General features: G+C 57.7%; 43 protein-coding genes and 2 pseudogenes. 23 read left to right on the plus strand and 22 right to left on the minus strand.

The window, feature by feature from the left end; genetic code table 11:
- Positions 1-291, plus strand: a 291-nt coding sequence (locus BLU15_RS32360) for an integrase core domain-containing protein (RefSeq protein WP_143034307.1), incomplete at its 5' end; no start/stop codon positions are given.
- Positions 292-1033: 742 nt separating this feature from the next.
- Here BLU15_RS32360 and BLU15_RS32370 read toward each other — a convergent pair.
- Positions 1034-2839 carry a hypothetical protein gene (locus tag BLU15_RS32370; RefSeq protein WP_090301007.1) on the minus strand — a complete coding sequence of 602 codons (1806 nt, stop codon included), beginning with the start codon at positions 2837-2839 and terminating at the stop codon, positions 1034-1036.
- A gap of 543 nt (positions 2840-3382) precedes the next feature.
- Entirely contained in the window at positions 3383-5467 is a 2085-nt protein-coding gene (locus BLU15_RS32380; RefSeq protein WP_090301012.1) for a helix-turn-helix domain-containing protein, read from the minus strand.
- A 174-nt stretch (positions 5468-5641) separates the two neighbouring features.
- Here BLU15_RS32380 and BLU15_RS41035 point away from each other — a divergent pair, with 174 nt between their 5' ends.
- The 6 genes from BLU15_RS41035 (at position 5642) to BLU15_RS32410 (ending at position 11452) form a co-directional block, all read left to right on the plus strand.
- The gene (locus BLU15_RS41035; RefSeq protein WP_371590248.1) at positions 5642-5809 is read left to right on the plus strand and encodes a DUF1016 N-terminal domain-containing protein; all 168 of its coding nucleotides are present in this window, start codon (positions 5642-5644) and stop codon (positions 5807-5809) included.
- 280 nt (positions 5810-6089) lie between these two features.
- A complete protein-coding gene (locus tag BLU15_RS32385) occupies positions 6090-6755 on the plus strand; it encodes a hypothetical protein (protein ID WP_090301013.1) in 666 nt (221 codons plus the stop codon).
- A gap of 115 nt (positions 6756-6870) precedes the next feature.
- Positions 6871-7620, plus strand: coding sequence for an OST-HTH/LOTUS domain-containing protein (locus BLU15_RS41040; RefSeq protein ID WP_371590237.1), 750 nt, complete (start codon positions 6871-6873; stop codon positions 7618-7620).
- 53 nt (positions 7621-7673) lie between these two features.
- Positions 7674-8144, plus strand: a complete 471-nt coding sequence (locus tag BLU15_RS32400) for a ProQ/FINO family protein (protein WP_090301015.1) — start codon at positions 7674-7676, stop codon at positions 8142-8144.
- A gap of 297 nt (positions 8145-8441) precedes the next feature.
- Positions 8442-10172, plus strand: coding sequence for a gluzincin family metallopeptidase (locus BLU15_RS32405; protein WP_090301017.1), 1731 nt, complete (start codon positions 8442-8444; stop codon positions 10170-10172).
- Positions 10169-11452 carry a ComEC/Rec2 family competence protein gene (locus BLU15_RS32410; protein ID WP_090301019.1) on the plus strand — a complete coding sequence of 428 codons (1284 nt, stop codon included), beginning with the start codon at positions 10169-10171 and terminating at the stop codon, positions 11450-11452. The genes BLU15_RS32405 and BLU15_RS32410 overlap by 4 nt, the downstream gene beginning before the upstream one ends.
- A gap of 200 nt (positions 11453-11652) precedes the next feature.
- On the opposite strand, the gene BLU15_RS32415 is transcribed toward BLU15_RS32410, so the two are convergent.
- The gene (locus tag BLU15_RS32415) at positions 11653-12561 is read right to left on the minus strand and encodes a LysR family transcriptional regulator (protein WP_090301020.1); all 909 of its coding nucleotides are present in this window, start codon (positions 12559-12561) and stop codon (positions 11653-11655) included.
- A 113-nt stretch (positions 12562-12674) separates the two neighbouring features.
- Here BLU15_RS32415 and BLU15_RS32420 point away from each other — a divergent pair, with 113 nt between their 5' ends.
- From BLU15_RS32420 to BLU15_RS32430, 3 genes are all read left to right on the plus strand, one after another.
- Complete coding sequence (locus BLU15_RS32420; protein ID WP_090301022.1) at positions 12675-13835, plus strand: aromatic ring-hydroxylating oxygenase subunit alpha; 1161 nt, start codon at positions 12675-12677, stop codon at positions 13833-13835.
- Between the two features lie 183 nt (positions 13836-14018).
- Positions 14019-14342 carry a 2Fe-2S iron-sulfur cluster-binding protein gene (locus BLU15_RS32425; RefSeq protein ID WP_090301093.1) on the plus strand — a complete coding sequence of 108 codons (324 nt, stop codon included), beginning with the start codon at positions 14019-14021 and terminating at the stop codon, positions 14340-14342.
- The gene (locus tag BLU15_RS32430; protein WP_090301024.1) at positions 14339-15556 is read left to right on the plus strand and encodes an NAD(P)/FAD-dependent oxidoreductase; all 1218 of its coding nucleotides are present in this window, start codon (positions 14339-14341) and stop codon (positions 15554-15556) included. Before BLU15_RS32425 ends, BLU15_RS32430 begins: the two co-directional genes overlap by 4 nt.
- A 17-nt stretch (positions 15557-15573) precedes the next feature.
- Here BLU15_RS32430 and BLU15_RS32435 read toward each other — a convergent pair whose 3' ends face one another.
- From BLU15_RS32435 to BLU15_RS32450, 4 genes are all read right to left on the minus strand, one after another.
- Positions 15574-16386 (minus strand): ABC transporter permease, encoded by an 813-nt coding sequence (locus tag BLU15_RS32435; protein ID WP_371590250.1) that lies wholly within the window; start codon positions 16384-16386, stop codon positions 15574-15576.
- Between the two features lie 41 nt (positions 16387-16427).
- Positions 16428-17693 carry an ABC transporter permease gene (locus tag BLU15_RS32440; protein WP_244546883.1) on the minus strand — a complete coding sequence of 422 codons (1266 nt, stop codon included), beginning with the start codon at positions 17691-17693 and terminating at the stop codon, positions 16428-16430.
- A 98-nt stretch (positions 17694-17791) separates the two neighbouring features.
- The gene (locus BLU15_RS32445; RefSeq protein ID WP_090301028.1) at positions 17792-18844 is read right to left on the minus strand and encodes an ABC transporter substrate-binding protein; all 1053 of its coding nucleotides are present in this window, start codon (positions 18842-18844) and stop codon (positions 17792-17794) included.
- 37 nt (positions 18845-18881) lie between these two features.
- Positions 18882-19985 (minus strand): ABC transporter ATP-binding protein, encoded by a 1104-nt coding sequence (locus BLU15_RS32450; protein ID WP_090301030.1) that lies wholly within the window; start codon positions 19983-19985, stop codon positions 18882-18884.
- 313 nt (positions 19986-20298) lie between these two features.
- Between BLU15_RS32450 and BLU15_RS32455 the strand changes: the two genes are divergently transcribed.
- From BLU15_RS32455 to argE, 4 genes are all read left to right on the plus strand, one after another.
- Complete coding sequence (locus BLU15_RS32455) at positions 20299-21573, plus strand: flavin-containing monooxygenase (RefSeq protein ID WP_090301032.1); 1275 nt, start codon at positions 20299-20301, stop codon at positions 21571-21573.
- Between the two features lie 34 nt (positions 21574-21607).
- On the plus strand, positions 21608-22024 hold the full coding sequence (locus BLU15_RS32460) for a RidA family protein (protein WP_090301034.1): 417 nt from the start codon (positions 21608-21610) through the stop codon (positions 22022-22024).
- Between the two features lie 4 nt (positions 22025-22028).
- Positions 22029-22703, plus strand: coding sequence for a DUF1028 domain-containing protein (locus tag BLU15_RS32465; protein WP_090301035.1), 675 nt, complete (start codon positions 22029-22031; stop codon positions 22701-22703).
- A 74-nt stretch (positions 22704-22777) separates the two neighbouring features.
- Entirely contained in the window at positions 22778-23983 is a 1206-nt protein-coding gene (argE, locus tag BLU15_RS32470; protein ID WP_090301038.1) for an acetylornithine deacetylase, read from the plus strand.
- Here argE and BLU15_RS32475 read toward each other — a convergent pair.
- The 4 genes and pseudogenes from BLU15_RS32475 to BLU15_RS40345 all read right to left on the minus strand — a co-directional run.
- Entirely contained in the window at positions 23940-24875 is a 936-nt protein-coding gene (locus tag BLU15_RS32475) for a LysR substrate-binding domain-containing protein (protein WP_090301040.1), read from the minus strand. The two genes, argE and BLU15_RS32475, sit on opposite strands and share 44 nt — an antisense overlap.
- A gap of 194 nt (positions 24876-25069) precedes the next feature.
- Positions 25070-26182 (minus strand): RelA/SpoT domain-containing protein, encoded by a 1113-nt coding sequence (locus BLU15_RS32480; protein ID WP_090301042.1) that lies wholly within the window; start codon positions 26180-26182, stop codon positions 25070-25072.
- Between the two features lie 234 nt (positions 26183-26416).
- Positions 26417-27769, minus strand: coding sequence for a metallophosphoesterase family protein (locus tag BLU15_RS32485; protein WP_090301044.1), 1353 nt, complete (start codon positions 27767-27769; stop codon positions 26417-26419).
- A gap of 839 nt (positions 27770-28608) precedes the next feature.
- A pseudogene (locus tag BLU15_RS40345) lies at positions 28609-28933 on the minus strand (transposase); the annotation flags it as partial.
- Here BLU15_RS40345 and BLU15_RS39705 point away from each other — a divergent pair.
- From BLU15_RS39705 to BLU15_RS32520, 6 genes are all read left to right on the plus strand, one after another.
- Positions 28889-29140 carry an IS30 family transposase gene (locus BLU15_RS39705; protein WP_176960423.1) on the plus strand — a complete coding sequence of 84 codons (252 nt, stop codon included), beginning with the start codon at positions 28889-28891 and terminating at the stop codon, positions 29138-29140. The pseudogene BLU15_RS40345 and the gene BLU15_RS39705 overlap by 45 nt on opposite strands.
- Positions 29141-29661: 521 nt before the next feature.
- Positions 29662-30198 (plus strand): hypothetical protein, encoded by a 537-nt coding sequence (locus tag BLU15_RS32500; RefSeq protein WP_143034309.1) that lies wholly within the window; start codon positions 29662-29664, stop codon positions 30196-30198.
- 11 nt (positions 30199-30209) lie between these two features.
- On the plus strand, positions 30210-31655 hold the full coding sequence (locus tag BLU15_RS32505) for a hypothetical protein (RefSeq protein WP_143034310.1): 1446 nt from the start codon (positions 30210-30212) through the stop codon (positions 31653-31655).
- A 46-nt stretch (positions 31656-31701) separates the two neighbouring features.
- Positions 31702-32592, plus strand: a complete 891-nt coding sequence (locus BLU15_RS32510) for a hypothetical protein (RefSeq protein ID WP_090301052.1) — start codon at positions 31702-31704, stop codon at positions 32590-32592.
- A gap of 15 nt (positions 32593-32607) precedes the next feature.
- Positions 32608-34149 (plus strand): D-Ala-D-Ala carboxypeptidase family metallohydrolase, encoded by a 1542-nt coding sequence (locus BLU15_RS32515; protein WP_090301054.1) that lies wholly within the window; start codon positions 32608-32610, stop codon positions 34147-34149.
- Between the two features lie 55 nt (positions 34150-34204).
- Positions 34205-34387 carry a hypothetical protein gene (locus BLU15_RS32520; protein ID WP_176960424.1) on the plus strand — a complete coding sequence of 61 codons (183 nt, stop codon included), beginning with the start codon at positions 34205-34207 and terminating at the stop codon, positions 34385-34387.
- Positions 34388-34787: 400 nt separating this feature from the next.
- Here the strand turns inward: BLU15_RS32520 and BLU15_RS32525 are convergent, their stop codons facing one another.
- The 7 genes from BLU15_RS32525 to BLU15_RS32555 form a co-directional block, all read right to left on the minus strand.
- A complete protein-coding gene (locus BLU15_RS32525; RefSeq protein WP_090301058.1) occupies positions 34788-36074 on the minus strand; it encodes an LLM class flavin-dependent oxidoreductase in 1287 nt (428 codons plus the stop codon).
- A 21-nt stretch (positions 36075-36095) separates the two neighbouring features.
- The gene (locus BLU15_RS32530) at positions 36096-37019 is read right to left on the minus strand and encodes an LLM class oxidoreductase (RefSeq protein WP_090301060.1); all 924 of its coding nucleotides are present in this window, start codon (positions 37017-37019) and stop codon (positions 36096-36098) included.
- A gap of 11 nt (positions 37020-37030) precedes the next feature.
- Positions 37031-38281, minus strand: coding sequence for an acyl-CoA dehydrogenase family protein (locus BLU15_RS32535; protein ID WP_090301062.1), 1251 nt, complete (start codon positions 38279-38281; stop codon positions 37031-37033).
- A gap of 126 nt (positions 38282-38407) precedes the next feature.
- The gene (locus tag BLU15_RS32540) at positions 38408-39400 is read right to left on the minus strand and encodes an ABC transporter permease (protein ID WP_090301064.1); all 993 of its coding nucleotides are present in this window, start codon (positions 39398-39400) and stop codon (positions 38408-38410) included.
- A 4-nt stretch (positions 39401-39404) separates the two neighbouring features.
- A complete protein-coding gene (locus BLU15_RS32545; RefSeq protein ID WP_090301068.1) occupies positions 39405-40355 on the minus strand; it encodes an ABC transporter permease in 951 nt (316 codons plus the stop codon).
- Positions 40348-41958 carry a dipeptide ABC transporter ATP-binding protein gene (locus tag BLU15_RS32550; protein ID WP_090301071.1) on the minus strand — a complete coding sequence of 537 codons (1611 nt, stop codon included), beginning with the start codon at positions 41956-41958 and terminating at the stop codon, positions 40348-40350. Before BLU15_RS32550 ends, BLU15_RS32545 begins: the two co-directional genes overlap by 8 nt.
- 13 nt (positions 41959-41971) lie before the next feature.
- On the minus strand, positions 41972-43732 hold the full coding sequence (locus BLU15_RS32555; RefSeq protein ID WP_090301073.1) for an ABC transporter substrate-binding protein: 1761 nt from the start codon (positions 43730-43732) through the stop codon (positions 41972-41974).
- A gap of 336 nt (positions 43733-44068) precedes the next feature.
- On the opposite strand from BLU15_RS32555, the gene BLU15_RS39195 reads away from it, so the two are divergent.
- The 3 genes from BLU15_RS39195 to eis are packed head-to-tail and all read left to right on the plus strand — an operon-like array spanning position 44069 to position 46656.
- The gene (locus BLU15_RS39195) at positions 44069-44254 is read left to right on the plus strand and encodes a hypothetical protein (protein WP_143034311.1); all 186 of its coding nucleotides are present in this window, start codon (positions 44069-44071) and stop codon (positions 44252-44254) included.
- On the plus strand, positions 44251-45390 hold the full coding sequence (locus tag BLU15_RS32560; RefSeq protein WP_090301075.1) for an LLM class flavin-dependent oxidoreductase: 1140 nt from the start codon (positions 44251-44253) through the stop codon (positions 45388-45390). The genes BLU15_RS39195 and BLU15_RS32560 overlap by 4 nt, the downstream gene beginning before the upstream one ends.
- Before the next feature lie 15 nt (positions 45391-45405).
- Positions 45406-46656 (plus strand): GNAT family N-acetyltransferase, encoded by a 1251-nt coding sequence (gene eis / locus BLU15_RS32565; RefSeq protein ID WP_244546884.1) that lies wholly within the window; start codon positions 45406-45408, stop codon positions 46654-46656.
- 97 nt (positions 46657-46753) lie between these two features.
- Here eis and BLU15_RS32570 read toward each other — a convergent pair.
- The 4 genes and pseudogenes from BLU15_RS32570 to BLU15_RS39710 all read right to left on the minus strand — a co-directional run.
- Positions 46754-47434, minus strand: a pseudogene (locus BLU15_RS32570) (LysR family transcriptional regulator); the annotation flags it as partial.
- Between the two features lie 454 nt (positions 47435-47888).
- Positions 47889-48524, minus strand: a complete 636-nt coding sequence (locus tag BLU15_RS32575) for an invasion associated locus B family protein (protein WP_090301095.1) — start codon at positions 48522-48524, stop codon at positions 47889-47891.
- Complete coding sequence (locus BLU15_RS32580) at positions 48524-49300, minus strand: SapC family protein (protein WP_090301080.1); 777 nt, start codon at positions 49298-49300, stop codon at positions 48524-48526. The genes BLU15_RS32575 and BLU15_RS32580 overlap by 1 nt, the downstream gene beginning before the upstream one ends.
- 102 nt (positions 49301-49402) lie before the next feature.
- Positions 49403-52452: autotransporter outer membrane beta-barrel domain-containing protein (locus tag BLU15_RS39710; RefSeq protein WP_176960425.1), on the minus strand; the 3050-nt coding region annotated here is incomplete at its 5' end.

Consider the following 52452-nt stretch of genomic DNA (forward strand, 5'->3'; position numbering starts at 1 on the left):
CATCTCTCGGACAATGGTTCGGCCTATACAGCGCGCGACACGAGGCTGTTTGCCCAGGCGCTCAATTTGACGCCCTGCTTCACGCCGGTGGCCAGCCCCCAGTCGAACGGCATGTCCGAGGCATTCGTGAAAACTCTGAAACGGGATTACATCCGCATATCGGCACTACCGGACGCCGAAACGGCGCTCCGTTTCATCGACGGATGGATCGAGGACTACAACGAAATCCATCCCCATTCCGCTCTCAGGATGGCTTCCCCACGGCAGTTCATCAGGGCTAAATCAAACTAGCCGACCTGTCCGGTGAAACGGGGAGCACTCCATGGGGAGAGCACCCGGTGAGTATGATATGCAAGATATCTTAGGATTGTCGCGGTAATCCTAAGCTTCAAAATTGGCCACGCGGTGAGCATTTCACGGAAGCTGTAGATAGCCGCCCGCGGGAATAAGACGCGACGACAGTGCGTATGGTGACCATGGGCCTTACGAATCGTCCGCAAAATCGATCAGCGTCTTTATTCGGAAATGCCATGCGATCGCAAACCTATCGAGAAGCATCTTGTTTGCCGCCGCTCGCGGAAAACTCGGTCAGCATAGCTGATATGCAGTATATGTCGTTTCTCTCTCCGATATGCCGAGCTCTTAATCCGCGAAAGCCGCTTAGGCCTAGTGGTTGCGTTCATTTCCGGAGGAAAACAGCACCATTTTCTGAGATGAATTCCATTCCTGCTTTTTCAAAAACAGTTTGAACGACATCCACAGTTTAATCACGAAGCCGCTCGCCTCGTTCCAATCTGGCGATCGTATCGGGCGATACGCCAGCATTCTTTGCCAGATCCCGTGTGCCCAACAATGTGCAAGGCAGAGAAGGCCTCACGACCGCGAGAAGTTCCCTTCCTAACCATACTTTATGCGAGCTCAAAGATACATAAGGGAACTTCTGAGCTTTCACCACGAGCGCAGGCCAAACTCAGGTCTCTGTGTCGGCATGACTAAGATGCGAATGGAAGGATGTATTGCGGAAATGCGCAGGTCACAAACTGACAAAGTCGTCGTAGCGCCAAGACCAAGAGCGAGTGTTGGTTCGTCCATCGATCGTCTGATCCTCAACGGCATGCGGCTTGAGGGTAAGGAGGATCGATTTACTTCCGTTATTTAGGGCCAATGGCTTGGTCACGCCGGATTCGTCTCGCCACATTGCGACCGTATAAGAGGGATTAGCAAAGAGCTTCGCCCTGTTGGTACGATCCATCAAGCCCATGGAGGTTACGGTCAAGACAGAGGTGCCCGGGTCATCCGCCAGTGTCGCGGCGTAGCGCGCCGGCCAGCGGTTCTCTATTTGCGGACCATCCATCAGGAGGGCGAAAAGAAGATTGGGACCGATAGCTCTTAGGATGTCGTGACACGGATCGCTGCGTGCCAAGTCCTCACAAATCATCGAGGTGAGGACAGACGTTTTTCTAAAATGAAAGAAGTGGATCTCTCGCTGCGCGATCGTGTGCCGTTCCCACCATGAACTTCCGTCCTGTTCGCTAGGGAGGATATTGTTCAGATCGTAAGTGGCAATCTGGGATGGCGAAAGCTTCCAGCGATGATGCTTGCGTCTGCTGGTTAGCAGAAAGCGGTCGTCCACCGGGGCGTCTATGGCCTTATCTACAGGCCACATCGCCGTTAGGACAAAGTTGCCGGTTTCCCCTTCGCAATTACTGCTGCTGCCGGTGATAGCGAATTCTAGACCCGACTCCTCTTTCTTAAGGAGTGAGCAGATTTTGTTGAAAAGCGGCTCAGTAAGGGCATATTCCGGGAAAACGACACCGTTTAATGCACCTGCCGTTTTCCTAGTTTTGAGAGCGGTCAGCGCCTTTTTAAACTCGTCAAGGACCAGATCGACTAGCACTTCCTCATCTTGCAACCAGCCTTGCTTTATCTCAAAGTTACCCCATTTGGGCCGCCTAGTCGGCTCGGGCTTCGAATTTCCGTCTTGGACGATCCATTCGTCCTTCATCTCAAACGGTAGGGGTATTATCAAGACATCGAGATCGTCGACTTCCTCTCCAATCTTCTGTGCTATGGGCTGCTGCCAATGGCATCGGACGCTTCCCACGTGGGGAATGTATGCTGCATTGCGAGTAATGTTTCGGAGATTGCACCCGACCGATGATATTCGGCTCTTTGGCTGAACGCAGCCGACATCCGGATCGGAGAAAACGCCAAAGGTGGCCCTTTGTCTCTCAGCGCGGTACGCCGTTGCTCCCGGCAGCTTCTTTCCGGAGAACGGGGCAGCATTGAAGATTTCGAACTGATCGATCATCCAACGGTCGGGATGCTCGAGAGACGATCGTGCGCCGAGCCCTACGCATGCCTCGTCCGCGATCAAAATGAGCCTTACGGCTGCAGTCCACCATGCTGGTGCCGCACTGCCCTTCTTGGTGTTAAGGGAGGCTCTTAGCGTTTGGTTTTGGGCTTTTGCAAGCACCTTCCATAGCTTCGTGGCTAGGCCGGGTACAGATTTCTTAATTGCCCAGGTAGCGCCGGCCGCAAAGCATTCATCCCGTTCCTCTTTCGTAACAGTGAAGCAAGGTGGATATTCCCCCGACTTGTCGGGGTGATCTGGGTTAGGCTCGAAATAAGTCAGCAATCCCGAAGTGTAGATCAAATGCGCGGCAACCGCGAAGAGGTCGGTCGGCCACACTGGCGGGGCTCCCCAATGCTCTTTGAATAGTTCATTTGAGGTCCGGCCAGGGATGCTTGCTTCTCCCAAATCGAAAAATGGGTAAGTCCCCTCGGGCATCATGTGTTGAATGGCCAAGCCAACTGTCAGTTCGCGAATTTCAGGCATGCAAGAACCGCCCTTGAAAACAAGTGCCGCGACGCCTAGCTCACTAGCGATAAAGTTGCAATGTCAATATTCGCGTCCGGGTTGACAAAGGCCTCAAAAAGTTTAGGAACCGGAGACTGTCGAACACGTTTCGACATCGGGTGTTAACCTATTGTGGGCAGCATCCTACCGCTTGACGCGCTCCAACCCACATGCTCTAGTTGAGAATGGATGGGCTTCGGGTTCGTAAGGCCCATGCAAGTAAGCATTGAAAGGATCATAGATGTCCGCTTTGATTTCAAAATCGCTTCGAAGCGAAGTCCTCTCCGCGGCGAAGGAAAAACACGCTGGAGCTGTCGAGACTTTGGTCCAAATGTATAGCGCGCGCGCCAAGGAAGCTGCGAAGCGAGCCAATCGGCCGTGGACTGCAGAACTGGACAAGCGCATACGTACTCAGGTCGAGAAACAGCTAGCTCTCTGATCTGTTGGGGCCCTTCGGGGCCCTTTTTAGTTTCCATAAAGGCCTTCGGATGCGATTTCCGCGTCGCAAAACACGAAATTGCCTTAGGTGTTTGCCACGCTCGTGGCGTCGAGCAAGCGTTGCAGGACGAGTTCACCCCAAGCATCGGCAAGGCGGGCGTCCACCTTATCACGCGCCTCGGACAGCTTTGGGGTTTCCTCGAACCAAGTCTGAACCATCTCCGCGATATCATCGCGGTACCCCCGCCCAGCACCATAACGCGCCTCGAGGTTGGACCAGAACTCAGCCGACGAATCCAGGTAGGGCTTGAAGGTATTCCGGCCAATCGTTTGCGCGCGCTGAAGGAACTCCTGGCGCCAGTCTCGGAGGTCTTCAACGAGAGTCTCGAGAAGCCCGGTAATTTCTGGTATCGGCTTGAACTTTTCTTGCAAGCTCTCAAGTCGCCCGGTGATTTTCATCACATAGTCGCTGGAACGCCGGTTCGCATCAGCGCGAACGCCTGCGCCGATGAAGTGATGAATTTCGAAATGAAGCCAGGTGCCGCGTCGAGTGATTGCGGCTGCAATCGAACTTGGATGGCCTGCCTTGATTTGCTCAATCAACGTCTGATGGGATGGACGAACGCTAGTTGGCAGCTGACGATAGGCTTTGACCGCAGACTGAACTTCTCCCTCGATTGCCACACGCGCTTGTTGGATTCGCGCGGCGTCAGCGTTCGTGACTAGCTCGTGAGAAAGAGCAACGAACCGCTGCAGGCGATCGATCTGATGGGCTCTCAGTGAGCCCACACGGTCTTCGATCTCTTTCCAGGCATTTGGAGCCGACCCGTCCATCGCGTTGAAGAATACCGTTGGCACGTGAGCGACGCCGGCTTCGGCAAGACTCGTATCAACTTGCGCCAGACGCAATGCATATCCCTGCTCTACTGATTCAGCTGGCTCGCCGCTATCGTCGATAACCTTCAACGCCTCGTCTCCACGCGGCAGGACGAGGATCAATACGCGCTGGCGCTCGATAGCATCCGAGCCAAGCTCGACCATGCTCTTCATCAGCTTCAAAGGATCAGACCCGGGCGCATCATTGAAGCTGCTGCAAAGGACCGTCAGCGTTCTGGGATCGTTATAGAGCTGTTGGAGATCAGCGCGTTCTGTTGTTACGTGTATTCCCTTTGTGTCGATGATCGAAAGATCGTACTTCGAAGGCCGCACTACCCCTGGCGGTACGAACACGACAACACGCTGCGGAAGCGAAAAACGGGGATGCTGGCCGAAATTGATTTTCGTAATGTTTTCCGAAAGCCAGCGAAGCCCATCTTCGTTGGTCTCCGACATGATCAGCTGCGTCTCCGTACGCTCACTAAGCTTCATCCTATTGAATATTTCTTCAGTGACATCATCCTGATTGCCGCGAGCGGCTTCCAGCATATCTTTAATAGGATCAAGAAGTGCCTTTACATCATTAGGATCGCGCGTTTTTTTCAAATCAGCCATATTACGGATCGCGCGATCTAGTTCGCTAGAAACACCGCCTCTACCCTCCGCGATTGCCTGAACCATTTCGACCAGTAGAAGGCGAACTTCGTCTGAAGACATGGGCTCGACAGCAATACCATAAGCCGGAGCCTTCCTTATTTGTACTTCACTCGTAGTCGTGCGACCTCCAGTGGCAGGGAACACAGGCTGCGCCTGGCCATTTTTCCCGACGATGGTCAGGTCCGTCAAAAGGGAAAGTGCTGTCGTTTTTCCGACACCCACTGCGCCCACAAATGCAAGCGAGTGGTCGAGTTCGCCTACGAATTCGGCAGACGTTTCGAGATTTGTACGGATCTGATCCAGGGGGACCGAAAGCAAGGTGTCGTATTCCTCGCTGTGTTCGAACTGTTCAAGCTTCTGCAGTGCCTGTTCAGCTTCCCAAAGGGCATCACGGTCAGGGTGCTGGAAAGAAGGACGCTTGGTAACAGTCCAAACCAGCGAATAATATGCAAGTACGGAACGGGCGTCGTCTGTGTCAACAGCTTCGAGGTAACGCCGAGCCATTGTCTCATCGGCGTGCTCGCTTTTTTCAAGCTTCGACACAACGCTCGGACTCACCCCCAACCTTTCAGCCAACGCAGACTGCTTGATATTTGCGCCGTCACGGACGCCCTTGAGAACGGTTGCCGGAATCATGCGAATCCTCCTGTCGATGAGTGTTGAGTACCGCCGAGAAATATTCTCGTCAAGTTGTCGGAAATCTTTCCGGAAACATTCTTCACCTGTTTCTTTGGTTTCATGGGACCGCTTCGCGATCAACGGCAGAGTTGCAACCGACCGAGACAATCGGAAGCCGGCGACATGCGAGGGATGGGGGAGCGCGAGTCATCGATCCGGCTCGCCGTGGATCTTCGGCGCAATTTCCCTGAGGTGACGGGACTTTCGCCACGAAACCTCGAACATATGCGCACCTTTCCTGAGGCATTCCCTGATGAACAAATTGTGCAACAACTTGTTGCACGTTGCTCTGGCCCATAACATCAAGCTCGTCGAAGCCCTGAAAGGCAATGAAGAGAGGCTATGGTATGAGAGCTAAGTCGTAGAACGTGGCCGGGGCCGCAACGCTCACGTGCATCACATTGTCAGCCCCTCAGTCAGACTGGGCGCAAGAGTTGATCAAAGACCCATACAGCTTCGATTTTCTCGCTATAGGCCCAACAACTACCAGCTTATGGACTGGACTAGCATTGATTGGTTTAGATTGATATTACAAGTTGTGTATAAGGGGTTTTCGCTTTTTTGTTACACCGAGGCATTCATGTCAGTTCAGGATATTCCGCTTCGCAAGGCCCTACAATTGTTCTATGCGCCCCAGTCCGTGCGGCGTTCGATTTTGAAAGAAGATATTCGACTTGACCGCAGAAAAGAAGAAGGTGGAAACAGAAGCAAAGGCGGCGACTTCCATCAACCTTTTTGGTCCGATGTAAAGAAACACATCGCAGGCGGCGCGGATCTTTCGGAAATGACCGATGATCGCATACGATCAAACAAGAATTTTACACGGCTATACCCACTTCTGAAGGACGGGGTAATCGACTTGCTTAGCGCGAAGCTGCGTTGGTCAAACGAGCCTGTCCAAATAGTACCGAAGAGTGTTCACGGGAATCTGAAATTTCGAGATATTGGGGGAATCATTCGCATACGGGATGCATTGCATGCCCGTGTGAGAGGCGAATATACACGTGTTGTGTACCCCTATTTTAGCGAGGATCCAGCGCTTCCCGCCGAGGGGGGTAGGTTAGGGTTGTGGGCGATGCAGCAAGCTCTGACCGAGCCCGATCCAAATGACATGCGCATTATCGACATTCTTCGTCGGACATTCTTCTCTCCGCAGACCACTCCATTAAGAGGAAATGAGGAGATTGTGTTCCGAGACAACTACATCTCCTTAATCGCCGAATGGGAACGTCTGAAGCTAGAATAACAGGCGACCATCCTTCTGGGACCTCAGCAGCATAGCCGGACCCTACCGCGGAACGGCATATTCACCTCAATACATTGTGCGAATGTTCGCAGCGCAAGGTGCGTTCTAATTTGACGTGCGACACACCAATGATTCAATCGGTTCCCCTTGGACATATCGGGGTGTCACGAGGCGTGACAGCGACTTCGCTCGGCTTGCTGCCCGTATTCGGCACCAGGGTGTCACGGTCTATGGCTTTGGTGAGCGCAAGACCCCTCGTCCCTTCATCACCGCTTGCGACAATCTCGTCTATTTCGATCTGCTCAACGCAGCACCCGAAGAGATCGAAGAAGCCACGGTTCCCTATCGCCAGAAGCCGACGGAAGTCAAACCTGCCGCCGCGAAGCCCGTGCATCGAAAGACGGGTCTCGACATGGCGACAGGGGCGATGCTGACGAAGGCGGTCATCGCTACGGCCGACGAAGACGGCAGAGCCAATCTTACTCAAGTGGGCGGGCATCTGGCGAAGCGAGCGCCCGACCTCGATGCACGCAACCAAGGCTTTCCGCGGCTGCGCCACCTCGTCAAGGCCTCTGGTCTCGTCGATGTCGAGCGGGCGGCGGACGACACTAAGACAATTCTGGTCCGTCTCAAAATGGCGTCGGTGGGCGGAACTGGAAGAACGCAAGAAGACGCTCAAAGGCGCGGCTGGGAAAACAGGAACGCGCCTAGGACAGTCGGCGCAACGTTCTGCTCGGCGCGCTCGTCTTGCATCGGCTGGAGAACTCCCACGATGCCGACTTCACGCGTCGCCTGGGCGACTGTGAGGAGGCCGAACACCTACCCTGAACCTTGGCCTTTACAGTTGACGCGTTCTCAACCGTGACATTGCCCATATCCGTTGCTACATGTCCGGAAGTGACGTGTGAGAAACCTTCCATGAGCAAATCATCAAGAGAGAAATCTGGCCCGGTTGTGGCGCGTGAGACGGATGTGTTGAAAGCGCAGGCCATCAACGCGCTCCTCATCCAATCGATTGCGATCCTGCCCGCGGAACCTGGCGATCCAATCCGACCATTCGCGCTGGGGCTCTGGAATGAAATCAGGCCACTTCTGAGACCCGAAATCAGCGTCTCGACGCTGCGCCGTACGACCGGGGCCTATCTCCATTCAAAGAGATATCATCTGGCCGTCGCGCAGCCAGGCTCAGCTCGCCACGACATCGGCGGAATGCCTGTCGACACAGTATCGGAAGCTGACAGGTTGGCGGCTGCGGAGAAGATTGAAAGCCTGAAAAAGCGCGATGCCGCCCGAGTACCTTCAGCACCCACGGTTGCCGGTTCCGTCACTCTTTCGAAGGCGGATATGATACGGGCAACGCTTCTCAATCGGAACAATCCGCCGCGCTGATTCAGGCGAACGGCATTTTTTCAGTTGGGGGCGGCAGCGTTGCTCGTCTCGGGTAATTTCTTGGCTGCCGAGTATAGCACGCCGACGAACGTATTCAGCTTCGGGCACTAGCAAAAAATGAGAGTACCAGGCGGCGACAGCAACGCTGCCAAAGCCCGTTCTCGCGCGGCCTGAGCGGGCTTAGCGTTCTCCGACTGCTCAGTCGAATCAGGATGTATATTGATCGATCACTCTCCGCATAGTTGCTCTTCTTCCAGGGCTTGTGCATAGTAGGCAGTGACGCTGGGGAGATGGAGGATGCGTAACGTAGGTGGAACACGGCACAGCCTTCGTAGTACACGAAAACTGTCTATCATCGCCCAAGATCCGTCTGTTACTGTCGAGGGTAAGATCGTCAGAGCATCAGTCGATGTTCCCGCAGAAGAGCTTCTTCCCGGCCCTCGTGGCTACCGTGTCGTCGTTGTAGACTACGACGTGACTGCGAACGCGCTCTACGCGTCGGCGGAGTTGCCGTCCGGCCTGGAAGGCGATTACCTTGACCCGTTCGACAAAGCGTCGGACGCGAAACTTCTGTCAGATCCAAGATTTCATGCGCAAAACGCATACGCGATAGCCATGCGAATTCTAGCGCGCTTCGAGTTTGCACTCGGCAGGCGCATCAAATGGGGCTGCGAGGGCCATCAGCTCAATATTCTACCGCATGCTTTCGCGGAACCGAACGCTTTTTATTCACGTGAAGATCGATCTCTCTTCTTTGGATATTTTGAAAGTAGGCCCGATAAAAATGGCGCGACCAGAACCATTTACACCAGCCTATCTCACGATGTCGTTGCGCACGAAACGACCCATGCTATCTTAGACGGATTGCGCGCCCGGTATCTCGAGCCCTCAACACCGGATCAAGGTGCGCTTCATGAGGGCTTCTCGGATGTCGTTGCCTTGCTTTCGGTTTTCGCCCTCGAGGAGGTGGTTGCAGCTGTCCTCGATGGCAAGCCAAGTGATCAGCTTATCGATCAAAAACACCTGACCAAAGCGCGGCTGTCTCAGTCAGTCTTATTTGGACTGGCCAGAGAAATGGGGCAGGAGCTCAGCGGGGTTCGCGGGAAATCTCTCCGACATTCAATCGAGCTCAAGCCTGGCAGAGACTATATGGATGATCCGGACTACCTGGAGGTCCATGCCCGGGGCGAACTTCTCGTTGCGGCGATGCTCAAATCCTTCCTGGACATCTGGATTAGCAGATTAGGCCGGATCGGCACCATTACTGATGGACAGAAAGATCGCTCGCTTGTCGTTGAAGAAGGTGCTCGGGCCGCAGATCACTTGCTAACGATGGCAATCCGAGCAATCGACTATTGCCCGCCCGTGGATCTGTCATTTGCCGATTATTTGTCGGCCCTTCTCACCGTGGACCGCGAAGTCGTTCCCGACGACAAATACGGCTATCGAAGCGCGCTGCTCGCCAATTTTGCGGATTTTGGGATAAGGCCAAGCACCCACACTGACGCGGATGGCAGTTGGCTTCGCTGTAACAAGGAAATGATTTACAGCCGGACGCATTTCGACTCGATGTTGCGAGACAACGAGGAGGTCTTTCGTTTCGTTTGGGAAAATCGCAGATCGTTGGAAATTGGGGACATTGGCTACATTGAAGTCCAGTCGGTGCGCCCTAGCGTCCGCATAGCGCCGGATGGTTTCGTCTTGCGGGAGACGATTGCTGAATACGTCCAGGTTCTAACGTTAAGAGTGGAGGAACTCGAAGAGGATTTCAAGGTATCCCTTCCGGAAGAGATGGAACGTTGGCGGTCGGTACGAATTCTCGGCGGCGGCACGCTGATTTTCGACGAATATGGACAGCTCAAATATCAAATCGCCAACCATCTTCTCAATGATGAGGCAGACGTCGCCCGTCAGGGCCGCCGATTGAGACATCTTTGGGAACAAGGGTACTTCGACCAGCAAGATCGCACTGGCAGTTTCGCGGCACTTCATCTTTCACGAAGCGGCGTGAAGGAGACTGTGCGATGAACCCTAGACAGGTCTCAATTCGCTCCTATCAGGTAGGCTTTGGAGACTGCTTCCTGCTTAGTTTCAAATATGACGCGGAAGAGCGCCATGTACTGATCGACTTCGGCTCCACCGGATTGCCTGAGGGCGTGCCAAAAAATCAACTTGATCTCATAGCACGGGACATTGCAGATCGTTCAAAGGGCAAGTTGACTGCAGTTGTGGCAACCCATCGACATAAGGACCATATCTCGGGATTCGCCACAAGGAACAAGAAGACATCTTCAGGAAGTATCATCGCCGGTCTCAATCCTGAACTCGTGCTCCAACCCTGGACGGAAGATCCAGATCTGTCGCCTGAGGCGACAGGGCCACGACGCCGCGAACCATCCCTGGCTGCGCACCACGTCTCTTCACTTGCCGAGATGCAGCTTGCCGCGGCTCAGGTTCTGTCAGAAGTGAAGCGCGTGCGCTACCTCTCCGCAGATCTGCGTAACGAATTGTCGTTTATGGGGGAAAACAACCTCGCGAACCTCGATGCGATCAAAAACCTGATGACGATGGGAAAGAAGCGGGAATACGCGCATGCTCAGCAGCCAACCGCACTGCAGAACCTCCTCCCAGGCGTAACTGTCGACGTTCTTGGCCCACCAACGGTGGACCAATCCGAGACAATCAGAAAACAGCGTAGCCGGGACAAAGATGAATTCTGGCACCTTCTGGCAAATGCAGCAAATGCCTTGGGGCAGGCAAAAAGTGGCAAGGTCAAGCCGCTGTTTCCGACATATCTCGCCCAGAAAAATCGCGACCAATTTCCCATCGATACAAGATGGCTGATTAATCAAGCAAAGCGACTGCGGACAGACCAGATGCTTCGGATTGTCCGCATTCTCGATGAGGCACTGAATAATACGAGCATGATCTTGCTCTTCAAAACCGGGTCGAAGAGTCTTCTTTTCCCAGGGGACGCCCAAATTGAAAACTGGTCATATGCGCTTAATCAGGAAGATATCCGTGAGAAACTCAAAGCTGTCGATCTCTACAAGGTAGGCCACCATGGCAGCCTGAATGCGACTCCAAAGTCGCTTTGGAGCCTGTTCGAACACAAATCAAAAGATGCCACTGCCCAAGGCAGGCTCCAGACTTTAATGTCGACCATGGCACACAAACATGGTTCAGAGGTTCGGAAAACCGAGGTTCCTCGCCAACCACTGGTACACGCGCTCAATCGCGAGAGCACTCTCTTCTCCACGCAGGCCCTGAAAGCTGGGCTTTATCATGATACCGTGGTGGAGCTTTGACCCCCCACAATCTTTTTTCTATTAATTGGTGTCCGGATGCCAAAAACCTCGTGGTCTGCTGTGACGGCACTGCAGATGAATTTGCAGATGTTCGTACGAGCGTTTCCAAGCTCTGCTGCTTGATCAAGGATGCTGACCGGCAATTCCGTTGATTTGCACTGAGTGAGACTTCCGGAGACCCTGGTCACCAACCAGGACAGTCATACACCACCAGCAAAGAACTCGACGGAATGCTGCGTGAAATGGCGGAAAATGAGGCCGCGGTGCGCTCCCTCCCGAGATGCTAGGACGATCCTCAGTGAGGCTACTTTGCCTTCGATACGGAGCGTCTTCACCCTCCTGCCGTCATAGGTCGTGTCAGTGGGCGGGCGCATCACGAGAAGCGTGAAGCCAAAGCCCGCCGCCACCGCGCTCCTAACCGATTCCAGCGAGTTGGAGACGTACGATATCGGAGGAGCGATGCTGTTTTCGGCGAGCAAGCCTTCGAAGTAGGTACGGCTGCCCGGTGCATCCAGCATGACGTAAGGCTCATGTGCAAGTTCCGCCAGGCGGATCGAACGGCGTCCTGCGAGCGGGTGATCCTCCGCCACCACGACCATGGGATGTAAGACGGCAAGTTCGGTGAAGGCCAAGCCCTCGGGTTCCGCTCCTCGATCATAGGTGAGCGCCAGATCGATTGTCCCTTGCCGCAATGCATGCGCCAGATCAGCCAGCGACATCTCCTGCTGAAGGATCGATACGCCGGGCACTTTCTTCGTGAACTTCTGTATGAGGCTGGGGGCGTAGAAGGGGGCGAGCGTCCAGAAAATGCCCAACCGGATTTCGCCTGCCGTCTCGGCGGCAAGGCCCGCAGCCTCTCTCTCAACCTGGCTTGCCTGGTCTTCCAACTGGGTCACATGCTTGAGGAATATCCGCCCCTGAAGTGTCAGGGTCAGTCCGCGCGCATGATGCCTGTCGAACAAAACCAGCCCAGTCACGTCCTCTAGCTTCTCCAGAGCCTGCGACACCGACGGCTGCGAGATGTTGAGGGCACGTGCCGCCTGGGCGATGCCGCCGTGTTCGGCAACGGCCCGGAAATAAGTACACTGACGCAACGTGAAGCGAACCATATTTTTCCTTGTTAAAAGCTCGGATATTTGAGTTTGCGCTTATGCCACAAACATTTCAACATCTCCCGATCAAGCCAGTGCCCGCAGATCTCCGTCACAATGAGGATGAAGACATGACGCTTTCCGAGTCTATAGCCGAACTGGTTGAAGCCGCCGCACGGCCTTTTGAAGATGCCCGGGCGATGCCGCCAAGCGTCTATACAAGCGAGGATTTTCTTGCTCGTGAGACCGAGACCATTTTCGCCAAGGAATGGATCTGTGTCGGGCGCTCCAGCAGTCTGGCAAAACCGGGGGACTACCTCACCTACGACCTGGCGGGTCAGCCCGTCGTCGTTCTGCGCGACAAGGAGAATGTACTGAGGGCATTCTCAAACGTCTGTCTTCACCGCATGTCCACCTTGCTCGAAGGGTCCGGCAACAAGCGTCTGATCGTGTGCCCCTACCATGCCTGGACCTACGGCCTTGATGGCCGGCTAAGGGGCGCGCCGTTCATGGCGGAGACGACCGGCTTCTGCAAAGACGACTATGTTCTACCAACGATCCGTTGCGAGGAATGGCTCGGCTGGGTCTACATTACGCTCGATAGCGACCGGCCAAGCCTCGCGTCGACCCTCGGCACAGTCGAGAAGATGATCGCCCAATATGAGGTCGAGAATTACGTCGAGTGTTTCCGCGAGACCCATGTCTGGGACACCAACTGGAAGGTTCTCGCCGAGAATTTCATGGAGAGTTATCATTTGCCGGTCTGCCATGCAAACACAGTCGGTGGTTTCTCCAAGCTTGAGGAAATGGAGTGCCCTGCGGGCCTGCCAAGCTTCAATTATCACTGGATCACGAAAGAAGCGTCCCTTGCAATTGGCAATGCGCATCCCAGCAATACCCGGCTTCAAGGCCGCTGGCGGAACACCACTGCCCTGTTGACGCTCTATCCGAGCCACCTCATCACTCTTACCCCTGGCTATTTCTGGTACCTGTCCCTTCATCCGAAAGGGGCAGGTCAGGTGGCGATGGTGTTCGGAGGCGGGTTGTCGCCTGAGTTCATGGCGGATCCTCGTGCTGAGGAGTACGTCGCCTCCCTTAAAACCCTGCTTGACGAGGTCAATCTGGAAGACAGGGGCTGCACGGAAAAAGTCTTTCGGGGATTGAGCGCGACCGCGGCCCGAGCCGGCCATCTTTCCTATCTCGAGCGGCCAATCTACGACTTCATGCATTACATTGCAGAACGCGTGGCAGGCTTTGACCGCTCGTTCGCTCTCGCCCAGGCCGCGGAATAGCGTTACCCGCGGCACCGCGTTGTGGCGTGCTCCCTCGCCCAAGAGGCGGGACGCCCAACATATCTCAATGTCAAAAAGATCATGTCCGGTGCGTCAGGAATGGCGCAGCTCGCTTTTGTTTTCTGCCGCTTGAAGTCTGCGGAGATGCGGGCGACTGCGTGGTCGAAATGCAGGAGTATCATCATGCCGCGCATAACCTGGCGGGAAGCAGACGGAACTGAAACCACCGCCGACGTACCTCCCGGCACAAACTTGATGACGGCTGCTGTCACGGCAGGCGTTCGGACCATCTATGGCGAGTGCGGCGGCGCCTTGGCCTGTGCGACCTGCCATGTTACGAGCGACGCGGCCTGGGCTGAACATCTTGGCCCGCCCGGACGGCTGGAAGAGGAAATGCTCGACCTCGTCGAGGGCGAGCGAACGCCGACCAGTCGCTTGAGTTGCCAGATCCGGGTCCGGGAGGATTTTGAGGGACTGGCACTTTATGTGCCGGACGTGGCGCCATGAGGGACCATGTCCTTATTGTCGGCGCCGGGCAGGCCGCTGCCGCTTTCATAGCAACCCTGCGTATGCTTGCACCCTCTCGCCCTATAACTTTGGTGGGCGACGAGCCATTGTTGCCGTACCGCCGTCCTCCGCTCTCGAAGGCTTGGCTGGAAGAAGAGTTTTCCAGCGAGGCGCTCCTAATACGCCCGCCGCAATGGTATGAAGGCATCGATCTCCGGCTTGGCCGCCGGGTCGAGGAAATTGATCGGAGGGACGGCAGGGTCACCCTCAGCAATGGCGATAGGATTGCTTACGATCAGATCTTTCTGAGCACAGGAAGCAGCGCCCGGCGCCTTGAGGCCGAACTGGGTGGCGAGCTTGCAGGCGTCTACACTCTTCGCTCTGCCAAGGATGCGCAGCGCCTAAAGGCGGAAATAAAACCCGGACGGAGGCTGCTTGTCCTCGGTGGCGGTTATGTCGGCCTCGAAGTTGCTGCAGCTGCACGAAAACAGGGGATGTCCGTTCTCCTGATCGAGGCTGCGTCCCGTGTTCTTAGCCGTGTCGCTTCCGCTGCTACGGCCGAACATTTAGCAGCACTTCATCGGGCCCGTGGCGTCGAGATTCGCGAAGGTGTCGCCTTGCTGGCCCTGCTCGGCCCAGAACATGTTCGGCGTGCTGTTCTGTCGGACGGAACGGAACATGAGATCGACGTCGTAGTCGTTGGTATCGGGGGCGTCGCGAACGACGAGGTCGCTTCTGCGGCGGGGCTCGACACTGCCAACGGGATCATCGTGAATGCCTCTTGCCGCACGAGCGACCCACGCATCATGGCGGCTGGCGACTGTGCCCTTTTTCCCTTGTCAGGTCGCCTGTCACGCCTCGAATCGGTTCAGAATGCCAATGATCAGGGAGAAACAGCCGCCGCTTGTCTTGCCGGCGAGGAGCGGCTCTATAAGCCGGTCCCCTGGTTCTGGTCCGATCAGTTCGAAACCAAACTGCAGATCGTCGGCCTGGGCCGAGACCACGACACGGTGGTCGTGCGGCCGGGACAGAGGGAAGGTACACAATCCATCTGGTATTTCCGAGGCGGTCAACTCCTGGCCGTTGATGCCATCAATGATCCATCCAGCTACATGATCGGCCGAAAGCTGCTGGCCGCGGGAGTTAGTCCCGACGTGAACGACGTGCGCGAGCCCGCTTTTTCGCTTGCCACTTTGCTGCCTCGCCGCCGCTGACAATCTGCAGAACGCACTCAGCGTGCTGCAGCCGAGGTCCTGCCCTGTAGCCAGCCGATGATCAAGAACAGGACAATCGCGAAAATCGTCAACAGCCCCGCCATCGCCAATATCGTGGGATTGATCTGATCGCGGATGCCTGCCCACATCTGCCGTGGAATAGTGCGTTGCTCGGTGCCCCCGATAAACAGGATCACGACCACCTCATCGAACGAGGTCGCGAAGGCAAAGATGCTTCCCGTCCCCACGCCCGGCAGGATCTGGGGTAACATGACACGTCGAAAGGCCACGAGGGGTGAGGCTCCAAGGCCGGCCGCCGCGCGCAAGAGGCTGTTGTCGAACGCCATCAGCCGCGCGGTAACGGTGATGACGACGAAAGGCGTTCCCAAGGCGGCATGCGCCAGCACCACGCCCAGATGGGTATTGGTAAGCTGAAGGGGAGCAAAGACGAGATACAGGCTGACTGCGATGATGACCACGGGAATGATCATCGGCGCTATCAGGATCGGCACGATCAATCCTCTCAATGGGAAGCTCGGTCTGCTGATGCCGATCGCAGCAAGTGTTCCAAGAACCGTCGCAATGGCAGTGGAAGTCAATCCGATCGAGAAGCTGTTGATGATCGCCTGACGCCATTCCGGAGCAGCAAAAATCCTCTCGTACCAGCTCAGCGTCACGCCGCTCATGGGGTATGAAAAATATGTGCTTTCGTTGAATGAAAGAGGGACGATCACCAGGATCGGAGCGACGAGAAAGAACAGCACCGCAGCTGAGAAGATACGCACTCCCCGCGAGGCGATGCGCTCTGACAGCACTGTCGTGGTTTCCATTGTCATGCATGCTTCCCTGACGCTTTGACAAATTCTGACATTTAACCGAGTCGGAGCCGATCAATCCCTATCAGGCGGTTGAAGCCGACATAGATGATCAGGGTAAAGACGGCGAGATACACCGACAGGGCACCGGCGAGTCCCCAGTTCAGCTGTCGATCCATCTGTAGCGCGATAAGCTGGCTGACCATTTCATCCCCCGCTCCCCCAAGAAGCGCGGGCGTGATGTAGTAGCCGAGCGCCAGAACGAAAACGAGAAAGGTGCCCGCGCCGATACCGGGCATGGTTTGCGGGACGTAGACCTTCAGGAAGGCATGGACCGGATGGGCCCCTAGCGATACTGCCGCCCGCTGATATACCGGCGAGATGCCCCGCATCACGGCATAGTTGGCAAGGATCATGAAGGGCAGCAGGATGTGCGTCATTCCGATTAGCACGCCCACCCGATTGAACATGATCGACAGCGGCTCGCTGATGATCCCGCTGGCAATCAGCATCGAATTGACCACGCCGTTTGGTTGTAGAAGCACGTACCAGGCCGTTGTCCGCACCAGAAGTGAGGTCCAGAACGGGACGATGACGAAGATCATCAGAAGGTTGCTTTGTCGCGCCGGCAGGTTGGCGAGCAGATAAGCGACGGGGTAGCCGAGAACGAGACAGATCAGCGTCACCGATGCACTGATTGCAAACGTACGGAGGAAGGCAGCGACATACATCTGCTGCGACGGCTCCACAGTCACGACAATTCCTTCGGGGCCGACCTGCCGATCCATGGCGGTCAGCAGGAAGTCTGGCGTGTAGCGGCTCGCGGCGCGCTGCAGTTTGCGCCAAGTGTCGACGTTCCCCCAACGCTGGTCGATGCGCGGCAGCTCCAAGTCGGCCTGAAGACCGCTCGCCAGCGGGAGCTGGCGCACTGTCTTCAACAGAAGTGAACGGAACCCGGGCTCGTAGTTGTTGAGGCGGCGGGCAGCCGAGGCTAGCGCGCCCTGTTCCTGAGCGGCCTGAAGGTCCTCGGCCAAGGCTTGAAAGACCGGAGCCGGCGGCAGGCTGGAGGTGTCGTCCCAGCCGGCGAGTAAGCCAGCCGTTTGTGGAACAGCATTTGCAACCTCTTCGCTCTGCACGCTCATCAGCAGAAGCTTTCCGATCGGGAAAATGAAAGTGGCCGCGAGAAAAACCAAAAGAGGCACCGCAAGCAGAAATGCGCGGAAGGCCTCGCGACGGCGGGCGGCACGATAACCATTCCGGGAATCAGCCACTCGAGACCTCGCGTTCGTTGATGCAATATTTTCCATGGTGCTTGTGATCACTCAAGCGGTCCTTTGATCGACGAAGCCCATTCAACGAATGCACGTGAACTTCAACTATGACAGAAGAGGTGACCGCCGCAGCGGTCACCAGCACAAGCTTACTGGGCCAGCCACGTCATGAAACGGCTGTTGATGCTGTCAAAATTGTCCGCCCAGAACTCCGAGTCGAGCTGGAGCGCATTTCTGAAGTTGTCCGAAGCCGTCGGAAGGTGAGAAAGCACGGCCTTGTCTACGCTTTCCATGACCGACTTGCGCGGCGGAGCGTAGGGAATGAAGTTGGACAGCTTCCAGATGTTTTCGGGGTTCGACGCGTACTCGATGAATTGCTCGGCAGAGGATGCCTTCTTAGCGCCCTTCGGAATGGCCCACCATTCGTAGTCATAGACCTGCCCGTCCCAGACGATCGCGAAGGAACGCTTGTCCTCAACCTGTGCGACCCTGATGCGGCCATTATAGGCCATGGTCATCGCAACGGCGCCGTCCGCCAGGAGCTGGGGAGCCTGGGATCCTGCGTCCCACCATACGATGTCACTCTTGATCGTCGAAAGTTTCTTGAACGCCCTGTCCAGGCCTTCGGTGGTCCCAAGTGTTTTATATACATCCGAAACTGCCACGCCATCGGCGATCAAGGCCCACTCCAAAGCGCCCTTTGGGTTCTTTCGCAGTCCACGCTTGCCAGGAAACTTTCCGGTGTCGAAGAAGTCGGCCATCGAAGCCGGCGCAGTCGCCATCCGGCTTGTATCGTAGGCGAAAACCGTGGACCATACCATGGAAGCGACGGCACACGGCAGCACAGCTCCCGGAATGAAGTCAGACGTATCGCCCAGGAGCTTCGGGTTAAGCTTTTGCAGCAGGCCCTCGTCACAGCCGGCAATGGCGTCATTGGACTCAAGATCGATCACGTCCCATGTCGTGTTACCCGACTCCACCATTCCGCGCAGCTTCGCTAGACCGCCATCATATTGCTCCTTAGTCACCTGCGTTCCGGTGGCCGCCGTGAAAGGCCCGAAAAACGCCTTATCGACCGCATTTTCGAAAGCCCCGCCGAAGGTGACGACGGTCAAGTTCGCTTCTGCGGCCGCCGGGAGGCTGAAGGCGAGGATGTTGGATGCGAGCAGCATTGCCCGCGCTGATAAGCCCAGTTTACGCATTGGAAGTCCCCTTTTTGGTTATGGATTATGGATGGCCTCAGGCGCTCTCGCTGGCGACGACCTTGCAGTCGTCCTGCCGCCAGGAAATCGCCGCAGGTTGTCCCGGTACTGGCAGGGTCATCCCGGCTCGGTTCGGAACTTTCATGATAAAGCCATCTCGGCCGGCAACTGTCAGGTGCAGCCTCCAATGGTCGCCGCAGTAAATGGCCTCTTTAACGATGCCCGTCAGCCGGTTGCTGCCCTCCCCTGAATCCGCGTCGAAGGAGACGTTCTCAGGCCGGAGCGCCAGAAAAGCAGTCTTACCTATGCTCAAGCCGGCGCCGGCACGACCTCGGATGGTCACGTCTGGTGTTAGAGTCAAGCTTGCATAATCATCAGAAAGATCGACGACCTGGCCTTCCAGACCATTGTTCTCGCCGATGAAGCTGGCGACGAAAGCGTTGGCAGGATCCTCATAGATTAGCTTTGGTGCCGCCATCTGCTGGATTCGGCCGTGGTGGAAGACGGCCACCCGATCCGACATCGTCAGCGCCTCCGATTGATCGTGAGTTACATAAACGATGGTGACACCGAGGCGCTTGTGTATGCGTTTGATTTCGTACTGCATCGCCTCGCGGAGGTTTTTGTCGAGCGCGCCCAGAGGTTCGTCCATCAGTACGAGTTTCGGCTCAAACACCAAAGCCCGTGCCAGCGCCACCCGCTGCTGCTGACCGCCCGACAGTTGAGCGGGGCGTCGATCTGCGAGATGAGCAAGCTCAATTATCGAAAGCGCAGCCTCTACCCGCGATCGCTGTTCCGATTTTCCTACTTTGCGCACCGCCAGTGGAAAGGCAATATTTTGCGCCACGGTCATGTTGGGAAACAGCGCGTAGTTTTGAAAGACCATGCCGATGTTGCGGCGGTGCGGAGGCGTCTCGTTCAATCGGCTGCCGCCAAGGAGGATCGCTCCGCCGCTGGGCGCCTCGAATCCCGCCAGCATCATCAGCGTTGTAGTCTTTCCGGATCCCGATGGACCAAGCAGGGACAGGAACTCGCCTTCCTCAATCGCGAAATTCAGGTTCCGCGTGACAAAGGTTTCACCGTCATAGGTCTTGTCGATACCTGAGAAGGTAATAAGCGGATTTGCGACAGACGCGAGCATCGATCTCCTACCAATTTTTCACCAGCAGCTAACACATTGGCGGCGGACTATTCCAGCGGTGCGCTCGATAAATAGGCACCGCCTTGAAGCGATGCATAAATGTGCACCGGCGATGACCGTTTGAAAACTCGGAATTTCCGAACCAGTACGACGAAAAAGCCGATGCCGACCTGCTGGGCGCAGCGGCGCTTTAGGTCCAGCCTAACTAGTGAAACGACAAAACGTAATTTGCGCAGTGTTCGGCCTCCCTTACAGCAATAGCATCGGTCCCTCCGGATAAGCCGGATAAGTCGGGGCAGAAAGGGATGAATTCATGTCGGTTGAAAAGGTGGACACTCTCGTGGTCGGAGCTGGCCAGGCAGGTGTGGCCATGAGTGAGCACTTGAGCAACTGCGGAGTACCGCACCTGGTTCTGGAGCGCAGTCGCATTGCAGAGCGCTGGCGTTCAGCGCGTTGGGACTCCCTTGTGGCAAACGGTCCCGCCTGGCACGATCGCTTTCCCGGAATGGAATTCCCCAACTGCCATCCGGACAGTTTTCCTGCCAAGGAAGCGGTGGCCGATTACTTCGCCGCCTATGCCGAGATGATCAATGCGCCGATACGATGTGGCGTCGAAGTACGGAAGGTCAGCAAGCGTGCTGGCTGGATCGGCTTCCACGTCGAAACCTCGGACGGCCAGATAGAGGCCAAAAACGTCGTCGCCGCAACGGGTCCGTTCCAGATCCCCGTGATCCCGCCAATCATTCCGGCGGACACGAACATCCTCCAAATCCATTCCAGTGCTTATCGCAATCCTGGGCAGTTGCCCGATGGGGCAGTCCTGGTCGTCGGCGCCGGCTCCTCCGGGGTCCAGATTGCAGACGAACTTTCCCGCGCCGGCAAGCGCGTATTTCTGTCCGTGGGTCCGCACGACCGGCCGCCCAGAAGCTACCGCGGACGCGATTTCTGCTGGTGGCTCGGCGTGCTCAACAAATGGGACGCCGAGACAAGGGGGCCGGGCCAGGAACATGTTACCATTGCCGTAAGCGGTGCTCGCGGCGGCGAGACGATAGACTTCCGCCGGCTGGCCTCGCAAGGCCTGACTCTAGTCGGGCGAACGGATAGATTTGAGAACGGCAAGCTCTTCTTCGCGCTTGACCTCGCTGAGAACATCGCCCGCGGCGACGCGAACTTCCTGTCCCTTCTCGATGAAGCCGATCTCTACGTCGCTCGTTACGGTCTGGACCTGCCGGAGGAGTCCGAGGCTCGTTCCATCGAGGGAAGTCATGCCTGCATAGACCATCCCCTTGAGGAACTGGATCTCAGCGCGGCTGGCGTTACTGCCGTTATATGGGCCACCGGTTTCGCCACCGATTACAGTTGGCTGGAGGTCGATGTCTTTGATGAACGCGGAGCCCCGCATCATTCCCGCGGCGTCACCGCCGAGCCCGGAATCTTCTTCCTCGGCCTGCCGTGGCAATCCCGCAGAGGTTCAAGCTTCATCTGGGGGGTCTGGCATGATGCAAAACATCTGGCGGACCGGATCGCGACGCAGCGGAAGTACATGGAATATCATACAGCAATGCAGCGCGCGGCTGCAGACGCCTGACACCAAGTCAAACTGCCACTGCGGAGAGCTCACTATGGCCCATACCCGAATCCGGAAGTTCAATACCAAGGACACCTATCCAGAACAGAACCTCGACAATGATCTGTGCCAGGCTGTCGTGACCCAAGGCGGCAGAACCGTCTGGCTACGTGGCCAGTGCCCGCAGAACCTCGTTGATGCCAAGAACATCGACAGCCACGATCCTGCGGAGCAGACCCACAAAGTGATGCAGAACATCCGGCAACTGATAGAGGAAGCCGGCGGCAAGATGGAGCACCTCGTCAAGGTGGTCGTCTACATTACCGACGTCAGGCATAGAGAGGCTGTCTATCGGACGATGGGGGAGTATCTGAAAGGCGTCTACCCTGTTTCGACGGGCCTTGTAGTTCAAGCCCTGGCTCGCCCGGAGTGGCTCGTCGAAATTGATGCCACAGCGGTGATTCCGGAGTGACGCCATGACCTTCTCCCTCGTAGCGCGTTGTGCTGGCTCCGGGATGTTTGGGGTCGCCATCTCGTCCTCCTCTCCCGCGGTTGCCGCTCGATGCTCCCACGCACGCGCCGGCGTCGGCGCTGTCGCCTCGCAGAATGTGACCGATCCGGCTTTGGGCCCTCTTACGCTCGACCTTATGGAGCGAGGTCTGACGGCGGAAGCCGCTGTGGATGAAATGAAGCGGCGCAGCGGTTTCTTGGAATATCGCCAGGTTCTGGCCATCGATCATCACGGCAATACAGCCATCCACTCCGGACCAAACTCCTTGGGGATCTGGACGCAGGCGAACGGTCCCAATGTGGCCTCGGGAGGCAATCTGCTCGCAAACGAGGATGTTCCTCGCGCGATCGTCGAAGCATTCGTCTCGTCCTCCGGTCATCTTGGGGACCGCTTGCTGATGGCGATGCGGGCCGGTCGCGACGCTGGCGGCGAGGCTGGGCCGGTGCATTCATCCGGCCTGAAGATCGTCGACACGCTCAGCTGGCCGGTGGTCGATCTGCGTTGCGACTGGACGGAGGTCTGCCCTATCGACGCCCTGTGCGGTCTCTGGTCGATCTACAAGCCGCAGATGGCAGCTTATGTCCAACGCGCACTCGATCCACGGCAAGCGCCATCTTACGGCGTTCCCGGCGATGAGTGATTGCGGGACGAGACAGCGAGAGGGCGCGTCCCCGCCGGGGTCTCCCTCGCGCAAATGCGGAGCGGCGTCGTCCGATGGATAGTATCTCGATACTCGAGCGCCTGGTCGAATTCCCAACCGTCAGCCGCGATTCCAATCTTGCCTTGATAAGCTATGTTGCTGATCTACTGCAGCAGCATGGTATCGCAAGCCGTCTCGTTCCATCACCAGACGGCTCGAAAGCCAGTCTGATTGCCACGGCAGGGCCGACCGATCGACCGGGGGTTATGCTTTCCGGACATACGGATGTTGTTCCGGTGGATGGACAGAATTGGAGCCTTCCTCCCTTCACGATGACGAAGCGCGACGGCAAATTGTATGGTCGCGGCACTGCGGACATGAAGGGTTTCGTCGCCTGCCTATTGGCGATGGCTATCAGGGCCTCCAAGACAAACTTGGTCACACCGCTTCAACTCGCGCTTTCCTATGACGAGGAAATCGGCTGCGTCGGCGTCCACGGCCTCATAGACGATCTGGTCGCCAGGCAGCAACGGCCGCTTCTCTGCATTGTCGGTGAGCCCACGAACATGCAGGTCGCCATCGGGCACAAAGGCAAGATGGCCGTTCGCGCTGTCTTCAAGGGGCGCGAAGCGCACTCGGCCCTCGCACCACTCGCCCTCAACGCAATCCACCTCGGCGCCGACTTCATTCGGGCGCTGCAGCGGGAGCAGGAGTGGCTGCAGGAGCATGGTGCCACCGATGAAGGATACGATATTCCTTATACCACGGTTCACGCGGGCTTGATGCATGGCGGCGTTGCGCTCAACATCGTGCCAAACCTCTGCACCATCGACTTCGAGATCCGTAACGTGGCGGCCGAATACCCCAAAGCGATCCTGAAGCGGCTCGAGACAGCAGCCGGTAAGATCATCGCGGAGGCGAAGGCCAAGGCACCGGAAGCCGACGTCGCTTTCGAAGTGTTCAATTTCTATCCAGGTCTCGATAACCCTGCTGATTGTCCATCCGTTGCTTTCGTGAAGTCGCTTATAGGCCGCAACGACACGATGAAGGTGGCGTTTGGAACCGAAGCTGGGCTGTTCTGCGAGAAGCTTCGCGTTCCGACCGTCATCTGCGGCCCCGGTTCGATGGCACAAGGCCATAAGCCTGACGAGTATGTCTTGGCCGATCAGCTCAGCGCCTGCGATGCCATGCTGGACAAGCTCCTGCGAGCGCTCGAGACGGGAACCCCTGACAGCCTCAGCCTGTCAGGGGTTCTGCACCGAACACACCCTGGTCCTTGATGAACAGCCTGCAGCAATCGATGAAGGCCTGGATCGTCTGGGTACGATGATCACTTGCCGGCAGTGCTAGCCCCATGGTCAAGGCGCGGAAATCGCTGGTGAGGGGGACGAAGACCAACGGCTTTCCGTCCGGGGACAGGGCGTTCAGCGGGCGCATATTGGCAATACCATAGCCGAAACCATTACCCACCATGGACCGCATCATCGCGATGTCGCTGGTTCTTTCTGCGATATGGGGGCGCAATCCCTTGTTCTGGAAAGCGGAGAGGAAATACTCGCGGCTATAGGGCAGATCGAGAAGCACCATCGGCTCGTCCGCCAGTTCCTCTGTCGTGATCACAGGCTTGTCTGCGAACTTGTGACCATGGGGAAGCATGGCGTAGGCTGGAACCTTCATCAGGGACTCGAAGGACATTTCCTGCGTCAGCTCGAGATCATACGTCAGGGCGACGTCGATTTCGCCTCGCCGAAGCATTTGGAAAAGTTGACCCTGATTGCGTTCGCACTGCCTGACGCGCACCTCGGGATAGGCACTCTCGAACTTTCTCCGAAGCGGCGACATGACGAGTTGGGCAAAGGTCATGAGGCAGCCGATGGACAGCGGACCCCGGACCTTCTCACTGATATTGCCCGCCAAATCGTGCAGCGCATCCGCAGAAGCCAGCAGCTTGGCAACCTCGTTCATGAAAACTCGGCCGCCCGGGGTCAGCGACAGACCCTGCGAGTGCTTGCGCACGAAGAGCTGCAGGCCGAATTCCGTTTCCAGCTGAACGATCGATGCCGATATGGAAGGCGGAGATACGTTTACCTGGTCCGCCGCCTTCGCGATTGACCCGGCTTCGCCTACGGCCAAGAAGTATTCGAGCTGTCGGAACGTGAACCGGAGGGGCATGGTCTTCTGATAATGGTTCGCGTGAACTGGAGCAAGTCCCTGCGTTCGTCACCTCGCCAAGAAAGCATTCAGACGTTGAATGCTCCTGCTCTTAAAACAGTTCGAACTCCCGCCAGCTTGTTTTGCGGACCACACCGGTTGATTTCTCACTGGAATCTTGCGGCAGCAACCCGCTGATCGACCGAAGTGGTCGGTTATTGGCGAGAACTCAAAAAAGTCTCCCACCTTTGAGCGAAAGCGAGTTGTCGGGGTCTGGGCCCCATCCCAGTACGAGGGAAGGTTGCTAGTTTCGCCGAATGCCGAGAAATCAGGGCAAGTAGAAACAGGTCGCAGCTATTGATGTTCGGCATCGGCTTTTCATGCCCGTTCTTGTGCAGGAACTTTTTGAACAGCGGCCATTCTGTCTTCCTCGTTTCGTATAAGACCGAAGGCGTTATCGCGGCCATGATGTCATTGGGATGAAATAAGCCTAGATACCGAAGGGCTAAGAACAAAGGTTCGATATGCTTTCGGTAGTCGATTGGCTGACTATGGGAAAACAACTTTGCTCCATAGTGCTCTTCCAAAAAGGATGAAAGTGCCTCCGCACTAACAATCTCTTTGCTCGCGTTCACCGACTTCTTTTGAAGCTCCATTTCCCGGCGGGCGTTCGCGTTCATCAGGTTCACGATGATGTTGTCCCCGGTCTTCGTAAGCAGGCCCAGTGACTCCAGTGCAGACGCCTCGTCGACAGAAAGCTGCGCCTTGTCGCCCTTGTAAACAATATCGTGTTCGATCTCATTCCACACATGCGCCAACATGCTGGTTATCTGCAACTCGCAATGATCGTCGCCGAGGTTCTCGCTGGTGCCAGTCAGGTCTGATTGCCTTAGGCAAATCTGCATGTGGCTCGCGCGGTAGTAATTCGCGTCGTCAGACTTCACGCGAAGGCTTTGCTCCTTGATTTCATATTCGAAGTCTTCCCTCCCACTACGGTGGGCGAAGATTTCTCGAACGATGCTGGCAACGCGATCTCTGTCCTGCTCGACGTACGTCATTACCCTAACAGCAGCGAGGTCGCCGACATGTTTGAAAACGTCACGGGGATCCGAGAACAGCTTGGCCTTCTCAGGCTCTTCTACCCACTTCAGCAGCTTGGAGCGGAGGCTCTCTCGTCCTTTGACACGGCCCGATACACGAGCCATGATCTTCCGTTCCTTTAGCTCCGCCTCGAGCTTCTCGACAATGCGAAGGACCAGTTTCAACAGCCTATCAAAAGAGCGATGGTATTCGGCAGTGCATTCTTCTGCCAATTCGTAGGTGAGCATCGTCGCGTTTCCATTCTGTTTGCGCGGCGAAAGTACTACCAACGTAGGATTAAGTGCCTGTTACCAAATTCGCGGAGAACGGGCATCGCGACAGGACGCTGGCGCTACCGTAACCCTTCCATGGTCAACGGTGATCAAGCCAGTGCAGCCTATGTAGAATAGACGGAGAAGTTAACCGCGGCGCAAGTTTCCCTGTGAACCTAGTGCGTCCATTTTCCCCGCGAGCAAGTGAGATTAACCGCTGGCATCGTCTATCAACTCGTTGGTCGGCGACTGTTTCCTTTTGCTTCGGCGACGGCCTCGCGTCGACCTTCCTGTGGCTTGACTGGGGATGTGCCGCTCCCTCGGGCCCGAGTTGCCCACAACCTCCCCTCGCTTCAACTTTTCTATCATCGAGCAAATGCAAGTTGCTCCCTCAGTCCGAAGCGCCTCGTCCAGGGCCGTGCGATCGTTTCTTGTGGAGCGCTGGGCTGGAAGTACTCCGAACATATTGAGCAGGGAAGTACGCTGCGGTGCTTTGAGTTTCCGGAAAAAATCGTAGAGGATGGGCGCGATCTCGTCGCCAATGAGATTCGTTTCCGACTTGTGCCCCCTCAAGGAGTACTCCTGCGGCGACGGTCTTGCCGGGAGTTCAAACCTCTTCAGTTCTTTGGCCGAGACAAACTTTTTCTCGGTGTCCGACCAGCGCCGCGTATGGATCGTGACGGAGAGCACTTCTTCCGCACCTTCACTGGCAAATTCTATAATATTGTAACTGTAACCGAACTTGGCTTTTTTCAGGGGGGTGCCCTTGCTCATCGGCGGGATGACAGCTCCGGCATCGATGGTCAGAACCTGCTTGTCCATCCCGCACCGGTTGGAATGTTCGTGACCGCTGATAAGCACGTTGGCGCGATTCTGGATGTACTTCATGGCCTCTTCGCCATCCTTGATCCAGTCCAATGGATGATGGATCATCACCGCGAGGAATTCTCCGCGTCGCGGCGGCGAGATAACGGTCTGGTTTGGCCCCAATAACAGCTCGCCTTTTTCGTTCGTCTGTCGGCACAAGATGGCGCTGTTCAGTCCTAGAATCTTTAGGGTTCTTCCGGGTCCGACGGGCACGCGCCAGACCCCGACAGGGCCACCAGCCTCGTCCACGGAGCAGTCATACGCCTCCGCAAACTCGCTGTATGCGCCGAACCGGCAAAAAAGAAGCTTCCTATCGATCTCGTGCAACAGGAAGTCATTCAATTCGCCTTGAGACGTCGCAAGATGATCCAGGATCAGGTCCACGCCTTTTGAGGCCATATCACGATCGATGTCGTGATTGCCGGGAATGATTTGCACGGCATGCGGCTTGCAACCGGCCGCCGCCGTCAAGCGGTCCAGCCAATCGCCTGCTTCCTCGTATTCTTGACGTTTGCCCTTATAGGCCAGATCCCCGGCGAGCAGGACCCCGGTCGCCGAGCCGGCTGGGAAATCGTGGAAGAAGCCTCCAACGTCCTCAATCAGGCGCTCCTTTATGTCTTTGTGTCTGTACAGGCTGCTTTTGCCAACGTCCTGGCCGAAATGGATATCTGATAGATGGACAAAGGTCGCTGACATGTGGTCACCATTCGGTTCGCCATAGCCTTGGAGGGCTCGGTAGTCTCTGTGACGAAGCCAATTAAGGCAAGTTGCACAACCTGACCGGAGCCAACATTTTTCATCCCTTTTTTATAAAATTTGTTCTCACAGTCTCTTGAACAATTGCTTTAGGCTCAAAAGTGCTGTTTTCGCAATTGGGATTCCTGGCGCCTCGCAATAACTACTTACTCGCGTCTTTGTCGCCTTGACTGCCGAAAAACAGTCAGACGGACTCCGATGAAGAAGGAACGTGATGCTGGTGAGAAACTTTTTCCTAATGTTTTCACGGTCCTTTGCCGGAAAACCTGAGGCATATATGCGTTTTGCTGTCGGCGACGTACACGGGCGCGCCGATCTCCTCGAAACGATGCTGACAGTGATAGCTTACCTCGCGGCGCGGCAGCGGGCATCGTACCGGGTCGTGTTCTTGGGTGATGATCGGACCGTGGCCCCATGAGTCGCGAGGCGGTCGAGCTAGTTTCGGCGACGTTACGGGGGGGCTGGTCCAGTCTCATCCTTGGCAACGACGACTGGTTTCCTATCCGAATCCTGGACGAACTAATCGGTGATTAAAAGGAAATGGCGCTGCGGGAACAGGGTTTGTCTCCGCGGTCGGGACAAGACCGCCGCATGATGGTCTTCGCAGGCAAAGGTCTTCCTATGTTTTGCGGGCAGTCTTCGGGGGCTGCGGCCAGCTGCACGGAATGACCTGGACCTACGTCCACGACAGGGACACCTCGTCGCGTCAGAAGATGACGCGCTGAGAGTGATTGTCTGTCAGGCCTTCATTATGCGCTGGCGCTGGCCGATGGGTACCGACCTGTGCCCTTGGGCACGATAAGGCCGAACGTCTTCATGACACCGCGGATCTGATTGCCAAGTTGGGTTGAGAGGTTCAGGAGCTGATACGGGCCGCCACCAACGCGCGGGTCAGCATAGAGTCAGCCGACTTGACGCGAACCGATTTGAAGAAGCCGGCTGCTCGGCGAGCTGAGCCAAGCCACCCGCATCATTGGCATCAGTCTTGTTGAGTGTCTCGTTCAACACCTTTTGCGCGTGCCGCGAGCAGATCGCCGGAACTCCCTCGGCTGTTAGCGCATGAAAGAACCACGTCGCCAGTGGGCCCATTTCGAAGACGACGCGTGCGACCCCAGCGCACCGTGGCAGAAAGGTGCCGTGGAAAACACCAACGCGTTTCCGCCGTTTATGCCAGGCAATACCGGCCTCGCGGCCATACCGCAGCACGCGCTCAATCGACTGGCACGCGACCTCAACAACCAGCCGCGAAAGTGCCTCTGCTACAAAATCCCGTCAGAGTTCTTTGCCTCACATTTGCAGGAAGCCGAGTGATCCCGTACCCTTCAAAACCGGCATTATGCACTTCAATTAGGTTCTCCAGAACGAGAGCTTTCGCGCAACGTCGGAACCCCCAGAGAAGGCCCGTCATATGCCTGATCGCAACTCAAGATCGGGCCACGCTCGCTGCGTCGGGACTTGGATCCGTCGACGTGGGTAACATGGCCCCGGCTTTTAAGCATCAGAGCTTCCACCCTCTCCTATCACTGCTCCGGGCGTTCGACCTTGGTGGCTCATCATCTCGGCCGTCGGACTGCGCTCCTGGTACAAGCGATGGAAATTTAGAGGCGCTTAAATTTGTGATTGCATTTATAAGATTCGCCGATAGTATTATTTTAGGGGCAATAGTCGGAATAGAAGTTTTGATGTAACTCTGGGCCCGTTTTCGAGAATGGGTTTTGTTTGTATTGCATTCGCGTGAATTTCTTGCGCGAGAATAAACTGCATTGACTGATTTATTATGGGGGAGGCGCATAGCCAGCGCTTCGTTGGGGATGCTTAGTAGAAATATCACTATGCGGCTTGTTCTTGGCGCATCGCTATTGTCGCAATTATTGCTCGGACACTCCGTTGTTTTTGCCGAAGAGTGCGCCCCAAACGCAGTTAGTCGCGTTGCCAAGGGCAACGCACTCGCTGTTACCGAGGTTGCGATAAACAAGGAGTTTACGGCGTGTCCGGCAACCGACATTGGTCGATTGTTCAGTTTTGCTGCCGGCGAGCGGGTCTACTTCTGGTTTCGCATAGAGGGGACCGCGCAGTTTGCGCAAACAGCCCATGGGCGGAATGACTTTGGAGTTCGCCTCCACCAGGTTGGCGGATCAGCCGAGAATACCCGACGACTGCGGCTGCGCCGAAGCAGAATTGATCTGACGAGCATACGTCAGGAGGCCGCCCTTCCCGGAAACAGCGGCTACTTTGACTGGCGGCTGTTTGCCGATGCAGGGGCTTTTTCCGTGCCTGGAACTTACCTGCTTGAGCTCACCTATGGCGGCAAGAAAATTTGCTTTCGGCAGGGTGCCTGTGCGCTTTCCTTCTCTGTCAAACGTCGATGAGCGATCTAAACATGAACGAGAACAATCCACATCCGAAGAACGATCTCGCAAATCCGGCCGCGGCGGAGCCTCAGCCGGATCATGCGCAAAATCCCGCTGCCGAGGAACCTTCGCAGCAAGGAAAAAGCGCCGCCGACGCGCAGAACGCGCCGAAAGATGTTTTGTCCGATCCAGCGCCAGGCAACGCGTCAAAGGTCGATCCCGTAGCCGATGCAGCGCCGCTCGAGCCAGCGGTGACGCCTCCGCCCCCGATAAACCCGGAACTCAAGAGGGCAGCCGACGACGTACGAATTCTATACTCTTACCTCGCACGCGAAGCCAAGCTGTCGGAGGATGAGCTTACTGAGCCTGTAGAAACATATGCGGAACTACCCGATCGTATTCTCGATCAGAAGAGACATCCCACCTACACGGAGCGGGCGAAGTTGTGGACCGTGTTGTCCGAGCTCACCGCGCTCGCCAAACCGGCAACCCCGGACAGCATTAGGAATAGCTATTACGGACAAGTCATCGATGGAGTGAAGGAAGGACGCTCGTCCAACGACAAACTCATACGGCCAATATGGATAACTGGCGTCATCGGGTTCAGCTTCACTTTGCTGCTCGGCCTCTATGTGTCTTTCACAGAGCGGATCGTCACCGACACCACCGCGCGGATCGGTGAACTCACCGATATTTTGACGAACAACTACCGTGGGACGCGGCTTGAACGCGTCGCCTCACAAGCGGTCCGTGTTACGCCAGCCCCGGACCCCACTCCTCAAGGGGCGGAGGCCGTCACCAGGCAGGCGGACCAGCCGGCGGACATCGCCGCGGATGAGCCGTCTTCACCGATGTCGTTGTCTGTCCTTGAGGACCTCAAACTCGCGGCAGTGAGCGCCATCGATCGCGAGATCACGCACAGTTTCCAGGTCCTGGAGTATACGACGTTCGGGTTGGGCCGCGATAGCCGCAGGCAAGTCGGCGATTTAGAAAGCAGTATTTCTAAGCCGAAAAACGAGACCGGCGATCCAGTCCTGGCGTCATCGGTGGCGCTAACAGAGACCCTGGTAGGGGCTACCGGCGAATATAGTGTTTTCGGGCTCATGCCGCTCAATTGGCAGCGCTACATCAACCACACGATATCAGCCTATATCCTGCCCGCGATCGCGTCCTTGTTGGGGGCTGTGGTCTCTATTTTGCGTGACGCTCAACGACGTATGGAAAGCGTCTCGCTTTCTCCGAGAAGAGCTGAGACCTATTGGCCATCGATCATTCTTGCCGTGATCGCGGGAGCCGTCATTGGTTGGCTTTCGGGTCAGGATACCTCCGGCGTCTTTGCAAAAATATCGCCGGCAGCCGCCTCATTCGTCATCGGTTACTCGACGGAGATTCTGTTCCGGATCCTCGATTCGATCAAGCAAGCTCTGGGGGTCCCCGACCAATTGAATGTACCGGAACGGGGAGCCGGGAAATGAGCATGAGTCTAATCGCCTTGGGCTTTTCGCTCGCGCGAGACGTCTCATGAGAGGTCTTGCCTGGGTGCTGCATAGCGGATGCAGCGTGATCCTTATGGTTTTTCTGCTCGCATCCTGTGCGGGCAGGATACCAATCGATGACATTAAGGGCATGCAAGTCGCGGTCATGGAGGCCCAGAAGGCCGGTGACCTGATCTATGACGAATTGTCCGCAGCATATAGCAGCAAAGGCCCACAAAGCTGCCACGTAAAGACGGCGCGCGCGCCGATGTGTTTCGATCCCACTTTCATTACGGAAAACGGGTCAGGGCCGCCTGAGTCGCCACATGTGACGGTTCGGCGCATCATGCTCAGGCTCGTGCTCGAGTATTCGCTGGTTTTGACCGAGCTTAGCGAAGGTAAAGAAGCCGATCAACTGCGCAAGACGATCGTTGAGATGGGCGGGCTTGCGCTCGAAATTGCGACGGTCCCAGGATCACGCCCCGACAAACTTGCCGTTGCGGCCCTCTCTGGCCCCTTTCTCGGGGCAGTCGCCGATATGGCCGCCCAACTGCGACGTGTTCAATCGGCCGAGGAGGTAAGACGATCCCTGATCGCCATGGAAACAACGATCGCCACGATGATCGACGTCCTCATTGCCGATACGGCTGACGTGTACACCCTCTATTATCATGCAACGCAGCGCGAGGCGTTGGAAAGTTCCGTTTTCAGCCGTGACCTCTTGGACCAAAGGCACGCCGCGTTTCACAGTGCCCTTTCAAGCTACGTCCGGTTCTTGAAAAAGACGAAAGTCCTGCATGCACGACTTGTACGCACAGCGAAGTCGAGAACGACGCGGCCTGAGGATCTGACCGCATTCGTGCGCGAGGCTTCTCAAATGCAGGCAAAGGCTGACGCCTTATGGTCGGCGACGCGTGAGCTCAAGAGTGTCAGATAACAGAGAGGGCCGTTCATGCTGAGCCAAGTTAGCATTCTTGCAAATCAACTGTTCGAGGAATACGCGGCCGCAGAGAGCGCCAAGGACAGGGAGCTGTTGAAGCCGCTTGCCCTCGCAGCGGTCAAACAGGCAGAGGAGCTTGCCGACGCTGATTTCAGGAAGCGCACGCTTCAAATGCTCGATCTTTCCAGCAAGCTTTCGCTGGCAATCGAACAGATCGGGTCAGACACTGCCCGGGCAAGATTGTCTCTTCTTGCTCCGCGTTTGGGCGAGGTCACTCGTCTGGTGCATGATCAGGAGGGGATGAGAACGACGTGGAGTTCGAAGGAGGAACTGGAAAGGTCCGTCGACGACGAGAAGGTCGTTCCTCCATCCGGAATCATGATGCCGGTTCCCCCCGCTCCTGCCCCTAAACAGCAGCCGGCCTTCAGCCCCCCCGCCGTCTCGAACAGCTACGCCGACCTGGCGGATGAATACGTCGCGCTCTTCAGGTCTGCTGAATATACCGACCAATCGGCTGAACGCTCCGCCAGAAAGATTGCCGCGATCGCCGTTGGCAACCAGCGACGCTATCAGACCGTCGGGGACCCCATTCAGGTGCCATGGTGGTTCATCGCCGGCATCCATCTCCTTGAATCGTCGTTTAATTTTACGACACACCTTCACAATGGCGATCCGCTCTCCGATCGAACTTTCCGTGTCCCGGCAAAACACCCGAAGACGGGTGCCCCGCCGTTCACATGGGCACAGAGTGCGGAGGATGCACTCCGTCTGAAAAAATATCACGGTCTTTTGGACTGGTCTCTCGCTCGAGCGCTTTATCGGTGGGAGGCGTGGAACGGATTCGGCTATCGACCCCATCGCGTCGCCACGCCGTACTTGTGGGCGATGACGACCAACTACGTCAAAGGCAAGTTTGTAGGTGACGGGGTATTCTTACCGAACCAGCCGTCAAAACAATGCGGCGCCGCGACGTTTTTAAAGGCGCTGTCAGATCTCGGTGCGGTGCAGCTCCAGATGGAGCTGTCGGAAGAAGGCGAGGCCGATGTTATTGAATCGGGAGCGGCGGATGCGGAAGAGTCGGTGAAAAAGCAGAAGCCGAATATCGACGGAAGTGTATCGCCCAACATCGACTTCAAGGCTTTCTTCGAAGCCAACCTTCCCGACGTCAAGCACTTTCAGTGGCACGAGTTCCTGATCAAAGGGGGGACGAACAGCAAGAGCAACCTGAACACGGATCCGCCACGACATCTCTGGCCAAACGTGTTGCGGTTGGCGCGTGTACTCGATCGGCTGCGTGAAGAAATGGGGCGCTCAGTGATCCTGACCAGCGTCTATCGGAGCCCCGAATACAATGCGACATTGCCGGGGGCCAAGATGAACAGCCAGCACCAACTGTTCAGAGCCGCGGACTTCAAGATTGTGGGGCCGGGCAATCCGGCAAGCTGGGCTGCCGTCTTGTACCGCTATCGCAACGAAAAGATGTTCGAGGGGGGTATCGGTGTGTACGACAGCTTTGTTCATCTGGATACCCGCGGATACAACGCCGACTGGTAGAAATCGCAAGCTGCCCTTCGCTGCCCTTTGAGCGCAGGGCGCCGGAGTAAACATGATGTCTGACGTAGCTTTCCCGTCCGATCCGCCGAGCGAGGCCGATACGGCAGCGCCGAACAGGATCGCCCTGTTCGCCTTTGACGAAGTGCGCCGCTTGGAAATCGTTGCAATCAATCGGCGGCGCGAGAGACGCGATCGCCCGCCGGTCGGTGTGCCGATAAGTGCCGATAAGATTGATTAATGAAACACGAGAAAGAGCGCGCGAATTTTTCTTCAGGCACGTCCGAGAGCTTTGAGCCCCTGTCGCCTGAAGCAATTTCCCGAATTACCAGTTCGCCCGTTTTTCCTTGGGCTTCGGCAATATACTCCTTTGGGTCACTCTGATTTGCTCTGCCCTTGAACTTGTCCGGTTTTCGATGCGTGGGCTGCGAGATTGGGCCTAGTCAGACGCTCAGTTTATCGACGTAAGCGATTTGACTGGTTCGATCATTCGACAGCTTCTGGGGAAAATACACGCGGCATTGACAGCTCGGTCGCTTCGGTCACCGCATCACCGCAAACCACAATTGTGACCTAGGCGTTTGCAGGATAAAGCGCTGAAAATCAGTATCCTATGCTGAAAAAGCTCGTGCAGATGGCGCTTATGATGGCGTCGGCGAGGCTGCCTGGAAGTGCTCGCGCAATGTCTCCGTCTCGTACTGATAACGGTAGAGGCCCCGCTTGCGCAGGATGGGCACGAGCTCATCGACGATTACATCAAGCCCGTCTATCAAGCGATCCGGCTGCAGATTGAAGCCGTCGATGGCTCCGGAATGGAACCAATCTTCAATGTGATCGGCGAGTTGCTCAGGCGTTCCGACAAATCCGGCATGGCCCGACCCGGTATACCGCGTCTGCTTAAGGTATTCGCGCACAGTGGGGTTGGTCTTGCGGATCTGGGCAATGATCGATTCACGAAAGCCGATACTGCCAAGGAAAGTCTGGCTGTCCCCGAGAGGACCGAGAACCTCCTCGGGAAACGGTTCATCTAGGTCGAGTTTCGAGGCGTCGAAACCGATCGCCTGTGACAGCCAGCCGATAGAGTATGACGGCGGGCCCGCGTCATGCATTTCATCGCTGCGGCGGCGCGCCTCTTCCTCGGTACTGCCCAGGCTGAGCAACAGGCCTGGCAGGATCTTGACCTCGTCAGGCGAGCGGCCATTGCTACGTGCGAGGTCTTTCACCAGTCGGTAGTGGTCGATTGCTTGATGCTTGGTCAGTTCAGCAGCGAAGACACCCTCGGCCACGCGCCCCGCCAGTGCACGCCCCTGCCGTGAACCGCCGGCCTGGAAGAGGATCGGACGGCCTTGCTTCGACGGCGGCACGCGCAAACGACCGTCAATATGGAAGAACTCCCCCCGGTGATGCACATCTTGACTGGTGACGGCCGATTCCCATAACGTCAGCACCACATCCACGAACTCGCTGGCGCGTTCATAGCGGTCGTCTCGTTGCGGGATATCGGGCATGCCAAAATTGCGCGCCGCGGAAACGCCGCGAGTGGTGACGACATTCCACGCCGCGCGACCACCTGTTTGGTGATCGAACGAGAGGAAGCGCTCGGCAAGTTCGAAGGGATCATTGAAGGTGGATGACGCCGTGGCCACCAGGCCCACCCTTGAGGTTGCGGCAGCGACGTGCCCCCAATTTACCGTCGGTTCAAGGCGGATCGGATTGGCGTCATAAGCTGGGTCGCCCAGCAGTGGACCATCAGCCAGGAAGATGGCGTCAAGAGTACCGCGCTCCGCAGTCTTGCCAAGGTTCGCCCAATAATCCGGGTCGACGAAGGCATCTTTTTTCAAAAGCGGCGTCTTCCATGCCGCTGGAAGGTAGCCCAGCACCAGCGCGTTGATTCCGAGGAGGACGTGGCCAGTTCGCTTGTTTGTCATGGGTAGTGTCTCCGTTGTTGTCTACAAAGAGACGTGCGGTTGCGGCAAAGGGAAAGCGGCCCGCATCGTGGACGGCAGCGGCGCTGGTGCAGGCAGATTGAGCGCGGCGCGCAGAGACCCACCGAGCGGGGTGGGAGCAAAGCCATTGGCAAGCCACCGTTCTGCGGCGTCGAGCAGGTCACCTACTGAGTGCTCAAGACCCGCGCGTAGCACGACACCTGCCAGTGCACCGGCCGGCGGCTCGCCACCCAGCGCGACGACAGGGACGGAGCCAGCGGCGCCGAGAACAAGTTCGATGGGGTCGCTGTCACCGGCCGGCGGGGCATCCGCCGTCGTCCCCGCATACCCAGCGATCACCGACGCACCAGTCGCCGGCTCCGGCACGTTCAGCGGCCCCGCGATGGAGAAGCTGTTGTCGATATCCACATGCACGATACGGTTCGACTCCACGAGGATACCGGTCTCGCGGTTGCCGATAATCGTGTCGTAAGGCCAACTCTGCTCAAGAGCGCGCACCGCATGGGCAGTGTCGTAAGCCGTCTGAGCATTGAGCGGTGCACCACCCCCGAGCCCGGCGCCCCCCCAGGCCGGAGCTTCCTCCGGACCTTCAGGCGCATAGGCATCTCGCACACCGATCAGCAGCCCGCTACGCCCACCCGACAGGTGTGCAAGCGAGGCGACGCGGCGGGCGATGTTGTAGGGGTGATCACGATGCGGCGACGCGGCAATGAGGAAGCGCCCATGCTTCGTGGCACTGGCCAGCGTCGCGCCGACTGCGCTACCCGCAAGGGTGACCGGCGCGGGCAGGCTTCCATCAACCCGGTCAATTCCCAGTACACTGAACTTGACGGGCAATGCGTCCCAGCGCGAGAGATGGGCGCACCTTGTGGTGAGTTCCACAAGGTGCGGTCCGGCAAGACCAAGCGCAAGATAGGGTCTCGTCATCGGGGATCTCCTCAGTTGCCTTGGCCGCCGCGGCCAAGCCGGGCAATGCTGGACACGGGCGAATTGTCGTTCACGAGATAATCACCGAGGATGCGAGCCTTGTAGGCGACCGGATTATGGGACGCGAGCGTGCGCGCGTTGCGCCAATGGCGATCGAGCGCCGTCTCCTCTGAGGTCGCAGATGCGCCCAGAGCGCCGAAGACATGCGTGGCTGCATAGAGGACACCGTCGACGATCGCGAGTTGCGCCTGCGCTACAGCCACTTCCCCATCGACGACGCGCTTGTCGCGCAATGCTACGTCGCCGTCCGCATGAGCGGCAGCGATGAGATCTAGGGTGCTGGCGGCGCGGCGCAGTGCCGCCTCTGTCGAGAAGGCCCGTACCGATACCTCACCAATCACCTGCAGCAGTTGCGGGTCGAGCGCCGGCACGGGGTTCAGACCCTGCGGATAGTTACGACCGCGAGCCTTGAGTGCGATAATGCCATCGCGCAAGATCGCGCGCGTGATGCCGGTGAGAACCGCAAGCAATGCCGTTTGGTAGAAATGCCCCTGGTACACAACACGCTCGCTCGCAGGAAAGACATCCCCCTCGTGCGCGACCGCGTCCTGGTAGGTGGCACTACCGCTCGCGGTGGTGCTCTGGCCAAAGCCTGGCCAGTCGTCGGTCAGCACGACACCCGGCTGGTGACGGCTTACCAAGGTGGTGATCAGCGAGCCGTCTTCGCCCTTGCCTATCACGTCGAGCCAATCGGCATAGAGGCTGCCGGTGGCATAGAACTTCGCGCCGGTGACCTTGTAGAGGTCGCCTTCTCGGCTCACCGTCGTCTTGATATTGGCGTATGTGCCGTTGTTGGCCTCCGTCCAGCCACCCCCGACGAATTCACGGTCACGGAAGCGCTGGAACCAGCGGTCGTTGGCAGGTGACGGCCGCGCATTCAGACGGTCTTCGATGAAGGCCAGGTGATTGCGCCATACGTGAGCAACGTTTGCGTCAGCCTCCGCCAGCAAAGCCAGCAGATAGTAGGTCTGTTCAAGCGACGCGCCCCACCCCCCAAACGCCTCGGGTACACGAACCAGAGAGAAGTCGGCGTCTTTCAGCCATTGTACCTGCTCGAAAGGAAATGTTCGATTGCGCTCACGCTCGACATTGCCCTCGGCAATTCGGTCGAAAATCGGCTGAAAGCGCTCCACGAGGGCTTCCTCTTTCGCTGTAGCGGGCCGCAAGTAGGTCAGCGAAGTCGGGGCGTCCAGTGTGGTCATTTTGTTCTCCTGAATGCTGGAACGTCAACAATTGTGGGACAGATGTCTTCAGGGCTTGTTCGATCGCGGTCGCGAGGGATGCTTGGAGTTTGCTGCCCCTAAAGGGATGATCGGATTGTGAATTGGTCAGTTCCGGTTGGCTGGATCGCGCCACTGCGCGACAAGATCGACGGCAAGGGTTGTGATGATGAAGGCGGAGGCGGCAAAGATGGTCGTACCGATGACGACGGGGAAATCACCCTCCAGCGCGGCGGCGATCGCCATACGTCCGACCCCATCCAGCCCGAAGATCGTCTCGGTCACGATTGCGCCGCCCATAATCGCGGCGAGTTCCAGTCCGCCGAGTGTCAGTATGGGATTCAGTGTCGATTTCAGAGCATGGGAGAAGTAGATGCGACGTTCGGGAACGCCCTTGGCGCGTGCCGTGCGGATGAAATCATGCCCCAGCACATCGAGCATGCTGGCCCTGACGATACGCTGGAAAATCCCGATCTCGGCAATCGCGAGCGTGGCCCACGGAAGCGCCAGATGCCGCGCCCAGTTCAGCGGGTCGTCGCTGAACGGAACATAGCCGCTGCTCGGGAACCAGAATATGCCGTAGTTCGACAGTTGGAAGAACAAGAAATAGGAGATCAGGATGCCGCTGAGGAAGGTCGGAACCGAAAGACCGACATAGGCGAGAAAGGCGAGCACATGATCAATGAGCCTGCCTTGCCAGCGTGCTGCTACAACCCCGGAAATGATTGCGATCGTCATCCAGATCACCAAAGCGCCAAGTGCCAGAGAGAGGGTCACTGGCGCCTTTGCCAGAATAAGGTCTGTAACAGGCGCCTGCTTGCGAAATGAAAAGCCAAGAGCCGGCGGCCAGTGCATCAATCCCATCGGTGCGCCCTGGATATCCGGACCGCGGAACAGATAATACCACAGCTGCAAATACCAGGGTTCATCTAGGCGTAGCGCACGCGCAACGGCGTCGATCGACTCCTGCGTTGCATTGCGCGGAGCAAGCATCGCAGCCGGGTTGCGATAGGCGATCCGGGTGATGAAGAATGACAGGATGAGAACGATGACCAGCGTCGAGATCGATCGCAAGATAACGCTGAAAAACTGATTTGCCATGGTCTCAGGTCCGTGTGCGATTTGGGTCGAGCACGTTTCTCATGCCCGCGCTCAACGTATTAAAGCCCACAACAGTCAGGAACAGAGCGAGCCCGGGACCAGCCAGAAACCACGGCTGATCCTGATAGAGGGACGTTCGCTGCGCTTCGGCGATCATATTGCCCCAGCTCGGCATCGGTGCCTGGATGCCGACACCAAGAAAGGAAAGGGTCGCCTCAGCAACAATGTTTGCGGGCAGTTGCACAGCCCAATAGACGAAAACAGTCGGAAGGATATTCGGCAGGATATCAAACCATATGATCCGCGCCCACGACGCCCCAATCGTGCGCGAAGCCTCCACCATCGGACTTGAACGCAATTCCAGCACGAGACCTCGCGTGAGGCGTGCGAAATATGCCCAGGAAAACAGGGCGATGATGGTGATGACCACGACGAGGGGTGGAACGATCGGCTGGCCGGTTCCGCCGCGGTTGAGCGCCAGAAGGCTGAGTGCCGTCACCACGAAGGGAAAGGACAAAGCGACGTCGATACCTTGCGAAATGACACGATCCGTTCGGCCCGCAAAAAAACCGCTGATGAGGCCGATGGCCGTACCGATGATCATCGCGATCGTTGTCGCCGGTATGCCGACGATCAGTGAGACCTGCGCGCCATAGAGGGTTCTGACGAAAACATCGCGACCATTCCCATCGGCTCCGAGCGGGAACTCGAGCGTCGGGCCGATGGGCAACCCCATTTCATCCAGTGCAGTATCTTCAAACTGCTGCATGGGACCATGCCCCAGAAGATTGCTGACCAACGGCGCCGACAAGGCCGCCAGCAGCACAAAGCCGACAATGACAGCGCCACTGCGCACTGCGCGCTCGCGCCACAGACGCTTCAGAAGCAGGATGGTCGGTGATGGCGATTGAGCGGCAACCGCCGGTGTGACGGGGGAGGGAATGGTGTCAGCCATAGATGGCGTCCTCTAGCTCCGCATCGGCAGGAAGACGCTGGCGCCCTGGAATGGATGCAAGCAGCCGGCGGGTATAGGTGTGGACCGGGCGTTCGAAGACCTGCTGCGTCCGGCCAGCCTCGACGATCTGGCCCTTTTTCAGCACGATCACTCTGTCGCAAAGCTCGCCAACGACGCCGAGATCATGAGAGATGAATAGAAACGACACGCCGAGCTTGTCACGAAGGCGAGCGAGCAGCCTGATGATCCTTGCCTGGGTGGTGATGTCGAGGGCCGACACAGGCTCGTCGGCAACGATCAGCGAAGGACGCAGAGCGATCGCCCGCGCAATGGCAACACGCTGCCGTTGGCCCCCGGACAATTGCGAGGGCAGCCGATCCAGAATGTCGTGGGGCAGTTCGACATCGGTGACCAGCTGCTTCACGTTTTCGCGCAACTCCACCCTGTCGACCGTACCATGGATAAGGAAAGGATCAGAAAGGATTGCCTCGACCCGTCGCCTTGGATTGAGGCTGGCATAAGGATCCTGGAACACCACCTGGATGGATTTTCGCAAATCGCCCTGTAACACGTTGCCGCTGGCACCTGGTCGGGAATAATCTCTCCCCTTCAAGCTGATATGGCCCGCGTCGGGCCGGTCCAGACCGGCGATCAGGCGCCCTATGGTTGATTTCCCGGATCCGGACTCGCCGACGAGGCCGAGGATCTCACCTTCCCCAATCGTGAAGGAGACGTCATCGAGCACAGAGCGGGACGCGAAGGAACGCGCGACGGCATTCACATTGAGGAGTGGACGAGCTGCCTCCCACCCCTTACCTCTTGCATAAACCTTGGGGCCGCCGAGACGGGCCGCTCCTAACAGTTCCCGGGTGTAGTCCTGTCGTGGCCGGAGATAGATTTCGGTTGCAGGTGCTTTTTCTACGATGATCCCGTCACGCATGACGACCACATCGTCGGCAATGTCAGACACGACCGCGAGGTCGTGGCTCACGAAAATCAATGCCGTTCCATGCTCCTCCTGCAGACGTTTGAGGAGATCGAGGATTGCCGCCTGAACGGTTACGTCCAGAGCCGTCGTTGGTTCGTCTGCAATGATCAGGCCAGGATCAAGCGCGATGGCGATGGCAATCATCACGCGCTGGCGCATTCCGCCGGAAAGGTGACGCGGGTAATCCGAGAACCGCGCCTGCGGGTCGGCTATGCCGACATCATCGAGAAGTGCCAGCACGCGCTCGCGTTTTTCCCTGCGAGTTACTTTCTGATGGACCGAGATCGCCTCGCCGATCTGCTCACCGATCGTCTTCAGGGGATGGAGGTTGCTAAGCGGATCTTGAAAAACGAAGCCGATCTTCGCACCGCGTATCTTTCGCAATTCGCTGTCGGATAAGCCGAGGATTTCCTGGCCGCGATGAAGAACGCTTCCCCCCACCGCGGCGGAACCAGGCAAAAGCCCGGTTGCACCGAGGAGGCTGGCGCTCTTTCCTGATCCGGATTCTCCCACAATGGCAAGTGTCTTGCCGGCTTCAACGTCAAAGGAGACGCCCCTCACCGCCTGGACATTGCCAAAGCGAACGCGCAGATCATCTACTGAGAAGACGGACATTCCGCGACGAACTTCAGTTTTTCAAAGCGATATTGGTGATATCGGCCTGCACTGCGAGCGACGACCACACCCAATGGCTGATGCGATCAGAAGTGATGGCGATCTTGCGCTTTTCGAAAAGAGGGATCCAAGGCAGATCAGTCGAGACGATCTTGTCTGCTTCGGTCCAGAGTGGGCTAGGGTTATCGGAGGGATAAGCTTCGGCCGCGAGCTTGTTCAACTCGGGATTGCTGTAGCAAATCGCATAAACATTTCCGGGGCCGCAGGGCGATGCGTCCGAATTCAGCCAGCCGCCGAGCAGCATTCGCGTGCTTGGGCCCTGCCAGTCGGGTGAAAAGCTTCCGTTAAGGAATACGTCCCAACGCGATTCCGGATCCTGAATATAAGCACGCCATTCACTTGCAGGCGCAGGGATCAGGTTCAGCGTGATGCCCGCAGCCGCCAGATCCTCCTTAAGAGCTACTGCGATCGTTTCACCTTGTGCGTTCGTACGATAGAGCGCGTCGAGGGTGATGCCGTTGGGGTAGCCGGCCTTCGCCAGAAGTTCTTTGGCTTTTTCTGGATTTCCCTTGTTACTCTCAGTCGGATATGGGTCGAACTGTTCGTAGCCGGAAATCGTAGACGTGATGATTTGCGACAGAGGGACTGCCGCGATCGATCCGCCTTGCGATTGAACCAGATGGGCACGATTGACGGCATACGACAAGGCTTGGCGCACTTCAGGCTTGCGCAAGGCCTCGATACCCTCGCTGGTGACATTCTTCTGCGCGTTTATGGTAATGAAGTTGGCCGAGCCGCTGTTTGTCGCGTGTATATACGGGCTATTACTCGATACATATCGCCGGATGGTGCCACGCGGCGGAGTGTCGAGATAGAGCGAAAGGTCTGCTTCGCCGGCCTGAATCTTCTGGACGATCGCGTCTTCGCTGTTGGCGGTGAAATCGACATGAATCTCATCCACATAGGCCTTGCGGGCTGCGTCCGATTCCGGTTTGAAGTTCGTGGCTTTCTTCAAAACCAGTTTTTGCCCCTGATCGTAAGAGGCGACATAATATGGACCGCTCGACGGCAAATTCTTGCGCGATTCCAGTGAATCCGGGAAGTATTTCGACGCGATTTCGGGTGCGACCGGCGATACGAAATTCATCGAGAGAATATTGAGGAAGTCATAGTTCTTGGTATCGGAACGGATCACCAGGGTTTTGTCATCCGGCGCGGATACACCGGAAATTTCATGACTATCGATGAAGGCCTTGCTTGCGGCCAGGTCCCCGGTCGGTACCTTGGCAAATTCCTTGCAGTATTCAACAAAACCCGACAACACGAGATTGAAATAGTTGATGGCCGCGACCTGCTTGTTAGGGTCACAGAAGCGCTTTATGCCATAGACAAAATCACCGGCTACGATCGTACGTTCGGTAGATCCCGAAAAGAAAATGTCGTCTTTCAGGTGAAACGTATAGGTCTTGCCGTCCGGGCTAACATCCCAGGACTTGGCCAGATCCGGCACCAAAGTCGTATCTTCCTTGAGGCCGATCGGCGAACCTGGATAGGTGACGAGCTGACGTGTCGTCGCGCGCAAGATTTCCCAGGATTCAACGCTATAGCCGGTTAGCGGATCGAAAGCGTCGAGATCGGATTCCAGCGAGGCAATGCGAAGGATGCCGCCGAATTTCGGCTCATCGGCCAAGGCCGGAGCGCAAAGAGCGGTATAGGCGGCAAGGAGAGGAATGGCGGCCCGCTTGGCGGATCGCGAAAGGACGGTATCAAGCATAGGGTTTGCCTCGGTTTGAATTGTAACTATTTCTATAAGTTTTATATATTATTGGAATGCGTTGGCGTTCCAATTTCGGCCGCCTCCGAAGAAAATACCCTGTCAGAATTTAGGTTTCGACAGAAAATCATTGCGATTTAGGGGGTGTGTACCACACAGAACCCGCGGCTCTTTGCCCAAAAGGCAGCCCGCGTGGTTCGTACCGATCATCGGGGATTCTAAGGTGGAATGGAGAACGATTTTCCACGAAGAATCCGCTTTTGAAACGGATTGACCACGCCAAGCGTGAATTTTCATATCATAGTCTATAAACGTTATAGGCTTTGGATTGACTTGATGGCTTTGAATGAACTTTCGAATAACCGTGCTTTGTATTTGGTGGATGCACTGTTCGGGCTGGCGCGTCCGCCCGCAACTGACTATCTGGGAAAAGCGCCTCCCCTCTCGACTATCGGCTGTGAAACCCTTTTTGCAGATAGGCAATGCTATTCGGCCATCGCCAATGGGAAGGGTACGGCATGAGCGGCAATATCCACCTCCATTGGTATCTGCCGACAAATGGCGACAGCCGGGGTCTGACAGGCTCGGGAAACGATAGTCACGTCGTGGAATTTTCGGGCGGCTTCCGTGCACCGACCCTTGCATATCTCGGCGAAGTGGCACGCGCCGCGGAGGAGCAGCCTTTCCATGCTGTTCTGACGCCGACCGGCACATGGTGCGAAGATGCCTGGATTACCACAGCTGCTCTCGCCCACGAAACGAAACGGCTGAAGTTCCTCGTCGCCTTCCGGCCCGGCCTCATATCGCCGACGCTGGTCGCACATCAGGCGGCGACCTTTCAGCGAATGACCGGTGGACGGCTGCTTCTCAATGTTGTCACGGGTGGCGATCGTTTCGAGCAGGCGCGTTTCGGCGACCATCTGGATCATGATGCCCGCTATGAGAGGACAGAGGAATTTCTTTCGGTGGTGCGGGGTGTGACATCTGCATCTGCCGACCAGCCGTTCTCTTTCAGAGGCAAACACTTTGACATCCGCGACGCCAGTATCGACCCCGGCCCATACGGCCTGCCTCAGATCTTCTTTGGCGGCGCAAGCCCGGCAGCTCAGGAGGTCGCGACCAGTCAGGCCGACGTGTATCTGGTATGGGGTCGCCCGCCGACGCTCGAGACTGAAAACATCGCACAGCTAAGAGCTCGTGCTGCTGCCAAAGGACGCTCCCTGCGCTTCGGCGTACGGTTGCACGTCATTTCGCGTGACACCGAGGATGAAGCCTGGGCCGTTGCCGACAAACTGCTTTCCTGGCTTTCGCCGGATCGCGTGCGAAAAGCTCGCGAGCTCCTGGCCAAGTCGGAATCTGTCGCGCAGAGCCAGATGTCTGCACTTCATGCCGGTCGTGAAGGCTTACCGGCTTCGGCGCGTGATCTGGAAATCTACCCCGGCCTCTGGTCCGGTTACGGCCTCGTGCGCGGCGGCGCCGGTACCGCTCTTGTCGGCAGCCATGCACAGGTTGCCGATCTGATCGAAGCCTATCATCGCGTCGGTTTCGACCACTTCATCCTCTCCGGCCAGCCTCATATTGAGGAGGCCTGGCATTTCGGCGAGGGTGCGGCCGCCCTTCTGAAGGCGCGAGGTCGTCTCGCTCCCGAATTCTCATAATCAAAGGAGGGGCGTATGCCATCGCTCTCAATGGTCTCGTCTCCGGACAGCTCACGCCTGGATATCCGATCGCTGCACGGTGACGAAGACCGCCGGAAGGCTTTTGCCGTGTTTCGACAGGCGCTGCTAGGAATCGGCGATTTTGGTCGCAACAACCCCGAAACCGAAGCGCGGTTTCTGGCAGAAGGCAAACCGCTCGGCGGCTTTGAGGACGATGTCCTTCGAGGCGTCGTCAATGGATACGATTCGTCAATCGCCCTTCCTGGCGGTCGGCGTGTGCGGCACCTCGCCGTCACTCATGTCGGCGTCTCGCCGGTAGCGACACGTCGCGGCGTCGCCCGCCTGCTCCTCGTCGAGCAGCTTCGCCGTGCCCGCGCGGAAGGCTATGTCGTCGCAGGACTAAGGGCATCTGACACGGGTATCTATGGCCGATACGGTTATGGCGTCGCCTCATGGTCGGTCCAACATGATCTCGACCTGACCCGCGCCGATCTGGCCATCGCCACGCCACGCGAAAGTCTTCGCATCGTCGATGCTCGCGAGAGCTTCCCATTGTTTCGACAGGTCGCCGATGCCGATTTGACGCCACGCGCCGCAACGCTGTCCCGCTGGGACGGCTGGTGGGCTATACAGGAATACCGCTCGCATCACGGCACAACGCCCCATCACGCCGTTGTCTTCGGCCCGGAAGGCAATGAGCGCGGCTACTTGCGCTTTCATATCGAGTCCTCAGACAATTGGTTCACTTCTGCACGTCGTACCGTGATCATCGATGATCTCGTCGCGCATGACGACGAAGCCTGGCGGGCCCTGATTGGTCATCTCTTCGCGCAGGATATCCTGCACCGCGCCATTTTTCCGTCCCGGCCGATCGATGATCCCCTACCGCTGCTTCTGCACAACCCGAGAACACTGGAAATATCCAGCCAGCGTGATGAAAGCTGGATACGCCCCCTCGACCTCGAAACTCTGCTCTCCGCACGCCGCTTTGGCGGGACACGGCAAGTAACAATTGCTGTCGAAGACGATCTATTCCCCGACAATGGGGGTCTCTGGTCCCTCGGTCCTGAAGGAACAGGGCGAAGCCGTGAGCGGCCGGAGGCTCATGTTACCATTGCTGAACTGACCACGTTGATATTTGGCGCACAGCAGGCGTCACTTCTGGCGGCTTCGGATCGCATTCGCGTAGTCTCCCTGGAAGTTGCAGAGGAACTGGACCGGGTGTTCGCCATCAGCCGCCGTCCTCACTCAGGCATCTCATTTTGAGCTATACGAATTGTCACCTGTTGTCCGTGGCGCTACTCGACTTCGACGTGAGCGCCCAGCGTCGGGGGCTCCCTGCGGCGCTTGCTAAATGGCTCCGGAATCCGTGACAGCCACCGGCTGAAACCAGTGACACCAGCGAGAAGGTATCGTCACACGTATAGGCGACGCTCTTCGAGAGATCATGTTCCTCGAACTTCTCTGCGAAGTAGCGCTCTAGTGTAGGACATTCCTCGATGCCGATCTCGCTTTGGGCAAGCAATGCATTGTTCTTCTCAACTGCCAGCAGATAGCGCTCATGCGCGATCGAGAAGAACCGGAGCGAGCCGATGTTTTCGACCGGGCGGATGAAGCCGAGGTGGATCTGGCCGTTTTCCAGCCCTCGAATGATGTCGTTGGTGGAGCCGCTCATGATATGCAGCTCGATATCGGGATACTTGCGGCCGATGCGTGCGAGGAACGCCGGTAGCAGGCCGATCGTTGCCGGATAGACCGTTCCGATCCTGATCTTCCTTACCGCCTTGCCGGCAACCGAGCGCACCACCTCGGCTGAAAGGTCGACATCGCCGAGGATCCTGACACAGCGATCGTAATAGACATCCCCCGCCCTGGTCAGTTCGACCTTGGTAGAGCGCTCCAACAGGCGAACGCCGAGTTCCTTTTCCAGCGACTGGATCTGACAACTCAAGGCCGGCTGGGCGATATGCACCCGGGCTGCCGCCCGACCGAAATGCAGCTCTTCGGCAACCGCCACGAAATAGCTCAGCTGGCGAAGTTCCATATCGGCTCCAACTCCGGTCGGTGTCACACTGTTCGAAGATTGATAATCAGTGGAGAAAGAAGGGTCCCACCCGGTTATGAATTTGCGCAGAGGCCAACCGCCGCGATATAAAACGACAACCTGTTCGCGGTGCACGCGAACTCAATCACAGCCGGGCGTTTAACGCAGCTGACTATGGAGGTGCATGATTTGAGCGCGACGAAGCTGTCCTCCGTCCGCCGCGGGAATGCAAATCCATTTTCGCTGCCTCCGCGACCGTTAAGACTTTCAGTAACGCACCGTGCGTCATTAATGGACACCAACAGAAGTGTTCATGGCGCATTTGCAAGAAGACGGCTGAACCCCTACCCTCAAAACCGGCGTGATGCACTTCGGTTAGGTTGTCCAGCGTTGCGTCAATCCTTTGTAAGCATAATCCCTCGGGCGGCCGGTGCCGCGAGAACTCTATGCGATCTCAACGCGATAGCGTAGCCACCCGGTCGAGGGCAGTGCCGAAGCCCTGAAGCGAGATCGTGAACGGCATGACGGTGCCGCCGTCGGCAGTTGTCCTGAGTTTCAGCGCCGCGCCCGCACGCAGCGCCACGAGCGTCGCGGCGTCGAAGCTGACATTCACCAGGCAACCGCCCGGTAAGCAGGTTCTGAACCGGACAGGCTGCATCGCCGGCTTATCATCGATCTGGAAGGTCACGCCTGCATCAAGTGCGAGGCCGAAGGGCAGGACCAGCGTACCCGTGACGATGTTCCCGACAGGCGGGCTCAGTTCGATGGCAAGTACGCGCTGGCCGTTCTGCTGGGTCTGGACTTGCGACATGGCGCACCGTTTGGTTGTGCCCTGCTGGACGCAGCCGACCCGCCAGTGCCGGTAAGCCTCGTTGAGCGAGGACGCACCGCCCGGCAGCGTCGAGGCGCCGCCGGTCTGTGCCTGCGCTACCTCAAATCGTTGCGGAGCCGGATCGCCGAACGAATCCGTCGCGGCCAGAGCCTGGGTCGGATTGGAGATCGCGACAGCGGGCGCGACATAGAAGGTACCGGTCGCGCCGATGAGGAGGATTGCGACTGCGGAGAGGCCCAAAACGCGTTTCCTGCTCATCATGCGAGCGCCTTTCGTTCGTTCGCGCGCTGCGCGTTGAGATCGAGCAGGGCCTGAAAGCTCTGCTGCGAGGCGAGATGTAGGGTTACGAGGTCGAGCCAGCCCTTGGTGTGCCAGCCGGCGAGGGTCTTGGCCGGAAGCGCGCGATACGCTTTGTCATCAACGGCGTAAAAACCGTTTACCTGATGCTGCGATCCATCGGGAAGGCGGAACTGCGCGTGAATGGGGGTGAGGAACTTGGCTGCGAGCAGAGCCTTTCCGAAGGCGACTGTGCGGCTATAGTCGGTGTGATAGGCATGGCAGAGCGCCATAGCCGACTTCGCCGTCGCCGTTGGTCCGCCAGCTTCATCAAACAGGCGCTCGGCCTCGGGGTGCTCGGACACCGACGGGACATAACGCTCAGAGGCGCGATCGACGGCAAGCATTTGCTGCGATTTGTCTTTGGTCTCCGTAACGATGAATGGGTAGCGGCGGATATAGACCGGCACGGAACTCCCCGCCTTCCAGCCCCCGTCCTGTTCGACGAAGAGATTACGGTCGCGTCGGATGCCTACCAGCGCAATCGGCGAGGCTTGCTCGTCCGTCGCGAAAACGATTGGAAAGTGACGCATGGCGGCGACGAATTCGCCGATACACAGGGGAATGCCAACGGCCTTGCGCGTGAAGTCGAAATGGCCGGTCGGCGCGAGGCCGACATCGCTATGCTCTTCAAACCGAAGGAGAACGGGGTCGCCGTAGAAAAGCGGGAGAGGTTGAACGCCAGCAGGCATGGTCATGGAGCACTCTGAGAATGTGTCGAGGCGTAAGGCGCCACGATTGTTGAACCCGGCCCGCCGCGTCAGCGCGGCGGACCTCGAGTTGTCGATTGGCCGCGCGTGTCAGAACTTCACGTTGAAGTTTGCCCTGAAGGACTGATCGGCGAGGCCGTCGCCAAACTGGCCGGCATAGGAGATGCCGAAGCCGGCGGATGGCGAGATCGCATAGTCGAGGCCGACTTCAACGACCGCGGCGTCGCGCGCGATCGGCACACTGGCAATGGTGAAGCTGTTGCCCCCGCCGAACTGCATCGCCGTCTCGGGGACGACATCGCCGAAGGCGTGCCGCCAGCCAAGCATACCCTTGGCGGTCAGGCTCGCCCCGTTCAGGTCGAACGGGGTCGAGGCACGCAGGCCGAGCGTGGTGAAAGTCGTATCCGTCGAGCGGTTTGCCCCCGACAGCGTTGCAACGCCGCCCTTCTCTGTGAACCCATCCGTATCGAGGCTCATATAGGCTAGATTGGCGAAAGGCTCGAAGGCGACGCTGCCAAGGGCAGCGCGGTAGCCGAGTTCGCCGAACGCCTGCGTGGTCCCGGCACTGTAGTCGCCCTTCAGGCTGTCGCTGACGCCGGGGATGGACACGCTGCGCCATGTCGAGATGTCGTGCCAAGTGTAGGCGACGCCGGTGCGCAGGGCGAGATCGCCCCAGGTCGTGCCGCCGTAAAGCCCGACGTGGTAGTTGTCGCCCGATCCCGAAGAGATGCGTTCCTTCACGTCGAAGCTGGTGCTGCTGTAGCCCGCGACCACGCCGAAGCGCCAGGTATCGAAGACGGGAGCGTCGGCGCCAACGAAGAAGCCGCCGGTCGAACGGTTGAGGCGCGCGGCATTGCCGTCGCCGTTGGTGTTCCCCCAGGAGCCGAAGCCCTGGCCCCAGAGCGCGAAGCGGTCCGTGGTGGCTGCCGCGGCGTGTGGCCCGCCATCGCCGTAGGTCGTAACTGTCCCGCCGGAAGCGCCGACGCCGTCGAAGGCGGCACGGATGCGATCATTGACAGCGTTACGCACGAAGCGGCTGTCTTCGATAAGTGCGGTCTTTGCCGAGGCATGGATTTCGCCGGACAGCGCGTCGAAGCTGGCACGGACGGCGTTTTCGTCATTGGTCAAGACGATGGAGCGCCTGAGCGGATTGGCGTTTCCGAGCGTCTCGATAGCCGCACCGGTGGCGATCTGGTTGCGGGTGTTACCGACATCAGCGAAAGCGACGTCGTTGCGTTCGAGCGACAAGGTCACGTCGTTGCCGTCGCCGCCAGCATAGTCGAGGATGGTGTCGAGGAAGAGCAGGTTCTGCGTCACCGGATCGAACGATCCGACCACCGCGCCGGCGCTTTGCTTGTCGATGAGGGTGAAGGGGCCGTTGAAAACGTTCCAGCTCGACGCATCAGTCGGCGAGAGCACGAGGTCAAGGCTCGCGCCGGTGATGTCGACCGTTCCGGCCACTACGATCTTGTCGGCCTTGGCAGGTGTCGCCTCGATGCGCAGCGCGCCGTGGTTTGCGTAGTTGCCGGCGATGGTATGCACGCCGATGGAGTTGCCCGGCGCATGGACCGCGCCGGCGGTGATCGTCACCGTCGTTCCCAGCGAACCGATCGTGCCGGTGCCGCCAAGCAAGCCGCCGGAGCCGATCGCCATCGACCCGCCGAGTGCCCCGCCTGCGGAAGTGCCCACGACGAGCCGGTTGCCACTGCCAACCGTCGTCGTGCCGGTGAAGCCGGCAGAGTTGCCCGTCAGCGTCACCGTGCCCGATCCGGTTAGATCGAACGCGCCGGAGCCGGAGAGCACACCGGCATAGGTACCGGCTGAGGCCTGGTCGAACGTCAGGCGTCCACCGGAGAGGATCGAGGCGTTTCCGCTGAAGCGACCGGTCGCCGTGGTCAGCACGCCGGTCTCGATGGTCCAATCCAGGCTGGAGGTCCCGGCAAGGGTGAGATCCCCCACGCCGCGCTTGACCATCACGCCACTCGTTCCGTTGAGGCCGCTGATGGAACCCGCGAAGCTGCCAACGGCAGCCTGATCGAACACGACTGTGCCGGCATTCTCGATGTCGCCACGGATCGATTGGACATTGCCGATCAGCGTGCCCGCCGAAATCGTCGTGCCGCCGGTGTAGGTGTTGGCGCCGGTCAGAACCAGCGTGCCGCGGTCGGTTTTGTTGAGCGAACCAGCGCCTGTGAGGTTGGAGGCGATGGTGGCAGTAAAGCCCGCGCCCGCCGCCGTGCCATCACCGACGCGGATGACAGTCGCCCCTGTGAGGCCGACGGCATCGCCGGTGACACTATAGCGATCGACGGCGAACTGCATGCCGTTCTGGATGGCAATTGCGCCTGCGCTTTCGTCCACCGTCACCGTGCCGGGCGCACCGGCAAAAATCAGCAGCACCGAAGGATCGAAGGCGCCATTGAAGCTGCCATCGGCGATGGTCCAGTTGGTGCCGGTCGCAGTCCAGGTGCTGGCGCCACCATCGACCGTATTGTTGGCGGTGGTGTTCGCGCCATCCCAGAAAAAGAACGAGGAGGGGCCAACCGGTGCATCGACCAGCAGGTTGACCTGATTTGCGGTCGCAGTCTGCACGGTGAGATTGGTGTTGTTGAAGCCGGAAGGCCCGGCGCCAATGTCGAGCCCGTTATCGGTCAAGCTGCCGCCATAATTGACAAGGCGATAAAGTCCAGCCCCGAAGCCGTCCGCATCGCTGACATTGAGCGTGCCGTCGAACGTGAGATTGCCGCCGACATTGATGAGATCGCTATCCACGCCTGCCACGCCCAAAGGGCTGCCAAGCTCGAAATTGAGAGACGAGCCGGAGGCAAGTGTGAGGTCGCCGCCGATGGTCAGCGTGCCGGGACTGTTGCCGGCGGCAATCGTACCGTTCGTGACCGAAACATTGCCCGCAAGTGTGCCAGAACCGCCGAGCGTGCCACCCGTCACGTTCACCGCGCCGGCGAGCGAGCCGTTCACGGTGAGATGACCCGCTGCGATATCGGTTATCCCCGCATAGGCAGAGCTGTTTCCGGTCAGCGTCAGCGCACCCGCGCCGGATTTGGTCAGCGCGCCGGTGCCGGAGATGACGCCAGCGAAGGTGCCAGCCGTGCCTTGGTCGAAGGTCAGTGCGGCGTTGTTGA

The organism is Ensifer sp. YR511 (genome assembly GCF_900103045.1).
GTDB lineage: Bacteria > Pseudomonadota > Alphaproteobacteria > Rhizobiales > Rhizobiaceae > Ensifer > Ensifer adhaerens.

What these genes read in the sequence shown, in the direction of transcription:
- BLU15_RS32370 (WP_090301007.1), bottom strand. Translation starts at nt 2,839, where the DNA reads ATGCCTGAAATTCGCGAACTGACAGTTGGCTTGGCCATTCAACACATG.
- BLU15_RS32380 (WP_090301012.1), bottom strand. Translation starts at nt 5,467, where the DNA reads ATGATTCCGGCAACCGTTCTCAAGGGCGTCCGTGACGGCGCAAATATC.
- BLU15_RS41035 (WP_371590248.1), top strand. Translation starts at nt 5,642, where the DNA reads ATGGGGGAGCGCGAGTCATCGATCCGGCTCGCCGTGGATCTTCGGCGC.
- BLU15_RS32385 (WP_090301013.1), top strand. Translation starts at nt 6,090, where the DNA reads ATGTCAGTTCAGGATATTCCGCTTCGCAAGGCCCTACAATTGTTCTAT.
- BLU15_RS32400 (WP_090301015.1), top strand. Translation starts at nt 7,674, where the DNA reads ATGAGCAAATCATCAAGAGAGAAATCTGGCCCGGTTGTGGCGCGTGAG.
- BLU15_RS32405 (WP_090301017.1), top strand. Translation starts at nt 8,442, where the DNA reads ATGCGTAACGTAGGTGGAACACGGCACAGCCTTCGTAGTACACGAAAA.
- BLU15_RS32410 (WP_090301019.1), top strand. Translation starts at nt 10,169, where the DNA reads ATGAACCCTAGACAGGTCTCAATTCGCTCCTATCAGGTAGGCTTTGGA.
- BLU15_RS32415 (WP_090301020.1), bottom strand. Translation starts at nt 12,561, where the DNA reads ATGGTTCGCTTCACGTTGCGTCAGTGTACTTATTTCCGGGCCGTTGCC.
- BLU15_RS32420 (WP_090301022.1), top strand. Translation starts at nt 12,675, where the DNA reads ATGACGCTTTCCGAGTCTATAGCCGAACTGGTTGAAGCCGCCGCACGG.
- BLU15_RS32425 (WP_090301093.1), top strand. Translation starts at nt 14,019, where the DNA reads ATGCCGCGCATAACCTGGCGGGAAGCAGACGGAACTGAAACCACCGCC.
- BLU15_RS32430 (WP_090301024.1), top strand. Translation starts at nt 14,339, where the DNA reads ATGAGGGACCATGTCCTTATTGTCGGCGCCGGGCAGGCCGCTGCCGCT.
- BLU15_RS32435 (WP_371590250.1), bottom strand. Translation starts at nt 16,386, where the DNA reads ATGGAAACCACGACAGTGCTGTCAGAGCGCATCGCCTCGCGGGGAGTG.
- BLU15_RS32445 (WP_090301028.1), bottom strand. Translation starts at nt 18,844, where the DNA reads ATGCGTAAACTGGGCTTATCAGCGCGGGCAATGCTGCTCGCATCCAAC.
- BLU15_RS32450 (WP_090301030.1), bottom strand. Translation starts at nt 19,985, where the DNA reads ATGCTCGCGTCTGTCGCAAATCCGCTTATTACCTTCTCAGGTATCGAC.
- BLU15_RS32455 (WP_090301032.1), top strand. Translation starts at nt 20,299, where the DNA reads ATGTCGGTTGAAAAGGTGGACACTCTCGTGGTCGGAGCTGGCCAGGCA.
- BLU15_RS32460 (WP_090301034.1), top strand. Translation starts at nt 21,608, where the DNA reads ATGGCCCATACCCGAATCCGGAAGTTCAATACCAAGGACACCTATCCA.
- BLU15_RS32465 (WP_090301035.1), top strand. Translation starts at nt 22,029, where the DNA reads ATGACCTTCTCCCTCGTAGCGCGTTGTGCTGGCTCCGGGATGTTTGGG.
- argE (WP_090301038.1), top strand. Translation starts at nt 22,778, where the DNA reads ATGGATAGTATCTCGATACTCGAGCGCCTGGTCGAATTCCCAACCGTC.
- BLU15_RS32475 (WP_090301040.1), bottom strand. Translation starts at nt 24,875, where the DNA reads ATGCCCCTCCGGTTCACGTTCCGACAGCTCGAATACTTCTTGGCCGTA.
- BLU15_RS32480 (WP_090301042.1), bottom strand. Translation starts at nt 26,182, where the DNA reads ATGCTCACCTACGAATTGGCAGAAGAATGCACTGCCGAATACCATCGC.
- BLU15_RS32485 (WP_090301044.1), bottom strand. Translation starts at nt 27,769, where the DNA reads ATGTCAGCGACCTTTGTCCATCTATCAGATATCCATTTCGGCCAGGAC.
- BLU15_RS39705 (WP_176960423.1), top strand. Translation starts at nt 28,889, where the DNA reads ATGAAAGAACCACGTCGCCAGTGGGCCCATTTCGAAGACGACGCGTGC.
- BLU15_RS32500 (WP_143034309.1), top strand. Translation starts at nt 29,662, where the DNA reads ATGCGGCTTGTTCTTGGCGCATCGCTATTGTCGCAATTATTGCTCGGA.
- BLU15_RS32505 (WP_143034310.1), top strand. Translation starts at nt 30,210, where the DNA reads ATGAACGAGAACAATCCACATCCGAAGAACGATCTCGCAAATCCGGCC.
- BLU15_RS32510 (WP_090301052.1), top strand. Translation starts at nt 31,702, where the DNA reads ATGAGAGGTCTTGCCTGGGTGCTGCATAGCGGATGCAGCGTGATCCTT.
- BLU15_RS32515 (WP_090301054.1), top strand. Translation starts at nt 32,608, where the DNA reads ATGCTGAGCCAAGTTAGCATTCTTGCAAATCAACTGTTCGAGGAATAC.
- BLU15_RS32520 (WP_176960424.1), top strand. Translation starts at nt 34,205, where the DNA reads ATGTCTGACGTAGCTTTCCCGTCCGATCCGCCGAGCGAGGCCGATACG.
- BLU15_RS32525 (WP_090301058.1), bottom strand. Translation starts at nt 36,074, where the DNA reads ATGACAAACAAGCGAACTGGCCACGTCCTCCTCGGAATCAACGCGCTG.
- BLU15_RS32530 (WP_090301060.1), bottom strand. Translation starts at nt 37,019, where the DNA reads ATGACGAGACCCTATCTTGCGCTTGGTCTTGCCGGACCGCACCTTGTG.
- BLU15_RS32535 (WP_090301062.1), bottom strand. Translation starts at nt 38,281, where the DNA reads ATGACCACACTGGACGCCCCGACTTCGCTGACCTACTTGCGGCCCGCT.
- BLU15_RS32540 (WP_090301064.1), bottom strand. Translation starts at nt 39,400, where the DNA reads ATGGCAAATCAGTTTTTCAGCGTTATCTTGCGATCGATCTCGACGCTG.
- BLU15_RS32545 (WP_090301068.1), bottom strand. Translation starts at nt 40,355, where the DNA reads ATGGCTGACACCATTCCCTCCCCCGTCACACCGGCGGTTGCCGCTCAA.
- BLU15_RS32550 (WP_090301071.1), bottom strand. Translation starts at nt 41,958, where the DNA reads ATGTCCGTCTTCTCAGTAGATGATCTGCGCGTTCGCTTTGGCAATGTC.
- BLU15_RS32555 (WP_090301073.1), bottom strand. Translation starts at nt 43,732, where the DNA reads ATGCTTGATACCGTCCTTTCGCGATCCGCCAAGCGGGCCGCCATTCCT.
- BLU15_RS39195 (WP_143034311.1), top strand. Translation starts at nt 44,069, where the DNA reads ATGGCTTTGAATGAACTTTCGAATAACCGTGCTTTGTATTTGGTGGAT.
- BLU15_RS32560 (WP_090301075.1), top strand. Translation starts at nt 44,251, where the DNA reads ATGAGCGGCAATATCCACCTCCATTGGTATCTGCCGACAAATGGCGAC.
- eis (WP_244546884.1), top strand. Translation starts at nt 45,406, where the DNA reads ATGCCATCGCTCTCAATGGTCTCGTCTCCGGACAGCTCACGCCTGGAT.
- BLU15_RS32575 (WP_090301095.1), bottom strand. Translation starts at nt 48,524, where the DNA reads ATGAGCAGGAAACGCGTTTTGGGCCTCTCCGCAGTCGCAATCCTCCTC.
- BLU15_RS32580 (WP_090301080.1), bottom strand. Translation starts at nt 49,300, where the DNA reads ATGACCATGCCTGCTGGCGTTCAACCTCTCCCGCTTTTCTACGGCGAC.